A 57,671-nucleotide genomic window follows, 5' to 3' on the forward strand; every position below is an offset into this window, starting at 1 on the left:
GGTGCCGGGGCGTGACGCCCCGGCACCCGGCCGCCCTCAGGCGTCACTCCGGGACGAGGTGCAGCAGCGCCTTTGCCGCCAGGCGGTACCCGTAGGCCCCGAGACCGACCACGACTCCCCCGGCGAGCGGTGCGATGACCGACTCGTGCCGGAACGAATCGCGCGCCCAGACATTGGAAAGGTGCACCTCGATCCAGGGGCGCGGGTAGGCGGCGAGCGCGTCGCGCAGGCTCCAGCCGGCGATCATCAGGGCGCCCGGGTTGACGATCGCGCCGACGGTGTCGGGATGGTTGTTGACCGCCCGGACGAGGGCGCCCTCGGAGTCGTCCTGGACGCTGGACACCGTCCAGCCCCGGTCCGCGACCTCCTCCGCCACGGCCTTCTCGATGTCGGCCAGAGTGTCGGTCCCGTAGATCTCCGGCTCACGGCGGCCGAGGATGCCGAGATTGGGGCCGTTGAGCAGCAGCAGTCGGCTCATGACACCACCTTTTCAATAGACGATGCTCGCCCCATTTCTAGTCCCAGTTATACCGGGCGCGAAACTGTGGAAAAACGGACTGGACCCAGGGGGGTTGTAGGGGGTGGGCCGCCGAGTTCACGTCAGCTATTTTCGACAAGCGCGCGGTCGACCACTCCCGCCGCTTACCGAGAGGTATTTCCCTCCGTCGAAGAACTACTTCAGTGAGTAAAGGACAGGGACCGTGAGCATTTCCCGAGACGTTCCGGAATTCCCGGCTTGGCCGCAGTTCAACGACGCCGAGCGCGTCAATCTCCTCCGCGCCCTGGAGCAGGGTCAGTGGTGGCGCATGGGGGGCAGCGAAGTCACCGAGTTCGAGCGCGAGTTCGCCGAGTATCACGGCGCCGAGCACGCGCTGGCGGTGACCAACGGCACCCACGCCCTCGAACTCGCGCTCCAGGTGCTGGGGGTAGGTCCGGGCTCCGAGGTAATCGTGCCGGCGTTCACCTTCATTTCGTCGTCCCAGGCCGCGCAACGTCTCGGTGCCGTCGCCGTGCCGGTCGACATCGACCCCGGCACCTTCTGCATCGACCCCGCCGCCGTCGAACGCGCGATTGGGCCGAGGACGGCCGCCATCATGCCGGTGCACATGGCCGGGCACATCGCCGACATGGATGCGCTGGAGAAACTGTCCGCCGACAGCGGCGTGCCGCTGATCCAGGACGCGGCCCACGCGCACGGCGCCCGCTGGCAGGGCCGCCGGGTCGGTGAGTTCCCGTCGGTCGCCGCGTTCAGCTTCCAGAACGGCAAACTGATGACCGCCGGAGAGGGCGGCGCCGTGCTGTTCCCGGAGAGCGAGCAGTACGAGCAGGCGTTCCTGCGGCACAGCTGCGGTCGGCCGTCGGCCGACCGCGGCTACTTCCACCAGACGTCGGGTTCCAACTTCCGCATGAACGAGTTCTCGGCCGCGGTGCTCCGCGCCCAGCTGGGTCGGCTCGACGGTCAGATCAGCCTGCGCGAGGAGCGCGCGCCGCTGCTCACTCGGCTCCTCGGCCAGATCGACGGCGTGACCGCGCAGAGCCGCGACGAGCGGTGCGACCGCAACCCGCACTACATGATGATGTTCCGGCTCCCCGGCATCACCGAGGAGCGCCGCAACTCCCTGGTCGACAAGCTGATCGCGCGGTGCGTGCCCGCATTCGCCGCGTTCCGGGCGATCTACCGCTGCCCCGGCTTCTGGGAGACCGGCGCCCCAGAGCTGTCCGTGGACGAACTCGCCGCCCGGTGCCCCACCACCGAGGCCGTGCACCAGGACACCATCTGGCTGCACCACCGCACGCTGCTGGGCACCGAGGAGCAGATACACCGGATCGCCGAGATCGTCGCCGACACCCTGGCCACGGCATGAGCCAGCGTACCGGTAGAGGGCCGCTGCGCGTCGCGGTCGTGGGAGCCGGCTGGGCCGCGCGCTCCATCTGGCTGCCGCGGCTCACCGCGCACCCCGCGTACCGCGTCGTCGCGGTCGTCGACCCCGACCCGCAGGCGCGCGAAGCCGCGAGCCGGGACGCGTTCCCGACGCTGGCGTCCGTGCGGGATCTCGCGCCGGACACGGTGGACCTCGTCGTCGTCGCGGTCCCCAACCACCTGCACGCCGCCGTCGCCGAGACGGTCCTCGGCGCCGGTGTCCCGGTGTTCGTCGAGAAGCCGGTGTGCCTGTCGTCGGCCGAGGTCGACCGGCTGGCGGCCGCCGAGTCGGCCGGCGGCGCGGTGCTGCTGGCCGGGAGCGCGGCCCGGTTCCGCACCGACGTGCGCACCGTGCTGGAGCTGGCGGAATCGGTGGGCACCGTCCGGCACGTCTCGCTGGGCTGGGTCCGGGCGCAGGGTGTCCCGGGCGGCGCCGGCTGGTTCACGCAAGCGCGGCTGTCGGGCGGCGGCGCGCTGATGGACCTGGGCTGGCACCTGCTGGACGTGGCCGGGCCGCTGCTGGGCAACGCCAAGTTCCGGCACGTCCTCGGGACGGTGTCGAACGACTTCCTCACCGACGGCGCCGCGCGCGCCGGATGGCGCAAGGACGGCACCACGGAGATCTCCGGTGACGTCGAGGACACCGCGCGCGGCTTCCTAGTGGCGCCGGACGGCCTCTCCGTATCGGTCACAGCCTGCTGGGCCTCGCACCGGCCGGATGACGTCACCACCCTGGTCGTGGAGGGCAGCACGGGCACGCTGAGCCTGTCCTGCACGTTCGGTTTCAGCCCCGCGCGCCAGGAGCACTCGGTGCTCACGCTGACCCAGCGCGGGCAGGAGACGGTCGTACCGGTTTCCGGGGAGCTGGTCGGTGCCGAGTACGACCGGCTGCTCGACGGTCTGCCGACGCTGCTGGCGGACCCCGCCTCCCGCGGTCTCGCGGTCCGCGAGGCCGCCCGCAACGTCGACGCCATCGAGCGGCTCTACAACTCGGCGGAGTCGACGCGCCGGACAGCGCGGCCGGCGGCGCCGGTGCCGCACCGGGACGGGCCGCCGCTGGCGGTGGTCTTCGACCTCGACGGCGTCGTCGTCGACAGTTTCGAGGTCATGCGGCAGGCGTTCACCCTTGCCTACCGTGAGGTGGTCGGCGACGGCGAGCCGCCGTTCGAGGAGTACAACCGGCACCTCGGGCGGTACTTCCCCGACATCATGCGGATCATGGACCTGCCGCTGGAGATGGAGGGGCCGTTTGTCCGGGAGAGCACGCGTCTGGCCAACCGGGTCACGCTCTTCCCCGGGGTCCACGACCTGTTACGGCTGCTGCGCCACCGTGGCGTGAAATGCGCGGTGGCGACGGGCAAGGCCGGCTGGCGGGCCAGGTCGCTGCTCGACCGCCTGGGCGTCCTGCCGCTGTTCGACCACGTCATCGGATCGGACGAGGTGGCCCGGCCCAAGCCAGCCCCCGACATCGTGCTGCGCGCCCTCGACCTGCTCCGGGTCGACGCCGAGGAGGCGATCATGGTCGGTGACGCGGTGACGGACCTGGCGGCGGCCAGGGACGCGGGCGTGGCGGCAGCTGCCGCCCTGTGGGGCGAGACGGACGAGCGGTCGCTGCTCGCCGCCGCGCCCGAGCACACCCTGCGCAAACCGGCCGATCTCGCGGATTTGTGCCTGCCCGCCGAGGCCGCCCTGGCCTGATCCGACCGGACCCGGCCGGACCTCCGGCCGGGTCCGCGGACGCTCCTCCTTGCGCAGCACCGTCGTTCTCTCGACCCGAGCGCGTGCGGTCCCCGATGTTTTTGAGTCGATTGGCCGTGGACCGACAAGGTTCTCCCCCTGAAGGTATTCGTTGTCACGTACAGTCGCGTCGGCGGGACTGACAGCCAGCTGCTACCGAGTGGGGGACCGGTGATATGAGAGCCAATGGGGAGTGTCCGCCACTATCTCCCGACGGACAGGGTGCTCGATGAGGTTCTCCATACTCGGGCCGCTGAACATCACCGACAAGGGACGTCCCGTTCCTCTGGGGAGCGTCACCCAGCGGGCCCTGCTCGGTCATCTCCTGTTACACGCGAACACCGTGGTGGCGACCAGCAGACTCCTGCAGGCCCTGTGGCGGAAGGAACCGCCGCCCACCGCGAGGAAGATCGTTCAGAACGCGATCTCCGGTCTGCGCCGCACCCTGGCCGAACCCGACGGCGACCGCTCCAAGCTCCTGGTCACCCAAGCGCCCGGCTATGTCCTACGCGCGGACCCGGCGACCATCGACAACTGCCAGTTCCAGGAACTGGCCAGGACCGGCCGGGCAGCACTGGCCGCCGGGCAGTGGGACGAGGCCGACCGCTACCTGCGCCAGGCGCTGGCGCTCTGGAAGGGCCCCGCGCTGGCCGACCTCGTGGAGGACGGCTACGACTGGCCCGAACTGACCGCCCTGCAGAACGCCCGGCACTCGGTGCTGGAGAACCAGATGGACGCGGCCCTCGCTGCGGGCCGTCACCTCGACGTCATCAGCGAACTCGAAGCCATCGTCAGCACCGACCCCCTGCGCGAACGCCTGTGCCGGCAGCTCATGCTGGCGCTGTACCGCTCCGGCCGACAGGCCGAGGCCCTGCGCGCCTTCCGCCGCACCCGCGCCGCCCTGGTCGAGCAGTTGGGTCTCGACCCCGGTCCGGAACTGCGTGAGCTCGAACGGGCGATCCTCGATCACGACCCCTCGCTGGTCAGCGGCGGAACGGCGATCCGCATGACCTCCCAGGGGACGCCGGCTCTTCCGCCCCCCGGCAGCGCCGAGACCGCCGAGCCGTACGCTCCAGCGGCAGCACCCGGCACGCCGCCGGACACGGTCGCCGGTCCCGGGCAAACGGCTGGTGACTCCCCCGACCGTCCCGAGGACGAGCTCAAGCGGGTGACGGCCGTCATCGTCCGCATCGACACCTCGGACTGCTGCGTCCCTCCCGAGGTGCTCGACCGTCTGCTACAGCAGGTCCGCTCCGCCGTGCGGCAGCAGACCTGTCTGTACGGGGGACAGAACCACGGCTCCATGGGTCCGGTCACCCTGTCCCTGTTCGGCACCGCGCAGACCCAGGAGGACGACGTGCTGCGGGCGGTCCGGCTGGCCTTGGACGTCGCCGCGTACGCCGAGCAGGGGGTCCGGCTGCGGGTCGCCGTCTCCAGCGGGGACGCCCTGGTCCTGCGGGCGCCCGCGACCGAGGCGGACGGCGAGCCCGTGGACGTCGCGGGCCGGTTCATGGAGACGGGACTCGGCCTGCTTCTGGAGGCCGCCCCCGGTGTCGTACGGGTCTGCGACACCACCCGGCAGGCGTGCGCGGAGCATTTCCGCTTCGCGACCACGGACGCGAAGCCCGGCGGGCATGACGTGACCGTGGCGCTGCGGCCCGCGCTGGCGAGCCGGACCCATCTGCCGTTCGTCCAGCGGGACCGCGAACTGGAGCAGTTGCGCTGGTGGGTCGAGGAGGTCCGACGCGGCAGGCGTCCGCACCTGGTGACCGTGCTCGGTGCGGCGGGCATCGGCAAGAGCCGGCTCATGCACGAGCTGCGCCGGGACGTCACCGGGCGGCCCGGGATGGGCTGCCTGGTGGGCTGCAACCGGGCGCTGGGGCCCATGGAGCCGTACACCGCGCTGGCCGGTGTGGTGCGCGCCTACCTCGGAACGAAGGAGGACGACCCGGCACCGGAGCAGAACGGCAGGCTGGACGCCGCGGTGACCGACCTCGTGGGCACCGGACCGATCTCGGCCCAGCTGGCCGACGCGTTGCGACCCTTACTCTCCGCGGCCACCGAGGACGAACCCGGCCGGCAGGCGCTGGCCGACCCGGAGCGTCGGCAGGCGGTGTTTACCGCGTGGCGCCGGTTCGTCGAGGAACTGGCAGTGCGCGAGCCACTTCTGATCATCCTGGAGGACCTCCACCGGACCGACGACGCGCTGCTGAAGTTCGTCGGCGACCTCACCGAGAACGTCGGCAGCCTCCCCCTGCTCGTCGTCGTCACGGCCCGGCCGGAACTGGTCAACCGCTCGCCGTACTGGGCCAGCGGGCGGCGCAACGCCACCACGATGAGCCTGGAACCACTCTCCCGCACGGGCATCGAGGCCCTGCTGAGTAGCGTAACCCGCCCCGGATCGGGCGGGCACGCGCCCGAGTCGTACGCCGCCTTGACGGAGCAGTCCGGCGGCAACCCGCTGTTCGCGCTGGAGTACGCCCGCATGCTGGACGACGCGGCGGACGACGATCCGCCGCGGTCGGCGCGTGTCCGTCCGCAACGTTCCGGGGCCGAGCCGCCGGTGCCGCCCCGGGTGCACGGCATCATCTCGGCGCGGCTCGACACCCTGCCGGCTGTGGAGAAGTCACTGCTCTACGACGCGTCCCTGTTCGGTAGCCCCTTCTACGAGCGGGAGCTGGCCGCACTCAGCGACCGGGACCCAGAGGAGATCCAGGAGTGCCTCAGGTCCCTGGAGCGCCGCGAGTTCCTCCAGCGCTGCCGACTGGGGCCGGAACTCGGCTCCGTCGAGTACGACTTTGTCCACAGGCTCGTCGGCGCGGTCGCGTACTCGCGCATGTCCCACGCCCGGCGGGCGGAGAAGCACCGCAGGGCCGCGCAGTGGCTGGCGAACCGCTCCGACCGGCCGCTGACGCTGCTGGTCCACCACTGCCGGCAGGCGGTGGGCCACACCCTCGAAGCGAACCTGTCCGTCAAGGACATCTCCGCGCACGTCTGCGACATCCTGACCGGCGCGGGGCAGCAGGCGAAGCGACGGCGGGTGCCCGGGGCCGCCCGGTACTGCTACCGCTCGGCACTGGAGTTCTGCGCCACGGGTGACCCGCAGTGGAAGGTGTTGCGGCGCCGGCTGTACGAGGACGCGAATTCTCCGGTCTGAGACGATGTCACCCTGATGACATGGCGGCGGCCAGGGCGCAACGGGCCACCGCGTCGGTGAGGCGTGAGGAGACCGGGTCGGGGCCGGGGCGGGTGAAGTTCCCGCCGGCGAGGGCGGTGGTGAAGGGGCCCAGCGCGAACCGCCGTGGATGCCTTCGGCCTGCCGCGTCCAGCACGGCGCCGTCCCGACCGTCCACTGCGGCCAGCCCCGTGCGGTGGCGGAACCCATCCTCCGTCCCGCTGCTCTCGCACAGCCCGCCGCGCGAGTACAGGGACCGGAGCAGCGGGTCCCTGCTGGCGGGCAGGGCACCGACGGGCAGCCGGGCCTCGACCAGTGCCCCGGTGGTCACCGGATCGCCGGGTACGGCGAGGCTGCCCGCCTCGAACCGGTCGGCGGCGGCGCGCACCCACATGTCCGGACCGACGAACCGCACCACACCGGCGTCGACCAGGGCGATCAACTCGCGGATCCGGTCCGGCGGCGGGCCGCTGGCCAGGTGGTTGAAGAAGCCTGCCCACCATCCGTCCACGTCGGCCGCGCGCGAGCGGAGCGAGAACCGGCCGCCGTCCAGCAGGGCGGGAAGCCGGCCGAACACCGACAACAGCCCGTGGACGGCGCCCAGATGCGCGCTGTGCCGGGGGTCGGACCGGCGCTCCAGGGCGGTGCGCAGATACCCGCCGACGCCTCGGCGCAGAGCGGACCGGTCGGGGAACGCCGCCTCGCCAAGGGGACGGTCCAGGGCGGCGAGGTCCAAGACGTCGGCGGGGTCCACGACCGTGCGCCGCAGTAGATCACTCAGCTCACGGCTGTCCCAGGCGGCGGCTGCGTACTGTTCCGCGAAGGCGTCGAGATCGCACCGCACCCGGTCCGGGTGGGCGGTGAACAGTTCGTGGTAGTAACCCCATCCGATCTCCTTAGCCGCGTGCGGCCACACGTCGCGGAAGAAGTCCAGTCTCCCGGGTGACTCGCGCAGGACGCGCTCCAAATCGAAGAACTCGGGCAGAGGGGGCGGGGAGGACAGCGCATAGGCCGGCTTGGGCGGGAACGGCACTCCGCGCCGGGAACCGACGTACAGCACTGGCTCCTCGCCGCTCGGCAAATACCGCAGGGTGTCCGGTCCGTCCTCGGTGTACCGGCCGCCGCGCCCCTCGGTGACCAGCACCATCAGGTCGACGAAGGCCAGGCCGAGGCCGCGTACGAGGACCCGGGCGCCGGGCCGCAGGACGGAGAGATCCTGGTCGGCGGTGTAGCCCGGCGGCAGGTAGCACAGTCCGTGGCGCTCGGCGTGGGCGGCCATGGCCTCCTGATCGGGTGAGAGCTCCACCTCCTGGTGCCCGACGGCGAGCACCACGGCGTCGGCCCCCACGGCTCCTCCGCTCGCGAGCACGACCCGCTGGCGCCCGCAGTGGTCAAGCACGTCGACCGCCCGGTCGCGGTGGTGGCGGAACCGGGCGCCAGGGGGAAGACCGGCCACCGCCCGTTCGAACACCCAGCTCAGATAGTGGCTCTGGAGCCGGCGGGTGGGGAACGAGGTCTCGGACAGGTTCTCCAGTTCCCGTGCAACGCCGGGGTCGTCGAAGCCCTTCCCCCGCTGCCGGGCCCAGTCGTACAGCGAGGGCCCCGGCCGGATCGGCCCGGCGCAGGCCACACCGGCGTCGGTGAACATGGTGACGTGCGCGGCCATCGTGTTGAGCATCAGCAGGGGTGACTGGTCGTGCCGCCAGACCCGTCCCGGGCCTGGCCGGCAGGGGTCGATCAGGTGCACGTCCAGGGGACGGTCGCCGAGCAGTTCGGCGGCGTTGGCGCCCAGCCGCTCCAGTACCGAGACGCCGCTCGGTCCGGCACCGACAATCACCACCGTCACCGGCGTCACAGCGCCTTCTCGAAACAGAGCGCGGGCCTGCCGTCGGCGGGCACCGGACGGCAGGGCACCCGGCGGTAGCCGACGGAGCCGTACAGTCCGCTCGCCTCCGGCTGCCGGGGACCGGTCGTCAGGTACAGCCTGTGGTACCCCAGCCGCCGCGCGGCCTGCTCGATCTCGGCGAGGATGCGGCTGGCCAGCCCGAGTCGGCGGCGGCGCGGGTGGGTCCAGATCCGTTTCAGCTCCGCGGTATCCGCGGCATGGCGGCGGAAACCGCCGCCGGCCACGGTCTCGCCGTCGAGGGTCAGGACCAGGAAGCCGCCGTGGGGCGGGGCGAACTCGTGCCGGGCGGAGCGGCTCATCTCGTCGTGGGCCGAGGGTCCGTAGCGGGCCACGTACTCCTCGGTCAGGCTCAGGTGCAACGGCGCGACCCGGGGGTCGTCGGCCGGCACCCGGAGCACCTCCATGCGCGCCGCGTCCCACGTCGGTTCCATGCGCCCCAGTCGACCAATCCGGGCTGCCCCGGTCAACCGCGTATGAGCCCTCGGTAACCGGCCAGTGGGCACGCCCACCGCCCAGTAACTCCGGGCGAACTGAGCGTCTGCGGCCGTTGAAACGTGATTGCCGTCCTCTTTAGGTTCGAGCACGACCGAGTCGGACCACGCCATGTCGCAACGGGGAAGTACTGATGACATCTGCGTCCTTTCACGCCACCGGTGATGTGGTGGACACATCGGGCCGACGCGGCGCCCACGAGCTGCTGGCCCTGCGCCGAGTCCCCGCGCCGAGACCCGGCCGCTGGCTCGCCAGCGCGTTCCTGCTCGTGCTCCTCGCGCAGTTCCTGCACGGGCTGGTGGCCAACCCCGGATGGGAATGGCCGGTGTTCCGGCAGTTCTTCGTCGAGGGCAGCATCCTGCAAGCGCTTGGCCTGACGCTGGAACTCACCGCTTACGGAACCGCGTTGGGCTTCACGCTGGGACTGGTCATCGCGCTAATGCGCCTGTCCAGAAGTTGGCTGCCCGCCTCGGTGGGCTGGCTGTACGTGTGGGTGTTCCGTTCGGTCCCGCTCATCGTCCAGCTGTTGTTCTGGTTCAATCTCGCCTATCTGTACGACCGGTTGTCGTTCGGCGTGCCGTTCGGGCCGGAGTTCGTCTCCGTCCCGACCATGCGCCTGGTGGGCCCCATGGGCGCGGCCGTGCTCGGACTGGCGCTCCATCAGGCAGCGTACGCGGCGGAAATCATCCGTTCCGGCATCATCTCGGTCGACCGCGGCCAGGTGCTGGCAGCGGCCGCCCTAGGCATCCCCCGCCGACGCCAGCTCTCCAGGATCGTGCTGCCCCAGGCGATGCGGACCATCCTGCCAAATGCCTTCAACGAGTTGATATCGCTCCTCAAGGGCACGTCGATCGTGTCTGTGATGGCCTTGGGCGACCTCTTCTACCAGACGCAGGTGATCTACGGCCGCAACGGCCGCGTGGTCGCCCTCGTCATGGTTGCCACAATCTGGTACGTGATCCTCACCGGGCTGCTCTCCGTCCTCCAGTACTACGTAGAGCGGCGGTTCGCGCGCGGCGGGTCCCGGGCTCTTCCTCCCACACCGCGGCAACGGCTGCGCACGGCGCTCTCCGGTACGGGGAAGGCGGAGTGGTGAACACCCCGATGGTCGAGATCGTCGACGTGCACAAGAGCTACGGCGCCACCAGCGTGCTCAAGGGTGTCGATCTGGTGGTGAACCCAGGAGAGGTCACGGTACTGATCGGCCCCTCGGGCGCCGGCAAGTCGACCCTGCTGCGGATGATCAACCATCTGGAGAAGCCAGACCGCGGCCTGGTCCTGGTCGCCGGGGAGCTGATCGGGTACCGGCGAGCGGGCAAGCACCTGCGCGAGCTGCGGGAGAGGGAGATCCTGCGGCAGCGGACCGGCATCGGGTTCGTCTTCCAGGACTTCAACCTGTTCGCCAATCTCACCGTCCTCGACAACGTGGCCGAGGCTCCCCGGTCCGCGCAGGGCCGTCCCGCCATGGAGGTCTACCCCCTCGCCCGCGAACTCCTGGACCGGGTCGGGCTCGCGGACAAGGCCGACGCCCATCCCCGTCAGCTCTCCGGCGGCCAGCAGCAGCGCGTCGCGATCGCGCGCGCCCTGGCCCTGGAACCAAAGCTGCTGCTGTTCGACGAGCCGACCTCGGCGCTCGACCCCGAGCTGGTCGGCGAGGTCCTGGACGTCATGAAGTCGCTGGCCGCCACCGGCACGACCATGATCGTGGTGACCCATGAGATGGGCTTCGCCCAGCAGGTCGCAGACCAGGTGGTCGTCATGGCCGACGGCCGGGTCGTGGAACAGGGGCCGTCGCAGCAACTGCTCAGGACTCCGGCACACGAACGTACTCGCGCGTTCCTCACCAAGATCCTTTGATCCCACATGGAGACAACGAATGCGTCGATTCCTGGCGGGTGGCTGGGTGTTCCTGCTCCTGCTGACCGGGTGCGCCGGCGGCGAGGAGCCGACGGCCGCCACGAGTTCCGGCCTCAATCTAACCCCGCAGCAGAAGCGGCTCACCGCCACCGAGGTCGACGAGGTCGCCGCGCTGGTGCCCGAGCGTGTGCGCCGGGCCGGTGTCCTGCACATCGGCGGCACGATCGACAACACACCGCCGCTGAGCTGCTACGCGACCGACAACAAGACTCCCATCGGGTTCGAACTGGACATCGCCGTCCTGGCCGCGGGGGTGATGGGTCTGAAGCCGGACCGTGAGATCACCTCGTGGGAGAACATGTTCCTGGGCGTGGACAGCGGCAAGTACGACGTGGCGTTCTCCAACATCTCGGTCACCGAGGAGCGGATGAAGACGTACGACTTCGCCAGCTACCGCCATGACCGCCTCGGTTTCGAGGCGCGGGACGGCAGCGACCTGAAGGTCGGCGAACCGGCCGATCTGGCAGGCAAGAGCGTCGCGCTGGCCTCCGGGTCGACCCAGGAGAGGATCATGCTGGAGTGGAGTGCCGAGAACCGCGAGGCCGGGCGCCCCGCGATCGACATCCAATACTACAAGAAGGCGTCCGACTACTACCTGGCGCTCCAGTCGGGACGGGTGGACGTCTACGTCGGTCCCAGTTCCAGTGTCGTCTACCACGCCGAGACCACCGGCCAGACCGAGCTGGTCGGTGTGGTGGACAGCGTGACGGACACCATCGACAGTCAGGTCGGCGCCATGAGCCGCAAGAACGACGGAACGGCGAAGGCGGTCGCGGCGGCTGTGAACGAGTTGATCCGTGACGGCAAGTACCAAAAGGTGCTGGACCGTTGGGGCCTGGGCGACCAGAAGATCAGCAAGTCGCTGGTCAATCCGTCGGTCGGGGAGGGCGCCTGATGCGGACCCCCTTATACCTTGGGGCCGCGCTCGACGGTCTCGGCGCCCACCCGGCCGCCTGGCGGCTGACCGGCACGCCTCCCGAGGCGCTGTTCGACCCGGAACGCGTCGTGTCGCTCGCGCTCCTCGCCGAGCAGGGCGGACTGGACCTGGTCACCCTCGACGACCAGGTTCCCGCCACCCCGGAGCCGGGGCACGCCCACGGCTCTCTCGACGCCTGGCTGGCCTTCACCCTCGCGGCCTGCCGAACCTCACATATCGCCCTGTTCCCTACCGGTGTGGCCCGGGGCGAGCCGGCGGTGACGGCGGCCAGGGCGGTCACCCTGGACCGTATCGCCGGGGGCCGCGGCGGCTGGCGTCCCCGGGTGGCGCTCAGCGACGATGAACGGCGCCGGGCCACCACCGACCCGGAACGCTACGCAGCCTTCACCGAGGAACGCTTCGCCCACGCCGAGGAGTTCGTCGCCTCGGTAGTCGCGTTCTGGGACAGCCGGCGGGAGGAGTCCGTGCTCAGCTCGCACGCCGTCGATCTGTCGGGAGGCCATCTGACGGTATCCGGGCACGCCCGGGTGCCAACGCCGCCCTCCGGTCCGCCGATGACCGCGGTCCTGGCCCACTTCAGCACGCCTTTCCGGCTTGCCGCGCGCCATGCCGACCTCGTCTTCGTCACCCCGTTCAGCCGTGCCGACATCGATGCCGTCCGCGAGGAACTGGACGGGCTGTGCGCGGCCCTCGGAAAGACACGGGCGCCGCTCGCCGTCCTCGCCGACCTCGACGTGGTGGTCGCGGGGACCGAGTCCGAAGCGGCCGAGCGCAGGGATCGCCTCGACCGCTGGATACCGTTCACCTCCGATTGCGCCACCTTCACCGGGACGCCGGAGCAACTGGCGGACCTCATGGAGGAATGGCACAGAGACGGCGGGGTCGACGGCTTCCGGATTCGCCCGTCCGTGCTGTCCGACGACCTCACCGCGGTGGTGGAGACCGTGGTGCCGTGTCTGCAGAAACGGGGCCTGCTGGGAGACACGCCCGGTGTTCCACTGCGCTCCCGGCTTTTTGGCGCTTCAGTCTGACTGCCGCGTTACTACGTTCACTCTGGGGGAGACGTCATGCTTTTACTGGAACGTGAGAAACACAGATCACTGCTGAAGTCGCTCGTCGGTGAATGTCTGGCCGGCCGGGGACAGGTGGTGCTGATCAAGGGCGTGGCGGCGAACGGCAGAACGGCCCTGCTGCGCCAGGCCGTCGAGGACGCGGAGCGGGCGGGCCTGCTAGTCATGCGGGCCTCGTGCTCGCCGGTGGAGAAGGACATGGCCGGCAGCGTCCTCAGCCAGCTCCTGCTCAGTATTCCGGCGCCGGGCACCCTGGCCGATCAGACGGTACCCGGCTACCACGAGTTCTGCCTGCAGATCCTGCGCCTGGCGGCGCGGGCGCCGCTGGTCGTCGCGGTGGACGACATCCACCACGCCGACGCCGAGTCGGCACAGAGCCTGCTGTACCTGGCCCGCCGCCTGGGAGCGGCCCGGGTCCTGCTGGTGGTGACCTCCCAACGGGACGACGGGCAGGCACCGCCCCTGTTCGCCGCCGAACTGCCGTGCGAACCGGGGACCCACCGCCTGGATGTGGAACCGCTGTCCGAGGACGGCACGGCCGCCCTACTGGCGGAGCGCCTCGGCCCGCGGCCCGACACGGCCCGGCTCGCGACCGATTTCCGCCGGATCAGCGGCGGCAATCTGCGGCTGCTCGACGCGCTGGCCGAGGACGTCCGTCGCGGCGGCCGGAACGGGCGCGACCCCGTCACCGCACGGGGGTACGGCGCGGCCGTGGTCGGGCTGCTGCGGCGCGGGGAGCCGGCCGTGCTGCGCACTGCGCAGGCGCTGGCCGTCCTGGGCGGGCGCGGCACTCCGGAGCGGGTCGCCCGGCTCACCGGTTTCGACCAGGAGACCGAGACGGGCACCGGAACCCTGACCGGGTCCGCGTCGGTGGAGCGCGCCATCGCCACGATGACGGCGACGGGGCTCCTGCGGGACGGCCGGCTGCCACACCCGGCGGCCCGCGAGGCCGTCCTCTCAACCGTGACCGGCGCCGAACGCGCCACCCTCAACCAGCGCGCAGCACGGTTGCTGCACGTTCTCGGGGAACCGGCGTCGACAGTGGCGTGCCACCTCGCGCAGGCACGCCGGCGGGTGGAGCCCTGGGCGGTGCCGGTGCTCGTCGAGGCCGCAGAACAGGAACTGCTCGCCGAACGGAACAAACGTGCCGCCCGCTATCTGGAGCTGGCGCACGAAGCCCACCCCGAGCCGACCGACCGCGCCGCCGTGCTGGCGAAGCTGTCCGAGGCGCGGTGGCGGGTCAGTCCGTCGGCCGCGGCCGAGCACCTGACGCCCCTGGTGGCCGCGGCGCGGACGGGAGACCTCGGCAACGGTTGCCTGCCGGACCTCGTGCGGCAACTCCTGTGGCATGGGAGGCATACGGACGCCGCCACGGTGCTCGGCCGACTGCGCGAGGCGGCCGCCTCGGACGCCCCGCTGGCGCAGGAGGTCCGACACCTTGACTCCTGGCTCGCCTTCTCCCACCCCCGGTTCGCGCACCGGCGGACCCAGCTGGCCGCCCGAGCCGCGTTCGGCGGCCCCCCGGCCGCCGGCCGCGCCCTGACTGCACCGGCCGGCAACGACCCGTGGCTGGCGCTGGCCGGATCGCTGTGCGACCACCTGGTGAGCGGTCGCGGCGGCGACGGGACGGCCGCACTGGAGCGGTCCCTACGCAACCTCCGTTCCCGCGGCAACCCGGCGTGGGCGCACGAGACCGCGGCCCTGGCCCTGCTCGGCCTGCTCAACCTGGGCCGCTACGACCTGGTGCTGCAGCGGTGTGCCGCGCTGGGCGCGGCTGGCGGCGAGGACGAGGCACCGACCTGGCACGCCGTACTGGCGAGCCTGCGCGCGGAGGCGCTGCTGCGCTGCGGCGACCTGGATGATGCGCTGCGGACGGCGCAGGAGGCCCTCACTCTGCTGCCGGCCCACGCCTGGGGGGTGGCCGTCGGGTTCCCGCTGGGCACCTTGATCATGGCGGCGGTGCGGTCGGGCGACACAGAGACGGCCGAACGGCATCTGGCATTCTCCCCGCCCGAGGCGATGTCGCAGAGCCGTTTCGGCCTCTACTACCTGCACGCCCGCGGCACCTACCACCTCACCATCCAGCGGACCTACGCCGCGCTCGCCGACTTTCTGGCCTGCGGCGATCTGGTCCCGGCCCTGGGGCTGGAGGCCGCAGCTCCGGTCCCCTGGCGCACCAGCGCCGCCGAGGCGTGGCTGCGCCTGGGCAACAACGACCGGGCGCGCCGCCTGGTCCGGGAAGAGCTGGCCTGCTCGGACGCCTCGGGCGGCGTCGGCAGTGCTCGCGGCCGGTCGCTGCGGATGCTTGCCGCGGTCAGCACGCCCGAGCGACGACCGCAGTTGCTGCTGGAGGCCGTCGAGCTGTTCGAACAGTACGGGGAGCAGTACGAGCAGGCGCGTGGCCTGGCCGATCTCGGCTACGCCTACTCGGCCCTGGCCGACAACCGCCGGGCCAGGACGACGCTGCGCCGGGCCCGGTATCTCGCCACGTCCTGCGGGGCGGCGCCACTGGGCGAGGAACTGCTCGCCTTCCAGGGAACCTCGGACACCTCGGTGTCCTGCGAGAACGACGGCAGCCAGCTGACGGAGGCAGAGCGACGCGTGGCACACCTGGCCGTGCTCGGCTACACCAACCGGGAGATCGCGGCGAAGCTCTACATCACGGCCAGCACCGTGGAGCAGCACCTGACCAGGATCTACCGGAAGCTCGACATCAGGCGCCGCCGGGATCTCCCGGCCAACCTGGGCACCACCACCCTGCACGGGCGGCAGCGGAACGCTCAGCGGCCGTCGACCAAGCGCTCGGCGTCGTAGGTGTGTCGCGCAGCGGAGATCTCTTCGCGGTGCCGTGTGGCCCAGTCGGTGAGCGAGAGGAGCGACTGATGCAGTTCCTGCGCCATGTCGGTGAGCCGGTACTCAACCCGGGGCGGAACGGTGGCGTACACCGTGCGGGAGAGCAGGCCGTCCCGCTCCAGGTTCCGCAGGGTGAGGGTGAGCATGCGCCTGCTGATGCCTTCGATCGACCGCTCCAGCTCCGTGAACCGCACCGGGCCGCGGGCCGCGGCGACGATGATCAGGATGCTCCACTTACCGGCCACGCGATCCAGCACCTCGCGCACCGGACATGCCTCGCCGACGATCTCGTGCGGCGCTTCCGTCTTCACCTGCGGCATGGGACAGCTCCTTCCCCCGCTTCCCATGGTGCCAGCCCGGTGCCCCCTGTCACAACCGCGTGCCCGACGGGAGGCCAGATATGACCAGAACCCCTCTGTCGGGCTCTACGCGGCTGTACGCAGTCCTGGGCGACCCGGTGACCCAGGTCCGGGCGCCGGAGCTGGTCAACCCGGTGCTGGCCGCCCTCGGGGTCGACGCCGTGGTGGTGCCCGTGCACGCCCCGGCTGAGCATCTCGCCGCCGTCGTGGGCGGCCTGATCCGGGCGGGCAACGTCGACGGCCTGCTGGTCACGGTTCCCCACAAGGCCGCCGTGTGCGCCCTGGCGGACGAGCTGGGGCCGGCCGCCTCGCTGAGCGGTACCGCCAACGCGATGCGGCGCGGTGCCGACGGCCGCTGGCTCGCCGACAACTTCGACGGGCTGGGCTTCGTCCGCGGGCTGATGGCGGCCGGGCATCCCGTCCGGGGCAGACGGGTGGTCGTGGTCGGGGCGGGCGGGGCCGGGAGCGCCGTCGCGGTGGCCCTGCTGATGGGGGGCGCCGGGCCGGTCTGCGTACGGGACGTCGACGCGGGCCGGCTCGACGGGCTGCTGGCGCGGCTCGGCCCCCGGTGGCCGCGGGCCGTCCGTGCCGAGGCTCCGGGGGACCTGGCGGCAGCCGACCTCGTCGTCAATGCCACACCGCTCGGGATGCGCCCGCGGGACCCGCTGCCGTTCGACCCGGCCGCCGTCCGAGCGGACGCGGTGGTGGCGGACATCGTCATGAAGCCCCACGAGACCGCCCTGCTGCGGGCGGCGGCCGCCGCGGGCCGGGGGGTCCACCACGGTGTTCACATGCTGGAGCAGCAGGTGCCGTGCTACCGGGAATTCTTCGGCTGGCCCTGAATTCGTTCACGTCGTAGGGGGTGTTGTTCCCATGCGGCTGTCAAGTCAGGGATTCGGTAGGGGGTTTGTTAGGGGATTCGCGCTGCGGAATACACGCGAGACTCGAAGTCGCGCTCACGCGATTCTTGCCGTGCCTAGGAGTGATTACTCGATGCTGCGCACAGAACTGATTCGGCCCCTGCCCGAGACTCTGATCGAACACGCCGCCCGACTCGGCGGGAAAATCGCTTTCGCCGATGCCCGGCGTCAGGTCAGCTACGCCGAACTGGAGCTGCGGACCCGGTTCATCGCGGGACACCTGACCGGGCTGCGCGTGCATCCGGGCGACCGGGCGGCGCTGTACATGGGCAACTGCGTGGAGATGGTCGAGAGTTACCTGGCCCTCACCCGGGCGAACGTGATCGGCGTCCCGCTCAATCCGCACTGCACCGACGCCGAGCTGGAGTTCTTCCTCTCCGACAGCGGCGCCCGCGTGGTGATCACCGACGCCGTCCACGTCGAGCAGCTCCGGCGCGTGCTGGGAGACGCCGAGCACCCCAGGATCGTCGTCACCGGCGATCGCCGGGTCCCGGCCGGGACGGTGGCCTTCGAGGCCCTGTCAGGCTCGGAGCCGGAGACCGGTGCCCGGGACGACCTCGGCCTCGACGAGGTCGCCTGGATGCTCTACACGTCGGGGACCACCGGGAAGCCCAAGGGGGTACTGTCGACCCAGCGCAACTGCCTGTGGTCGGTGGCCGCCTGCTACGTGCCGGTGCCCGAACTGACCGCCGAGGACCGGGTGCTGTGGCCCCTCCCGCTCTTCCACAGCCTGTCGCACATCGCGTGCGTGCTGGCGGTCACCTCGGTCGGCGCCACCGCGCGGATCACCGACGGGTACTCGGCCGACGAGATCCTGTCCGTCCTGCGCGAGGAGTCGCCGACCTTCCTAGCCGGCGTGCCCACCATGTACCACTACCTGGTGCAGGCCGCGCGGCAACAGGGGGTGCGGGCTCCGGACCTGCGGGTCGGCCTGGTCGGCGGGGCGGTGACCACCCGGTCGCTGCGCGCGTCCTTCCAGGAGACGTTCGGCGTCCCCCTGCTGGACGCCTACGGCAGCACTGAGACCTGTGGCTCGATCACCATCAACTGGCCCACGGGGGCACGGGTCGAGGGGTCGAGCGGTCTGCCGGTGCCCGGTCTCAACGTACGCCTGGTCGACCCGGAAACCGGACGTGACGTGCCAGCCGACGAGGAGGGTGAGGTCTGGGTCAGCGGCCCCAATGTAATGGTCGGTTACCACAACCGGCCGGAGGAGACCGCGCAGGCGCTGCGCGACGGCTGGTACCGCAGCGGTGACCTGGCCCGCCGTGACGAGGCTGGCTACTTCACCGTCACCGGCCGGATCAAGGACCTCATCATCCGGGGCGGCGAGAACATCCACCCGGGTGAGATCGAGGACGTGCTCCGCGAAGTGCCGGGCGTGGCGGACGTCGCCGTGGCCGGCAAAGCCCACGACATCCTGGGCGAGGTCCCCGTCGCCTTCCTGGTGCCGGGTCCGGAGGGGCTCGACACGGACGCGCTGTTCGCCGCCTGCCGCGAACGGCTCTCCTACTTCAAAGTGCCCGAGGAACTGTACGAGGTCACGCGCATTCCGCGTACCGGTTCCGGCAAGGTCACCCGGCGCCTGCTGCTGGACCGGCCCGCCCGGTTGCGGGCCGCCGGCAGCAGTTCCTACGAGCACCTGTTCCAGACCGGCTGGCTACCGCTGCCGCCCGAGGGCCCGGCCGTACCCGGCGCCACCGGCGCACCGACGGGCGCGGACCCGGCCGGTCCGCGGTGGGTAATCGCCGGAGAGGCCGACGCGGACCTGGTCGCCGGCTTGGAGTCGGCCGGTGCCGAGGTGACGCGCTTGGTCGACGGAGTGCCGCCCGCCGAGGCCGCGCCGGCCGACGTGGTGGTGGTGCCCGCGGGGGCGCCGGACGCGGAGCCGGCCAGTCTGGTGGCGGACGTGTCCGCTCGGGTCCGGGCGTGGCTGGCGCAGGGGTGGCCCTCCCCGGCGCGGTTGATCGTCCTCACCCGCGGTGGGGTCGCCACCGGTCCGGCCGAGACGCCCCACCCCGCACAGGCCGCGGTGGCGGGGCTGGTACGCGGGTTGCGGGCCGGACACGGCGACCGGCTCGCGCACGTGGACCTAGAGGCCGCGGCCGGCTTCGGGGGCGCGCTGCTCGCGGAGCTGCTGCGTGCCGTGGCAGCGGGGGACGAACCGCAGGTGGCCGTAAGGGCTGGCAGCGTCGTCCGGCCGTCGCTGGAGCGGCTGGCCGTACGTTCCGGCGGGGAGACGGTGTTCGGTCCGGCGCGTACCGCGGTGGTGGCGGGCGCGGACACAGTGGCCGGTGCGGCGGTGGCACGCCACCTCGTGACCGGTCACGGAGTCCGGCACCTGGTGCTGATCGGCGAACGGGGTGAGGGCGACCTCTCCGTCGCCGGCCTCGCGGCCGAACTGACCGGGCTCAAGGCGACGGTGACGGTGTCCGGCTGCGATCTCACCGACCGCGCGGCACTGCGTGAGGTACTGACGGGCCTGCGCCGCCCTCTCGCCGGTGTGGTGCAGGTCCCCTCCGGTCCCTTCCGGCTCGCTGCCGCGCAGGCGGCGGCGCTGGACGAGGTGACCTCCACCGTCGAGGGGGCGGTCCTGGTGCTGCTGCCCTCGACCGCGGGCACGCTGGGTACGGCCCACGACCCGGAGGACGCGGCGGTGGCCGCGTATTGCGACGCGCTCGCGCTGCGGCGGCGGGCCGGGGGCCGGGCGGGGTTGTCGCTGTCCCTGGGACCGTGGGCCGACGAACCGGAGGCGACCCTGCCATCGGGCGTGGGCACCCTGACCCTGCGTGAGCTGTTGACCGTGGTCGACGCCGCGCTGATGTCCGGCGAGGCGTCAGTCAGCTCGCTGAAGCTCGACCCGATGACGCTGCACGGTGGCGACACCGTTCCGGCGGTGCTGCGCGGACTGATCGACACTTCGGCGGGGGCGTCGGCGGACACCGGGCGGGTGGAGGAGTTCCGGGCGCTGCTCACCGGACTGCCCGAGGCCGAGCGGCTGCGCACCCTCGTCACCGCGGTGTGCGACGCGGCGGCGGAAACCGCCGGGCGGGCCCGAGGCACCGTGGCCCCGCAGCGGGCCTTCAAGGAGATCGGCTTCGGCTCGCTACAGGCCGTGCAGTTGCGGAACCGTCTGGTGGAGGTGACGGGCCTGCCGCTGCCGACTACTCTGGCCTTCGATCGTCCGACCCCAGGGGCGGTGGCCCGGTTCGTGCTGAACGAGCTGTCCGGTGGCGCCGAGGAGACCACTGCCACGGCGGTGGAGGGCCGCGGTCCGGCCGAGGACGACCCGATCGTGATCGTCTCCATGGCGTGCCGGCTACCGGGCGGCATCGCCTCCCCCGAGGATCTGTGGACCTTCGTCGACCGGGGCCTCGACGGGATCACCGCGTTCCCCTCGGACCGCGGCTGGGACCTGGCGGGGCTGTACGACCCCGACCCCGAGCTGTCCGGCAGGACCTATGTCCGCGAGGGCGGTTTCCTCCAGGACGCCACCGGGTTCGACGCGGACTTCTTCCGGATCTCCCCGCGTGAGGCACTGTCGATGGACCCCCAGCAGCGGGTGTTTCTGGAGACCTCGTGGGAGCTGTTCGAGCGCGCGAGCGTCGACGTCACCTCGCTGCACGGCAGCAGGACCGGTGTGTTCGCCGGCGTGATGAACCAGGAGTACGGCGTGAGCCTCGCGGGTTCGGACGACGACACGGAGGGCTACCGGAGCACCGGGACGGCCTCCGCCGTCGTCTCGGGCCGGGTGGCCTACACGTTCGGGTTCGAGGGTCCGGCGGTGACGGTGGACACGGCGTGCTCGTCGTCGCTGGTGGCACTGCACCTGGCCGCCCAGTCACTGCGCTCAGGCGAGTGCGACCTGGCCCTGGCCGGCGGTGTCGCGGTGATGGCGCAGCCGACGTCCTTCGTGGAGTTCTCGCGGCAGCGGGGGCTGGCACCGGACGCCCGCTGCAAGGCCTTCGCCGCTGCGGCCGACGGCACCGGCTGGTCCGAAGGCGTCGCCCTCGTCCTTCTCGAACGCCTCTCCGACGCCCGCCGCAACGGCCACACCGTCCTCGCCACCGTCACCGGCTCCGCCGTCAACCAGGACGGCGCCTCCAACGGCCTCACCGCACCCAACGGCCCCTCCCAACAACGCGTCATCAACCAAGCCCTCGCCAACGCCCGCCTCCAACCCCACGACATCGACCTCGTCGAAGCCCACGGCACCGGCACCACCCTCGGCGACCCCATCGAAGCCCAAGCCCTCATCAACACCTACGGCCGCCACCGCGACCCCGGCCACCCCCTCTGGCTCGGCTCCCTCAAATCCAACATCGGCCACACCCAAGCCGCCGCAGGCGTCGCCGGCGTCATCAAAACCGTCCTCGCCCTCCACCACCGCACCATGCCCCGCACCCTCCACGTCGACCGACCCACCCCCCACGTCGACTGGTCCACCGGCACCGTCCAACTCCTCACCGAACCCCGCCCCTGGTCCCCCACCACCCACCCCCGCCGCGCCGCCGTCTCCGCGTTCGGAGCCAGCGGAACCAACGCGCACGTCATCGTCGAAGAGGCACCCGCGCCGCCCGGCACCATCGACGACGAGCCCGGCTCCGCCGCCGTCGAGGTGGTCGCCTGGCCCCTCTCGGCACGGACGCCGACCGCCCTCGCGAAGGCAGCCGGACGGCTGGCCGACCACATGGCGGACGCCGGGGACACCGGAGCGACCCGCACGGCCCGCGCGCTCGCCACCACCCGGGCCCACCTGGACCACCGCGCCGTGGCCGTCGGGAAGGACCGGGAAGAACTGCTGGACGGACTCCGGGCATTCGCGGCCGGCGCCTTCCACGAGTCCGTGGTGACGGGACGGGCGGGCACGGGCAGGCTCGCGTTCGCCTTCTCCGGGCAGGGAAGCCAGCGGCTCGGCATGGGCCGGGAGCTGCACCGGCGGTTGCCGCCGTTCGCGGAGGCGTTCGACGAGATCTGCGCGGAGCTGGACAAGCACCTGACCGTTCCGCTGCGCGAGGCCGTGTTCGCGGAACCCGGCACGCCCGCCGCCCGGCTACTCTACACCACCGCGTACACCCAACCTGCGCTGTTCGCGCTGGAGGTCGCCCTGGCCCGGGTCCTGGCTGGATGGGGGGTGCGGCCGGACGTTGTGGTGGGACACTCCATCGGCGGGATCGCTGCGGCGCATGTCGCGGGTGTCTTCTCCCTTACGGACGCGGCCGTACTGGTGACCGCGCGGGGCCGGCTGATGCAGGCCCTGCCCGCCACCGGCGCCATGGTCGCGGTCAGTGTGGGCGAGGAGGCGATACGGCCGTTGCTGGCCGGGCACGAGGACACCGTGGCCCTCGCCGCCGTCAACGGACCGAAGTCGGTCGTGCTCTCCGGGGACGAGGACGTGGTGCTCGCCCTCGCTGAGCGACTGCGCGAGGAGGGACACCGCACCAAGCGGCTGGCCGTCAGCCACGCCTTCCACTCGCCCCACATCGACGCGATGCTCGACGAGTTCGGGCGGGTGGCGGCCGGGCTGGCGTACACCGCCCCCGTCGTCCCGGTGGTGTCCGACGTCACCGGTCAGCCCGCCGATCCGGCCGAACTCGCCAGTGCCGCCTACTGGGTCCGGCACGCCCGCGCCGCCGTCCAGTTCAGCGCCGCCGTCGTCACCCTGGAGAGCACCGGGGTGACGACGGTCCTGGAGCTGGGGTTCGGCGACACCCTCGCCGCGTTGGTAGGGGACAACAGCGAGAGCATCGGCTTCGTTCCGGCGCTCCGCCGCAGCCAGCCGGAACTGCGGTCGCTGACCGGCGCCCTCGCCCAGGTGTACGTCCGCGGGCACGCGGTCGACTGGTCGGCTCTGTACCCGGCACCCGGCGCGCACCCACCGCTGCCGACCTACCCGTTCGAACACCGGCGGTTCTGGCTGGAGCCGGTGCGCACGGCCGATCTCAGTGCCGTCGGCGCGGACCCGTCAAGGCACCCGCTGCTGGGCGCGGCGGTCGCGCTGCCCGCGTCGGACGGGGTGGTGTTCGCCCACCGCCTCTCCCCTGCGTCCCATCCGTGGCTCCGTGAGCACGTCGTCGCCGGGGCCGTGGTGGTCCCCGGTGCCGCATTGGTCGAGGCGGCCGTCCGGGCGGGCGACGAGGTCGGGGCCGGCACCGTCGACGAGCTGGTGATCGAGACGCCCGTGGTGCTGCCCGAGGACCGCGGGCTCCAGCTCCGGGTGACCGTGGGCGCGAAGGACGCCGACGGGCTACGGCCGGTGGCCTTCCACTCCCGGCCCGACGGGGCCCGGGACGCCGAGTGGACCCGGCACGCGACCGGATTCCTGTCCGGGACCCCGGTAACCGGCGCGGAGCTGCGCGACTGGCCGCCCGCCGGGGCGGAGCCGGTGCCGTTGACGGATTTCCACGAGCGGCTGGCGGAAACCGGCCTGGAGCTGGGTCCGCTGTTCCGGGGGCTGCGGGCGGTGTGGGCCGAGGGTGACGAGGTGTTCGCCGAGGCGGAGTTCCCCGGCGATGGTGTGGAAGGTTTCCTGCTGCACCCCGCGCTGCTGGACTCGGCGCTCCAAGCGGCGGCCCTCAGCGCGGGGGCCCGGGAACGGGGGACCGTCCTGCCGTTCGCCTGGAAGTCATTCGCCGTGCACTCCTCAGGCGCCACAGCGCTGCGGGTGCGGATGCGCACCGGCGACGGCGATATGGGCCTGGACATCGCGGATGCCACCGGCTCCCCCGTGGCCACGGTCGGCTCGCTGGCCACCCGGCCGCTGGACCCGGACCGCATCGCGGAGGCCGGCCGCTCCGACGACCGGCTACTCGGTCTCGACTGGACCGTGGTCCCCCTGCCGGAGAACAGTCCCGGGGCGGCCCCGCAGCGCGTCCTCGACCTCACCGAGCCGGCGACCGGCGGACCCGTGCCGCAGGCGCGCACTCTCGGTGTCCTCGCCCTGGAGGGTCTCCAGCGGAAGCTGGCCGAGCCCGGCGGCGAGCCGCTGGTGGTGCTGACCCGGGACGTCCGACGGGACCCGGCGACGGCCACCGTCTGGGGCCTGGTCCGCTCCGCACAGCTCGAACACCCGGGTGAGTTCGTGCTCGTGGCCATCGACGACGACTCCCGGGACCTGCTACCGGGCGCCCTCGCCACCGGCGAACCACAACTGTCCCTCTCCGCAGGCACGTTGCGCGTCCCCAGGCTCTCCCGGGCCGCGGCCCTGCCACCCGGCCGGGGCAGCCAGGCCGACGGGGGCCGCCCGCTGGACCCGGCCGGCACCGTACTGATCACCGGCGGCACCGGTGCCCTGGGCGCCCTCGTGGCCCGTCACCTGATCAGCGAACACGGCGCCCGGCGCCTGCTGCTGACGAGCCGGCACGGGCCGAGCGCCCCTGGCGTCGCGGAACTGCACGCCGAACTCACCGCGCTCGGCACCTCGGTGACCATCGCGTGCTGCGACGTCTCCGACCGGCAGGACGTGGCCCGGCTGCTGGCGTCGGTCCCCGCCGAACACCCGCTCACCTGCGTGGTCCACGCCGCCGGGGTGCTCGACGACGGTGTCATCTCGGCCCTGACCCCGGGGCGGATGGACACCGTGTTCCTCCCGAAGGCGGAGGGTGCCTGGCACCTGCACGAGCTGACCCGTGGCGCCGACCTGGCCTCGTTCGTGCTCTTCTCCTCCGCCGCCGGCACGCTCGGTAGCGCCGGCCAGGGCAACTACGCCGCCGCCAACGCGTTCCTGGACGGCCTCGCCGCGTACCGCGCCTGCCTGGGTCTGCCCGCGGTCTCGGTGGCGTGGGGGCTGTGGGAGCAGGACAGCGAGATGACCCGGTCGCTGCGGGACGGCGGGGCGGGCTCCCGCGACCGGTACGTCCTCCCGCTCCCGGCGCAGCAGGCGTTGCGGTCGTTCGACACGGCGGTGTCCGCAGGGGCCGCGGCGGTGCTCGCGGCAAGGTTCGACCTGGCCGCGGTGAAGCGCTCGCCCGCCGCGCCCGCGGTCATGCGGGGCCTGGTTCCGCAGGACCGCCCAACGGCACAGCGGGAGCGGTCGTCGGAGGACTCCTTCGTACGGGAACTGGAGCGGCTGACCGCCCCACAGCGGCTCCGCCGACTGGTCGACCTGGTCCGTATGCAGGCCGCACACACGATCGGGCACGAGGACGCGGACGCCATCGACCGGGAGCGGTCGTTCAAGGAGATGGGGTTCGACTCGCTCGCCGCCGTCGAGCTGCGCAATCGGATCGCCACGGCGACCGGCATCCGGCTCCCGGCCACCCTGATCTTCGACTACCCCAACCCCGCGGTCGTCGCCCGGCAGCTGGCCGAGCGGCTCTTCCCGGAGCCGGTGGACGAGGAGGAGATCGACGGCCGGCGCGAGGAGCGGCTGCGCGAGGTGCTGGCGTCGGTGTCGCTGGAGCGGCTGCGAGAGCTGGGCCTGCTGTCCGGGCTGCTGCGGCTGGCGGACGAGACCGACGGGCCAGCGCCCGTGGGCGGCTCCCCGGCCGTGGAGCCGGAGAGCGAGATACCGGCCATGAGCGTGGACGACCTGGTCGCCAGGGCTCTGGGCAAGCGCGACCACTGACGGTCATCGACGATGGAGAAAAGTATGAGCACGCACGACAACACGGTCGTCGAGGCACTGCGCGCGTCTCTACTGGAGAACGAGCGGCTGCGCCGGGAACTCACTGCGGCCACCAATCGGACCGGCGAGCCCATCGCGATCGTGGGCATGGTGTGCCGGCTGCCCGGCGACGTCCGTTCGCCGGAGGATCTGTGGGAACTGCTGGAGCGGGGCGGTGACGGCATCACCCCCTTCCCCGAGGACCGCGGATGGGACGTGGAACGCATCTACGACCCGTCGCCGGACGCCCCCGGCAAGAGCTACGTCCGCGAGGGGGGGTTCCTGCACGACGCCGGTGACTTCGACGCCAGGTTCTTCGGCATCTCCCCACGGGAGGCGCTGTCGACCGACCCGCAGCAGCGGCTGTTCCTGGAGGCCACGTGGGAGGTGTGCGAGCGGGCCGGTATCGACGCGCACTCCCTGCGCGGCAGCAATACGGGCGTGTTCGCGGGCGTGATGTACCACGACTACGGGACCGGGCTCGCGAACACTCCGGCCGAGGTAGAGGGGTTCCAGGGCGCCGGTGTGGCCAGCAGCCTGGTCTCGGGCCGGACCTCGTACTGCTTCGGTTTCGAGGGGCCGTCCGTGACGGTCGACACCGCGTGTTCGTCGTCGCTGGTGGCGGTGCATCTGGCCGCCCAGTCGCTGCGCGCGGGCGAGTGCGACCTGGCGCTGGCCGGCGGTGTGGCGCTCATGGCCCAGCCGAACACCTTCGTGGAGTTCTCCCGGCAGCGCGGGCTGTCACCCAACGGGCGGTGCAAGGCGTTCGCCGCCGCTGCCGACGGTACGGGGTGGTCCGAGGGCCTGTCCCTGCTGCTGCTGGAACGGCTCTCCGACGCGCGGCGCAACCGCCATCCCGTCCTGGCTGTCGTCCGGGGCAGCGCAGTGAACTCGGACGGCGCGTCCAACGGCCTAACCGCGCCCAACGGACCGTCCCAGGAACGGGTGATCAAACGGGCCCTGGCCGCGGCGGGCCTCACCGTCGCGGACGTCGACGCGGTCGAGGCGCACGGCACCGGCACCAGACTGGGCGACCCCATTGAGGCCCACGCCCTGATCAACACCTACGGCCAGGGGCGGAGCCCCGAGCGGCCGCTGTGGCTGGGCTCCCTGAAATCCAACGTCGGCCACACCCAGGCCGCCGCCGGGGTCGCCGGCATCATCAAGACCGTACTGGCGATGCGCCACGGCACACTGCCGCGGACCCTGCACATCGATGAGCCGACCCCGCATGTCGACTGGTCGGCCGGGACCGTGCGGCTGCTGAGCGAGGCGCGGCCCTGGCCGCGTACCGGACGGAACCGGCGCGCCGCCGTGTCGGCGTTCGGCATGAGCGGAACCAACGCGCACATCGTCATCGAACAGGCCCCGCCCGCTCCCGGCGCGGGCGAGGACACGGGGCCGGTCCCGGAACGGGACGACATCCCGGTGCTCTGGGTGCTCTCCGCGCGGACACCGACCGCGCTGGCCGCTTGTGCGGAGCAGTTGGTGCGGCACGTGGAGGCGCACCCGGAGCTAGACACCGCAGTCATCGGCCGTGCGCTGGCGACGAGCAGGGCCGGGCTGGAGCACCGGGCCGGGCTCGTCGGCGGCGACCGTGCGGAACTGCTCGCCGCCGCCCGACGCGTCGTGGAGGGCAAACCGTCCCCGCGCGCGGTGACTGGCAAGGTGGTGCCGGGCACGCTCGCGTTCCTCTTCTCCGGCCAGGGCAGTCAGCGTCCAGGCATGGGCCGTGAACTGCACGCCGCCTTCCCGGTGTTCGCCGCATCCTTCGACGCGGTGTGCGAGGAACTGGACGCCCGGCTGGCGCAGCCGGTTCGCGAGGTGGTGCTCGCGGCCCCGTCCTCCGAGCGAGCCGCACTGCTGGACCGGACGGAGTTCACCCAGCCGGCCCTGTTCGCCTTCGAGGTGGCCCTCGTACGGCTGCTGGCCTCGTGGGGGATAGAGCCGGATATCGTCGCCGGGCATTCCATCGGGGAACTCGTCGCCGCGCATGTGGCCGGGATGCTGTCGCTGAGCAACGCGGCGGCCCTTGTAGCGGCCCGCGCACGGCTAATGCAGGCGTTGCCGGCGGGCGGGGCCATGGTGGCCGTGGCCATCGGCGCCGAGCAGGCCGCGGAGGTAGTGGCCGGCCACGAGCACGAGATGGGTATCGCCGCGGTCAACGGACCGGCCTCGGTGGTGCTGTCAGGGGTGGAAGTGCCCCTGCTCGCCCTCGTCGAGCGGCTACGGGCCGACGGCCACCGCACCAAGCGGCTCCGTGTCAGCCATGCCTTCCACTCCCCGCTCATGGAACCCATGCGGGAGGAGCTCACCCGGGTGGCGCGTGAACTGTCCTGCGGCGCGCCGCGCATCCCGCTGGTCTCCAATGTCACGGGACGGCTCGTGGAACCGGGCGAGCCCACCGCGCCGGAGTACTGGGCCCGCCATGTGCAGGCGACCGTCCAGTTCGACACCACCGTGCGCACCCTGGAGGCCGAGGGCGTCTGCACGTTCCTGGAAGTGGGACCCGCGGACACGCTCACCGCCATGGTCCAGGAAAGCCTGACCGGACCCGGGGACGCGATCCCCGCCGCACGGCGCGGACAGTCCGAGACCTTGTCCCTGCTCACGGCGTTGGGACGGCTGCACGTGCGCGGCCACGACCTCGCCGTCGCGCCGAACCGCGACCACATTCCCCTGCCCACCTATCCGTTCGAACGCAAGCGCTACTGGCTGGAGAGGACCGTCATGCCCCAGGAAGACCTGGCCGTCACCCCGCAGGAACTGGAGGAGGACGCAGTGGAAACGCCAGAGCAGACTCTGGTGGACCGGCTGTCCGAGCGCCCCGCCGAGGAGCGCAGGAAGGAACTGACCCAATTCGTCATCGAGCTGGCCGCAGCCGCACTGGGCCACGAGGCGACGGACGAGTTCGACGGGGAGACTGGATTTTTCGATGTCGGGTTCAGCTCACTGACCGCGGTGGAGGTCCGCAACCGGATCAACGACCTGTGCGGTCTGGAGACAACCCCGATGCTGCTGTTCGACCACCCGACCCCCGCCATGCTCGCCGAGCACCTGGATGAGCTTCTCTTCACCCCACAGAACACCTGACCCGGAGGCGGAACCAGACATGTTCGTACTCGACACCTACCTGAAGCACCTCGGCTACACGGGCTCGCTGGAGCCGAACGCCCAGACCCTGCGCGAGCTGCACAGGAGGCACATGATGACGGTGCCGTTCGACAATTCCCGCAACGCCGCCAAGGGGCTGGCGATCTGGGACGACGTGGACGCCGGGGCGGACGTGTTCTTCGACGCGCTCATCGCGGAGCGCCGAGGCGGGATCTGCCACGAGCACAGCGGTCTCTTCCGCGCGGTGCTCACCGAGCTGGGTTACGACGTGACGGTCATCTCCTCGGGCGTGCGCGGCGCCAACGGGGAATTCGGCCCCGACCTGGAGCACATGCTGAACCTCGTACGCATCGGCGACGAACTCTGGCTCGCCGACGTCGGCTTCGCCGGCCCATCGTTCATCGAGCCGGTCCGGGTGTCCGAGGAGGTGCAGACCCAGTTCGGCTTCGACTACCGCGTCCTGGAGGACGGTGCCCACCTGGTGGTGGAACGGCGGACCGCGGGCGGCGAATGGCTGGCCGTGTACCGCTTCACCACGACCGAACGCGAACTGGCGGAGTGGAAGGCCATATCCAGCGGCGATAACGACGACCCGTTCTGGCACTGGGCGGGCGAGATGATCGCGGCGGGCACCCTGATCTACGGCCGCGCCTACGAGACAGGCCAGCTCCTGCTGGTCGGACGACGCTACCTCAAGGCGGAGAACGGCCGGGACGAGACGCGGGTACTGGCGAAGAACGACGAGTACCAGGCCGTCATCCGGCACGTCCTGCTCCAGGACACCTGAGGGGTAACCTAACCATGGACGTGGAAACGGACGTGCTGATCGTCGGCGACGGCCCCGTGGGGCAAACACTGGCGATCCTGATGGCCCAGCGGGGCTGGCAGGTAACCGTGGTGGACCGCTGGCCCGAGCCGTACACACTGTCGCGAGCCGTGGCCTTCGACAGCGAGGCAGCCCGCACCCTGGCCACGCTGGGCCTCAGTGAGTACATCGCCACGGAGACCGAGCCCTCGGGCCGGTACGTTTGGCAGAACGCGGACGGACAGATCCTGCTGGACATCCAGGGATCGCCCACCGGCTGGTGCCACTGGCCCGACTCCAGTTCGATGTTCCAGCCCGGCTTGGAGAGTTCGCTGTCCGCCCGCGGCGCGCAACTGCCGACCCTGCGAGTCCTGCGCGGGCTGGAGGCGGTCGAGGCCACCGACCACGGCAGCCATGTCGCACTGACCTGTGTGGACCGGGCGGGCGAACGGCGGGTGCTGCCGGCCCGCTGGCTCGTCGGCTGCGACGGGGCGAACAGCTTCGTCCGCGAGTGCATCGGCCCCGCCATGCGCGACCTGGGTTTCTCGCACGACTGGCTGATCTGCGACGTCGTGCTGCACCAGCCCTGCGCCTTCGACCCCAACAATCTCCAGATCTGTGACCCGGCCCGACCCCGGACCGCCGCCTCCGCCGGGCCGGGCCACCGGCGCTGGGAGTTCATGCGGCTCGAGGACGAGCAGATCGAGGAAATCGACACCGAGGAGGGCGCCTGGCGGCTGCTGAAGACCTTCGATCTCACCCCGGACAACGCCACCCTGTTGCGCCACGCCGTCTACACCTTCCAGGCCCGGTGGGCGGAGCAGTGGAGAGCAGGCCGCATGCTGATCGCGGGGGACGCGGCCCACGTCATGCCGCCGTTCGCCGGTCAGGGCATGTGCTCGGGCATCCGGGACGCGGCGAACCTGTCCTGGAAGCTGGACCTGGTGCTGCGCGGCAAGGCCGGCGACCACGTCCTAGACACCTACGTCGCCGAGCGCGCGCAGCATGTGCGACACGGCGTGCGGATGTCGGTGGACCTCGGGAAGGTGATCTGCCAGCTCGACCCGGTCGCGGCCGCCGACCGCGACGTGGCCATGATGGCCGCGCGAGAACGCGGAGTGGGCAAGGGCGCCCCCCAGGCCCCGGTGCACCCGCTGCGGACGGGGCTGCTGCAACGCGGCGGCGGGGCGGCCGGCGGGCAGTTGGCCGGGCGGCTCAGCCCCCAGGGCCGGGTGCGGCGGGGCACCGAGACCGGGCTGTTCGACGACGTCGTCGGAACCGGCTTTGTCCTCCTCTGCGCCGAGGACCCCCGCCGTCACCTCGACGCACGTACCGAGGAGACGCTGAGGGAACTGGACGTACGACTGGTCACGGTCGTCCCCGACGACGCCCCGCCCGGCGCCGCAGACTGGGACGTCGTTGCCGACAACGATCGTCTGTACCTGCCGTATCTCGCCGAGGCGGGGGCCCGCGCGGTACTGGTCCGGCCCGATCATTACGTGTACGGCCAGGTCGTGGCGGACGAGGACTACGTGGCTCTCGTCGACGATCTGCGGCAGCGGTTGTCGGCCCCGGCCTCCGTGCCCGCACCCTGAAGGAAGGCGCGTACCAGTCCGGCGGCCCCGCAGAACCCGGGGCCGCCGGGCGCAGGCAGAGCGGCTTCTGGCAGTAATCTTCCGGGCCCATTGAGTAAGACCATCGCTACACCAGGGACTCATCCATACCGCATTCGCTCACAACGAAGCCCCTGGAGTCCTGTGAACTCCAGGGGCTTGCGCCGTCAGGCAGGTGAAGTCAGTTCCCGGTGTTGCCGTCGTCGGTGGACCTGTCCGGGCGGCTGAGGCGCACAATAGCGAGAGCGCCTCCGCCTGCGGCAATCAACGCTGCCGCGCCGCCGATCAGCCACGGTGTGGCGTCGGCGCCGGTGCGGGCGAGGGAGCCCGTGGGTGCCGACGGTGTGGCGTCGCCAACCGGGGCCGCGGCGGCGGACGACGAGTCGGCACTCGGCGTGTCGGTTGCGCCCTGTGGTGGCGGCTTGGCCTCTCCTGTGCCGCTGCCCGGCTTGTCCGCGGGGGTGGACGGGGTGCGGCTGGGTTTGTGCGTCGGCGTGTCCGAGGGGTCGGGCTTCGGGGCGGTGGCGGTCTTGGCGTTGGTGACGGTCACGGTGACCGGGGCGCCGGGGCCTGCGGTGAACGTCTTGGTCGGCTTGTAGAGGTCGTAGCCGGCGGGGGCCTTGATCTCCTTGGCCCAGAACTGTGTCTTCCGGCTCGATACCGGCAGCTCCCCGGAGGCCGTGCCGTTGGTGCCGGTGGTCAGGGTGAGGAGCGTCGAGGCGCCGGTTCCGATGTTCACGGTCGCGCCGGGCAGGAGTTTGCCGTTCTTGTCGTCCTTGGCCTCCAGGAGGACCTTGGCTGCCTTGAACGGGTCGGTGATTGTCAGCCGCGTGGTCGCGCCCGGGGTAACGATGACGTCCTGGTCGGCGGCGACCTCGTGGAGCGGGCTGCCGGAGGCCGTCTCCTTGAGCCGGTAGACCCCGGGGGTGAGATCGGGAAAGCTCACCTTTCCCTGTGCGTCGGTCTTCCCGCGTCCGGTTTCTTGGCCAGCGGAGTCGAGCAGCAGGAAGGTGGCGCCGGGGAGAACGTCCCCGGCGGTGTCCTTCGTGGTGATCTCGACGCTGCCCGTGTCCGGGGCTGGTGTCTCAGCCGGGGCGGCGGATGCCGAGGGGGACGGTTCGGAGGTCTGGGCGCTTACGGCCGGCGCCCAGGTGAGGGTACCGGCCGCCGCGACAGCGACGGCGGCGGATCGGACGAGACGTGCGTGCACGAGAAAGAGGATTCCTTGATCAGAGGAGGAAGGGTCAGCGAGTGCAGCCGACGGCGAGCGTCGCGGGCGGCAGAGCAAGCTGTTGAACGACGAATAGGTGAGCGGCTGTTTGGCCGCAGCGGGTGCGACGTGGAGGTGGCGGCGGGTGAAGAAGGGGATGTCCTTGACGGCGGGGTGCAGCGGCTCGTTCGGGACCAGTGAGGCGGTGAAGGCCGCTGCGAGTGTGGTGGGTGCTTCGGAGGTGAAGCGAGCCTGCCAGCGCGGCTCGCGCGAGTATCCGGCCCAGGCCCGCCAGTTCGGACCGCCGGAACCGGTGGTGGCGTACGTGTCGCACGGCGCTCGCCCTCCGGTGCGTGGAAGGTCTGTGTGCCGTCCGTTTTGACGCTGTGTGGCTCCAGCCGCGGGCGAGGAGCGGCGTGGACGCCTCGTGCGGGGCCGTCGCGTCCTCGAAGAGGTGGTCCTGGTCGTTGTGCCGGTCTTCGAGGTAGAGGTCGAACAACTCGGCGTGGACGTCATGCAGGAGTTCGGCGGGAGTGGTGGCGTCGAAGGTGATTCGCCAGGCCGTCTCGGCGAAGCGACTCCGGCCGGGAAGGTTGCGCGTAACTGCGGTGCGCGAGGATGTGTGGAGGTCTCAGCGGGCGCGGGCACCGGCGGGAGTGGCCGACGGGGCGGGAGTGCGTTGCAGGGTAGCCGGCCGTGCGCCTGGGCACGGAGGCGGCCAAGGCTCCGGCGAACCAGACGGCGGTGTACTGCTCGATGGCGTCGCGCAACCCGGTGGTGACAGCCCCGTCCCACGGGGGTCGGCCGGGACGGTGGTACTTGCCGAAGGTGCCGTACTGCTTTGTGTTCGGCCGGGTGTTGGTGGCTTCGTCGCGGCGGTGGAAAGTTCCGTGATCCACGAAGGTGAGCACCACCGCGTCGATTTCGCCACGTTCCGGGTGAATGACCGCCACGCGCAGCCCGTCGTAGGTGTCCGCGTGGATGGTGCCGGTGAGATCGATCCGCACCCGCAGCAGTGAGCCGGGGCCAGGGGCGGCGAAGTAGGTGTTGCCCACGACCGCGTGGTCGTGGAAGCGGAGGCACAACTCGGCGAAAAACTCGGCCGCCTGCAGGGTCAATAGGAGCTCCGGTAGGGGCGAGCCGGTGTCAGCGGCGTGGGCCGGGCAGGGCCGGTCGGCTGGCGGTGCTCCAGCGCGGAACGCTGGCCGCAGGGAGCACTGCCGGGCGGCGGGACGCGACATCCCGTTGCACGTCGAACGGTGTCGGCGCTCGTGGTCCGGGCGGAAGGATCGGGGTGAGCTGGGCCATGCCCTTGATGTAGCTGCCGGTGTCCTGTCGCCACCGGGGCAGTGGAGACGGATCGGCAATGCTCTGGGTGACGGCGGTGAGCAGGGCGATGGGGGTGCCGGTGCTGGCTGTGGCGTACCAGACGGGCCGGTCGACGGACGTGCCCGCCCATAGCTGCCAGCGGGCGTCACGCGTTGTCAGCTCGGCTGCCGGATCGAGGTCCCCGGTGGCGAACTCCAAGCCGGCGAGCCCGTCCGGCGCCTGGGCCGCGAAGACGCCCCGGCGCGGGCGGTCGAACTCCCACCCCTGCTTCAGGAGAGGCACGAGGGGGAGGAACGGGTTGCGCTCGTCGTTCCCTGGGACTGGCCTGGCGAGGTAGACGTCCGGCCCCTGCTCGTACGCTGTGGCGAGGGCGGTGGTGAACGCGGTCACGAACTCGGTGGGGACGCGGTCGTTGAAACAGACTCCCCATGCCGGCAGGCCGAATGAGTCCTTGTAGGCGTTGATGCGCCAGAGCCCGTCGTCTTCGCCTTCGGGCAGGTAGCCCAGGCGCACGCGCCGGTCGGGAGCGCTCACGTGCGCGTTGGAGTCCTCGTCGTACTGGAGGTTCCAGCTGAGGGCGAGGAGTGGGGCGAGGGCGGGGTCGCCGGTTTCGGTGGTGGAGGCGAGGTAGCGCGGGGACACGTAGACGTCCCCGTCGATGTCGTGGCGGGGGTCGGGCTGGGCGTTCATCGGGCCGCCCGGGTGGTCACGGTGATTTCGTCGGCGGCCGTGGTGAGACGTGCGTTGACCTCGGCGGTGTCGCGGCCGGTGACAATGTAGAACCCGGCACGGGCGGTGAACAGGTCGCCTTCGGGGGGCAGGAGGAGCCGGTCGCCGATCTCTCGGATCCACTGGACCTGCCGCAGCCAGGGGGTGTGGGCGGCGAACGGCTGGTTGATGTGCCGTGCGGTGAGGGTGCCGGAGGCGTCCGGGTAGAGCATGCGGATGCCGGCGGCCCCGCTGCGGGTCGGGGTGAGGTCCGGTGCTCGGCCGCAGGCGAGGTCGGCGGCGGCCTTCGGCAGGTCGATGCCGGTGGCAAGGCGGACGAGGCGGCCGATCATGTCACCGCCGATCCTGGCGTTGACCTCGATCAGCCGGGGCCGGCCGCCGACGAGGCGCAGTTCGACGTGCTGCACGCCGTCGGTGATCCCCAGGGCCTTGACCGCAGCAGTGGCTGCCGGGGCGATCTGGGCCAGGAGCGGGTCGGTGGCATCGACGGTGTGTCCGGTCTCGTCGAAGTACGGGGCACGGCCCAGGTGCTTGCGGGTTACGGCTACGGCGGTGGTCGCGCCGTGGTGGGTGACGCACTCGACGGAGACTTCCGGTCCGTCGAGGTATTCCTCGACCAGGACGCCGGTGTCCTCGCGGCTGCGGTGCGCGCCGGCTGAGGCGAATGCGAACGCGGTGGGCAGTTCTTCGGGCCGGTCGACACGGATCACGCCGATGCTGCCGGCGAAGGCGGCGGGCTTGATGACGGCGGGGTAGCCCAGCGTCATCGTCGCAAGGCCGGCCTCCAGCAGGGTCCGTGCCTTCATTGAGGCGGCCGACGGTACGCCGTGGCGGGCGAAGAGGGTACGGGCGGTGGCCTTGTTGCGGCAGGCCCGCATCACTTCGACGGACGGCGAGGCCAGACCGAGCGCGTGGGCAAGGCGGGCGGTGGGGACGAGGTGCCACTCGTCCCACGTGACCACCCCGACGAGGTCGTGGCGCTCGGCCAGAGCCCGGCCGCCGGCAAGCAGGGCTACGGGGTCAGCCAGGTCGACGACGGCGTGATCGACGATGAACAGCGTCTCCCACGACGGCTCGACGCCGGTCAGCAGGACGATGTCGTACGCGGCGGCCACCTGCTCAAGGCAGTAGCCGCGATAGGTCTCATCGCCAGGGGAAACGACGGCTATGAGGGGACGAGCGGACAAGAAAGGAAGCTCCCTATCGGTGGACGGCAGGACGAGCTGAGAGGAGAGGTGTCTCAGGCGGCTCGGCGGCGGCGCAGTTCGAACATGCAGGCCCAGTGGGGGTGGCCTTCGATCGGACAGCGGGCGTAGCGGGCGGTGAAGTTGTTGTTCAGTCCGACTACTCCGTGGGGGAGTAGTCGGCGCAGGTCCTCGAAGAGGTCCTTCACGCCGTTGCGCGTGACTCTGGTGGCAAGGCGTCGAGCGGCGAGGCCTTCCAGCTCGCGGTAGACGTGCGGGTTGTTCGCGTCGAAGGCGTGGAACTACTCGGTGATGATGCAACCGCGCGCACGGTTCGGGCCGAGGACGAGGGCGGGCATGAGGTTCTCCACGGGCTGGGGGTGCGCGCCGGAGTCAGGCGCGCAGGGCGGGATCGGTGCGCAGGCGGGTGAAGGCGCAGAGCAGGCCGAGGGCCTGCAGGGCGGCACAGGCGGTGATGACGTGGCGCAACGCGTCGGGCGGGGTGAGTGCGGTGAGCACGCCGGCGACGGGGAAGGGCAGCAGGAGGATGAGGATGGTCGCCGACAAGGTGGTGCCGAACTTCTCCGGGGGAATGAGGCGGGAGCGCAGGGTGCGCAGAACGACCGTCATGCCGCCGTCGGCCGCCATAAGGACGGCGACCAGAACGAGGTAGGACAGGTAGTCGGGGGCTTGGGCGACGGCGAAACAGGCGAGCGAGGCGAGGGCCGCACAGGTGGCGCCGACCGGCCACAGGCCAAGGCGGTCAAGGGCGAACCGGCAGAGCGTGACACTGAGGAGTGTCGCTCCGGCGGCCGCGGACCAGACCAGGCCGACGGCGGTGGTGGACTGCCCGAAGTGCTGGACGACGACCACCGGGCCGGCCGCTTGGAGCAGCCCGGTGGCCAGGTTGGACAGGGCCAGCCCGCTCACGAGCCAGCCGAGCGCCGGAAGGGAGCGGATGCTGCGCCACCCGGTGCGGAGCCCAGCGCCGGGCCTCCCTTTGGGCGCGCGGGCCGGAACGACGGGTGAGGGTGGCGTGCGCAGAGCGAGCAGCGCGGCGAGCAGTGAGAGCACGCTGGTCACGGCGAGCGTCGGAGGCGTCCCGGCGAGCAGGAGCAGTCCGGTGAGCGCCGGGCCGGTGAGCCTTGCGGTCTGGTCGATGCCGAGCAGGGCGGCCTGGACGCGGTGAGCCCGTACGCCTGCCCGGCGGCCGGCGGCGGCGCCCGCGGTCTCGGTCGCGATGTAGCTGAACTCGGTGAGCACTCCGGTGGACGCCGCGAGCATCATGACGGTCACGCTCGCCGCGGTGCCGGATGGGTGGAGGTGGAGAAGGACGGCGCCTGCGGCGAGGGCCAGCGCGCGTCCCAGTGAGGCGAGATGGAAGACGATGGCCGCCCCTCGCCGGTCGACGACCGATCCGGCCCAGCCGAACGCCGCCAGCCTCGGGACCCATTCCAGGACGAACGCGGTGCCCGTCAGGGCAGCCGAGTGCGTGGTGGCCAGGACCAGCAGCGGGATGCCGTAGGTGGACATCGCGAACGCGAGGGCGTCCGCCGTGCGCGGCAGGTAGATGCTGCGCATCAGCCCGGCGGTATGGCGTGCGTGCCTGGGGGCAACCGCTGTGCTCACGTGACCGGGTCGGGCTCGGATACGCGGGTGAGCTGCGGATTACCGGCCAGCCAGTGGAGCAGGAGGGCACGGGGATGGGCCAGATCTGCCTCGGCCTCGATGCTGGGCAGGCGCGTGGCGGACAGCCGTGCGGGGCTGTCGGTGCTCTCAGTCGCGAGCGAGGGTGTCAGCAGATCGAGAACGTAGCGGATGCGGTTGCTGAACTCGCAGACCGGTACCGGGTAGGCGTGGCGTCGGGACCAGCGGGCGGTCGCGTCGTACAGGTCGGCCAGCTCCGATCCAGCGTGCGTGAGTTCCAGGCCGGTGCCGGGCGTGTTCCGTACGAGACCGTGAGCGCGGGCTGTTGCGGTCGTGCGGCGCAGTTGGTGCGCGGAGAGGTCGGGAAGGGTGGCTGCCAGCCGTCGTGGCGGTATCGCCCCGTTGTCGTCGATCTCGGTGACCAGGCGGATCAAGGAACGCGACGCCAGCAGCTCGATCGCGTTACGTACTTCGGCCGTGGTGAAGAGGGTGGTCATCGGCGCGGGCCTCCCGCCGGGACGGCCGTCTTGGGGCGGGCGGTCGTGGCGTGGGAGAAGAGGTCGCGGTTGTGCCAGGCCGGAGCGGACTCGCCTGTCCGGGTTGGGGGGACCGCCGCGGGTGCCGGCCGGGACTGGCTGCTGACCCACTGCTTCGGCGCGGGCTTTGCCAGCGACTGCCCCCAGACCGGGTGGTGGGCCGCCTGGTTGAGGGGCTGCCCGGCGGACCACGCGGACAGGGCGCCGAGCGCGGGGCCCAGGCCGTCGCCCGCTGCGGACAGCCGGAAGGGCCGGCCGATGCCCTCGGTGTCGACCAGACCGTCGGCCACGAGCTGCCGCAGCGGCGGGTAGACGTTGGTCCAGTCGCTGCTGGGCATCACGATCCGGGCCAGGGCCCTCCCGCTGGCCTCCTTGCGGGACTTCAGCACCCACAGAATGGCGGCGGCGTGCCGCCGGGTGAGCAAAGTGAGGCTGTCCTCGATCTGTTCGATCGCGGGCAGTGGGCGCTCCGACTTCTCCAGATGTTCCTCGGCCCAGGTGACGATCATCGGCAGGATCGGCAGCAGGGCGGCACCGCGCTCGGTATGGCCGTAGGTCACATGCCGTGCGGTGTGTTCGGTGCGCTCGACAAGGCCGGCGTCGCACAGCGCCCTGAGCTTGGGGTGGAGCTGGCCGTTCTGCAGCCAGGACACCTTGGCCGCCAGCTCGCTGTAACGCGCCGGCGGGCCGGAGAGTGCCAGCAGGATCCGCACGTTCCATCGCGGGGTGATCATGGCGAGGGCCTCGGTGACCCGGGCGATGTCGGCGTCGGTGTCAGGGGGCAGAGCGGTGATGGCCAAGGGAGGAACTCCTGGGTGGGTAAGGGAAATCGCCTGCGAATCAGCGGCTGTGCGCCGTGCTCTGCGCCGGAACGGGCAAAGCCGGAACGGGTGGCGAGGTCGTCGGCGGGGGCGGCGCTGGGGTGGGGACGCGGGCAAGGCTCTGCAGAACTGCCAAGACCGACTTGGCTTGGGCGTCGCGGACTGCGACCGCTTCGGCGATCCGGCGGGAGCCGTCGAGAAGGTGGGAGACCTCGTGCCGGCCAATCTGCCGCTCGGGGTGGATGAGCCGGGCGAGGGAGTCGCGGTGGAAGTCGATGCTGCGCTCGGCGAGGACGAGGTCGTCGTGCATGCCGAGCAGGGCGGAAAGCATCCCGGGCGGCTGGTCCTGGGCGTGGACTTCGAGGTCGGCGAGCGGCGCTTCGTACAGGTCCTCGATCTGTCCGGCTATCTCGGTGGACGCGGGGTGAGACAAGCGCGGGCTTTCAGGGTCGGCGTGCCGGGGCCGCCCCGGCACGCTGGGGTACCGGGGCGGGTGACGAGGGCAGGGCTGCGGTGACTCTCAGCTGCCCCTCCCGAACGGGGCAGGCCCCCCGCTGGTCGGGCGGAGGCATGGTGCGCAGCAGCTGGCCGAGGGCTGAGCGGTAGCCGTCGCGGGCGTCGAGCGCCGCCTTCAGCCACTGAGCGTCGAAGCGGAGCTTGTCCGCAGACAGCTCGCCCATGTCACGGTCCGGATCCATGTCCGCGTGCACGCGGTCGCGGACGTCGGCGACCTGCTCTTCGGTCAAGGCGAGGAAGGAACGCAGTTCCAGGGCACGGACGAGCGCAGGCGAGGCGTCACGGCCTACAGCCGCCTGGTACAGCTCGGGGACCCGGTTCCCGAAGACCTTCTGCAGGTCGACGTCCATGGTGCTGGATTTGAACCGGCTCATCGGACGGCCCTTCCCGCACGCCGCGACGACGTCGGCGCGGGCGCGGGCGCGGGTGTGCCGGCGGGCCGGTGAGGAGCGGTGGTCTGTACCGCAGGCCCGGTTCGGGGCCGAAGTCGGGTGAGCCGCTCGGCAGCGAGGTCCTTCTTGCCCGGAGCGTCCGGGCCGAGGAGCCACCGCACGACCAGGGCCCGGCCGTCGCGTGCGGTGACGGCCGTGTTCACGCGGTGGGCGAGGCCGACCGTCGGGTCGTCGACCTCGCTGGGCTGGGTTTCCAGCGCGGCGAGGAGGTCGTCCTCCGCGCTGTCGAGCGCGGACTGGGCCTCGACGAGAAGGCCGTGCCACGTGACTGCGTCGGTGGCGTCAGGGTTCGCGGTCGGCGAGGCGGCGACCATGGCCTTCAACTGGTCCATGCCCATGGCGAAACGCGCTTCGATCCGTTCGGTGAGCACGCCCACGACATCCTCAGCGTCATCGGATATGCCGTCGGACAAAGGGGAAACTCCTGTTCTGGAAAGGCCGATGCCTGGGGAGATATGAAGGGCGGCCGTACCGGCTGCTCAGCCGATTACGGGTATCTGCTGAATTCCTGTCAGTCCAGGCACATTCGGACGTCGCGGTAGACGTACGTGCCGGACACCCACCCCTTGACTCCGGTCGACTTGTCCGTGATGTAGAGCCAGTTGCCGCTCTTCTTGGCCACGCTGAACTTGTGGCTCTTGTAGAGCACGCCGAGCGCGGTGGACTTCACGCTGGCCTTGGACCGGATGGTCACCGCCTTGGCGTGCACCTCGTACGGCAGTGGCGGCAGGGATGAACAGCTGCTCGCGGGGGCCGCACTGGCGGTGGTGGCGGACAGCACCGGCAGCGCGAGCGCGCCGAGCATCACTGCGGAGATGGCAATTCGGGTGGAGCGCATGAGGAAGAAACCTCCGTGAAGGCATAGGAATCGCGTGGAATGACGCCGCGGGAGTTGTCCCGGCGGCTGTATAAGAGTCGGGAGAATCGCCGGTTTGGCTAATCGGCGATCGTCGGCTATGTTCCGCAGCCGGCGGCAGCCTTGGCGCTCAGTGCGTACGGCCGGGCGGGCGCGGAGCAGCGGCCTTCGCCACACTGATCGGGCGGCTGATTGCGGCTGCCGGGCGGACCGGTGGGAGAGGGCCGGCCTGGCCGGTAAGCCGGTCATCGCACCACTGCAGGGCCTCGTCCGCCGTGTCGAAGCCGCCCTCGCGCAGCGTGTGCGTCCACGCCTTGGTGTCGACCTCCTCGACCACGACGCGGAACGGGCTGGGGGCTCGCTCGTCCATGGCGCGCAGGGCCACCACGGTGACCATGTCGTCCGGGTCGTCGGCGGTGTAGGAGCGGCCTATGGCGTAGTGGTCGCTGTCGCCCGCAAGGCGACGCTCCAGCGCACGAGTCGCCTCGTCTGCCGGCGGTGGTCCCAGCTCCGGGTCGAGGCTGATGGCGTCGTGCGGGCAGCCGCGGTGGATGAGCCAGGACTGCGCCATCGCGGGCAGCGGCAGCAGGGCCTGCTCGAAGTCGAACGTCTCTTGCTCCCGGTCCCGCTTCAGGTGAACGGCGACGTATTGCGGCATGCCCGGGTGCCCGTAGGTGGCGGTGCGGTCGAAGAGGACGTAGTAGCTGTGCGCGCCACGGGGGGTGTGGTGTTCGGCGAGGGGGACGAGCATGTCCTCGCGGACGGCGACCTGGCGGTAGAAGTCGAGGTACTTCTCCTCGTCGGCATCGAAGTCGTCGAGTTCGAAGTCGACTTGGGGGATGGACTTCCGAGCCGGCGCCGGTTCGGTGGGAGGCAACAAGGGCCTTTCGGTGGAGTTCAGCGTTGCTGCGCCGGGGTGGACGGCGAAATGCTGGGTCGGGCCGGGACGTTCGGTGTCTGGGTCGTGGGCGTCCGTCGGGCGGCGAACAGTTCGGCGCGACCGGCTTGGTGAGTGCGACGGGCTGGCCGGCGTGCACGGGGTGGCCCTGTATCCCGGACGACCGGACCGGCGTCCTCCACCCGCTGCAACTTGGCGTGCGGGATGCGGGTGCCGGAGGCGGCGGTGACGGCCATCTGGCCGGTCAGCAGGTGTTCGCAGAGCTTGGCGCCGCCGACGATGGCGAGCAGCGCTGCTTGGTCGTCCGTCGAGAGCGGCTTCGCGGCGACGCTCTGTGAGTTCAGCGGGTGTGATGGTGCGCGGGGCTCTGTGCGGGATGGGGCAGACCCGGCAGTGCGGTGGGCGGTGGACTGGGCCGGGGCACGGGAGCGCGGGTGGTCGGCTTGTTGAGCTGCGGGGAGCGGGAGCGTGCTGCGTGGGTGCGGGCGCTCAGCGGCCGGCGGGTCATCCCCAGGCGGCGGCCGACCTCGTCGTAGACGTCGTTGCCCGCACGCGGCCGGACCGCGACGACGTGGATCTCCTTCTGGTGCGCGGACTCCGTGGGCGCCGGGCGGACGCCGTAGACGAGGCGCCAGTCCTTGCGCGAGTCCACGAACAGCTTTCGGAATCCCTTCAGGTCACCGTCGAGGCGTAGCCCGAAGCGTTGCGCGTTCACGACTTCCTGCAGGTAGGCGAGGGTGAGGTCGCGGATATCGCCGGGGGCTTCAAGGAGGTCGGTCAAGGCGCGGGGGTCGAAGCTGAGGCCAAAGGCGGGCTGTCCCCCTCCCGGGGTCATGACGTCGGCTCGTCAGGCTCGGCGGACCCGGCGATTTCCGCCGGGTCCGCCGTCTCCGTACGGACGGAGGGCGGTGGACCGGACAGAAGACGGTGCGAGGGCCGGTCGGGGGAGGTCATGCAGGCCGACAGTGGCCCGCCTGGTGCGCGGATCGCCGCAACAGCGTGGGTGAGGAAGTCCCGGTGCCACACGAACAGGCCACTCAATCCGGCTTCGGGATCCTTGTGCTGCTGGTACGCGAGCCACAGGGCGTGCAGCCAGGCCACGACATCGTCGTGCTCCTGCCACCGAAGGCACCAGGGCGCCGCGGTGGTGACCTCCGCCCCGTACACCGGGAGGAAGAAGTCGTCGATCCAGTCCGACAAGGCGTCGAGTTCGTCCTCCCTTTCCTCCTCTTCGAGTTCCAGGATCGGCCGGGTCTCCGGCGGAGCGGGAGCAGGCGGCCCGCCGAGCCCCGGCATACCGAACGCGGCGAACGGCGATCCGATCGGCTCCGGGGCGGACGCGAGGTGGTCCAGTTGCTGTGCCTGTTGCGCCGACTGCTCCATGAGCCGCCGGACACTCGCCTCGATTCCCTCCAGCTGCGGATCGGGAATACGTACCGGCTCCAACTCGCCATCGTCAGAAGGTTTTGCGTATTCGGGCATGAAAAAGCTGAGACTCCTACGAGACACGAAATCAGAGAAGGGCGAAAGCGGCAGAGCGCGGAGCAGCCAGCGAGCGACAAGTCACTTCGTCGGATCGCCGACTGGGGCTCCGTCCGCTTTGACGGGCAGCGCGCTCGCAGCTCAAGCGGTGAGAATCACGTCGTCTCGCGTGAGGGTCTCGCGGATCGTTTCGGTGAGCCGGTCAGCGGCGATCGACGCATAGTGCTCGGTCTTCTCCACACCGATGAAGTCCCGGCCTTCCAGCAGAGCGGCTACGCCCGTGGAACCGGAACCGGCACAGAAGTCGAGCACCGTGCCGCCATCGGGGCTGATCTTGACCAGCTCGCGCATCACCTCGACGGGCTTCTGCGTGATGTGCTGGCGCTTCGCACCTGAGGGCTGCGAGGCCGAGTACAAACCGGGCAGATAGACCGGGTTCCGGGAGCCGTCGATCGCCCCCTTGCTGGCCCAGACGATGAATTCACAGTTCTGGGTGAACCGGCCCTTCTGCGGCCGGGCCTGCGGCTTGTGCCAGGCCAGAACCCCGCGCCACAGCCAGCCGGCCGCCTGGATCGCGTCCGTCGTAGTGGGCAGCTGGCGCCAGTCGGTGAACAGCAGCGCGGTACCGCCACTCTTCGTCAGACGGTGCGCCTCAGTCATGATCTGCGTCAGCCAGAACGAATAGGACCTCTGGTCCATGTTCTCGCCAGTGAAGTCGGCAAGGCCGTTCTTGGCATCGGCAGATGTGTACTTCTGTTTCGCGGAGCGGGTCGTACGCTCCTTCGCGGTCCGACCCCCGCTGTTGTACGGCGGGTCGGTGATCACGGAGTCGACGCAGCCGTCCGGGAGGCCGGCGAGAACGCTGAGGGCGTCGCCGTGGTGAAGGGAAAAAGGCAAAGAGAAACCCCTATTCGGGTGCGGGAACACGGACGGAACAGCCGCCTCGCACAGAAGTCCTCGCGGGCCGGAAGTGGGCATGCAGAAGCCCAGGGCCACATGTCAAGGAGCGCGAGGAGGAGTCCAAAAACTGTAGAGGCGAATCCGCCGACGACCAAGAAGTACTCCTCCGGGGTGCCGGATTCCCATACCTCACGCCGACTTTTTGGTCAACCGCCGATCCGCGCCTACTGTTTTAGAACCGCCCGGCGCACACCGCCGCTGGCTACTTCCCCCCACGCCCCACGGAGGTATCCCCTGCCCCCGCGCACCTAACTCACGGTCGGGCCACGCAGGGCGAGCGGCAACTCGCCCACCCCGGTCCACCTCGATCGCCCCCCGGCCGCCGCGCCCTTCCGATCCGCTCGTGCACGCGGCACGCCGGACACCGCACCTCGAAGGACACGCTCATGACGTCTCGTTACCCACCCGAGCCAGGAAACGCCGATCGGCGAGCGGCCCGCTCCGGTTGAAGGCGCTCGCCGCCGGCATCGGCATCGTCTTCCTCTCCCCCATCCTGATCGCCGGCACCGGCATGATGCTGGCCTCCTCCGCCGACGCCGTGCAGAGCAACGGCCTCGGCGGCAGCTGTCTGACCGACATCGACGCCGGCAAGGTCGCAGAGCAGGTCGGCAAGATCCTCGACGGGGCGTCCGGCAAGGACATCCATGTCGAGGGCCTGGACCTGCCCGCCGAGCAGGTCCCCAACGCCCAGACGATCGTGGCCGCCGGCCTCTCGCTCGATGTCCCCACGAAGGGCCAGATCATCGCGCTTGCCACGGCGATGCAGGAGAGCCGGCTGCGTAACCTCAACTACGGCGACCGCGACTCCCTCGGCCTGTTCCAGCAGCGCCCGTCCCAGGGCTGGGGCAGTGCCCAGCAGATCCGCGACCCGGTCTATGCCTCCGAGCAGTTCTACACGCACTTGCTCAAGGTGAGCGGCTGGCAGCAGATGACCGTCACCCAGGCCGCCCAAGCCGTGCAGAAGTCCGGGCTGCCGGACGCGTACGCGCAGTGGGAGAACTTGGCAACGGCGCTACAGGACGCCATCGCCAAGACCTTCCCGGGCGGAGGCAAGGACTCCGACCAGGGCAAAAAGCCGTCGACCAGTACGACCGGCTGCGCGCCGGGCCAGGACGGTTCCGGCTTCGGCCGTATCCCCGAGGGGAGCGTCCCGAAGGGCTACGCGATCCCCAAGGACGCTGATCCGAAGGCCCGCAAGGCCATAGAGTGGGCGATGTACCAGCTCGGCACGCTCTACCAGTGGGGCGGCTCCTGCACGAACTCGCACGGCCCTGACCCCATGGGCCGCTGCGACTGCAGCTCGCTGATGCAGCAGGCGTACTCCCACGCCGGCGTCGCCCTCACCCGGACCACGTACACGCAGGTGAACGAGGGGAAGGTCGTCTCCCGCGCGCAACTCAGGCCCGGTGACCTGATCTTCAGCCGCGGTACCGCCGCGCGGCCCGAGCACGTCGGCATGTACATGGGCGAGGGCCTCGTGATCGAGGCGCCCCGCACCACCAAACCCGTCCGGATCACCCCGATCAGCAACTGGACGATCCTCGCCGCCCGCCGCGTCCTCTGACGCTGCCCGCTTGTTGTAGGTTCCGAATAGAGTTGTCTATTTCCAAGTGACTTGTCATCAACTTGCCGTCCGGACGATCTCCTCCAGAACGAACGACGCTTCCGCCGGGAGGCCGTCGCCATCGCGAACCGCTCCGGCGCAGACGACCAGAGCCTTCCAGAGCGCCCAGCCTTGTCCACGCTCCCAGGTCGCCTCGTCTACCCCTAGCCGATCGCGGAACGCGGCCCGGCTCTTCCCGGTCAGCATCGTCCAGGCGATCGACAGATCACAGGCCGGATCTCCGACTCCGCAGGTGCCGAAGTCGATGACGGCCGCGAGCGCACCGTCCTTCACCAAAAGGTTCCCCGAGGCCATGTCACCGTGAAACCAGGCTGGCTTACCATCCCACGAGGCTCGCAACGCCCGTTCCCAGATCTCCTCGGCGGCCTCAGTCCGGATCAGGCCGTCCAACGTCTCCAGGGCTGCCCGGGCCCACCCGTCATAGGTCGCCAGTGGTCCGCCTCGGAACCAATTGTGCAGTCCCGGGCCCGGTCCGCCTGTCGGGTCGATCCGCTGCAGAGACACAAGAAACTCCGCAAGGCGGACGGCGAACGCCATCGTGTCCTCGACGACGGCACGGGCCGCAGGCTCGCCGCCGATCCACCGATAGACCGACCAGATGTGCGGAAAGCTCTCATCTGGCACGCCTCTGGCCAGCGGAACCGGTACCTCCAACGGCAACGCGGGTGCGAGCACCGGCAGCCACCGGTGCTCCTTCTCCACCGCCAGCGCGTACTCCTCGGCAGTCGGTAGCCGCACCAGCATCTCGCCACCGAGGCGAAAGGTGCAGTTGTCCCAACCCTGCGCATCGACCGGCCGGACCTCAAGGTCGGACCACTGCGGGAACTGCACGGCGATCAACCTGCCCGCCACCGCGGCGTCGACTGGTTTCCGGTCCGGCAACGGCAAGACCTCAGGCGTCTCGTTCATCGGAGGCGACCGTACGACGCCCCGTCGGATCACCACAAGCAATTTCCGATCGTCCCGAACTCAGACCGGGAACTGTCCGTCCCCGGCCCAAGCAGCTCGAAGCAATGCACCCCAGCCGCTGCCCCGCCAAACGCCGCACCTACTACCTCTTCACAGCCGAGGGCTACCGTGCCGCCCGGCGCGAACCCCAACACCGCACCACGGCCTGAGGAAACCGACAGATCTGTCGGACGAATCCTCGACAAGATGCCTGGACAGCACGCCAAAACACCAGGTCACGTTCCCACCGGCCGACAAGTCAAATCGGAACCTACACCGGCACACCCCTGGGCAGCTCACAGCAGCGGGCCACTTCCGCGCCGCGAGCGCACCTCCCCCTGTACCTCCCCCTCTTTCGTGGGCCCTCGCCTGGCCTGTGTATGCAAGGAGCCCGTCACACCTATGCCCGTCCCTCTCGCAGACCGCGTCATCCAGCTCGCCTACGACCCAGGCATATCGCCCAAGGGTGGGGGCCTGCCCGGCCTGGCCGTACTGAAGAACGTCGTCAACAGCATCAACCTGTTCGGGATCATCGCCGTCGTCGGTGCTCTCGCGGTCTCGCTCGGCGTGTGGGCCTGGGGTCACCACAGCGGTGGTCACCAGGCCGAGGCCAACGGCAAGAAGGGCGCGGTCGTCGCCGCAGGCGCCGCCCTCGGCCTGGGTGCCGCGAACGGAATCGTCGCGTTCTTCTCGACCCTCGGGTCTCAGGTCCATTGATGCAGAAACGATCCCCCTCCGTCTCGCTGCCTTTCCGCGGCACCGGCTGGTCGAACAACAAGCGCATCGCGATCGTCGCCCTGGTGGTCACCGTCCTGCTTGCCATCGCCGCCACCGTCGCCTGGCTGGGCGGGAACGGGAACAGCCGCCAGAGCCCGGAAGTCGCCACCGCGCCCCCTGCGGACAGCCCTTCTTCCTCCGAGGCTGCCCCGAAACCCGCCGCAGGACCCGGGGCGGTACCCACTCCCCCGCAGATCGCCGAGCCGGTCGCCTACGCCAAGGCGGCGGCCCAGATGCTGTGGTCCTACGACACCCGCCACACCAGCCGCGACCAGCAGCTCGCCGGCATGCATGCCTGGATGACCGCCGAGACCAAATACACCGACTGGGACTCGGTCTCCGGCCAGGTGCCCGACCCGGTGCTGTGGTCACGGATGGCCGACCAGGACCAGCACGCCATCGCCAGCGTCGCCGAGGGCCACTATCCCTCCGCGTTCAAGCAGGCGCTGGCCGACGATCCATCCGCGATCACCGAGGCGTACATCTACGTCGTCACCGTCAACGGCAAGCAGCAGATCACCTGGACGAAGGGCGGAGGAGGAGCCGAGGCGCGCGCCGTGACCCTCGCCGTGCAGTGTCGCCCCAACCACGACTGTTCCCTGGCCGCCATCGCTCCGAGCGTCACCCAGTGACCCGCACCTGAACGCGAAAGGAGGACTCGCACTCCGTGGGTTTCTGTGATTTTCCCCTGGCAGACAAGCTGTGCTCCGTCGGCGACGCGGTCGACTTCGCCTCGAACCCCGGCAAGGCCGTCGGCGACTGGATGGCGAAATCGGCAGGTGAACTGACGGCAGCCGCCGCCGACCTGGCAGCCAAGGCCGTCAATACCACCACCGAGGTCGATCTCAACGCTGCGTGGTTCCGCGACAACTACGAGATGCTGTTGCCGCTCGGCCTGGTCATTCTCGTCGCCACGTTCTGCGCGCAGTTGGTCCGAGCCGCCGTCAGACGCGACGGACAAGCCCTCACCCAGGCGTTCACCGGCACCATGTCCGGCGTCTTGTTCGCTTTCTGCGCCATCGCCCTGACGACGGTCGCCGTCGAGGTGGTCGACGCCATCTCCGACGGACTCTTCAAGGCCGCGAACCTGAACATCGAGTCCGCCGTGCGCCGCATCGTGAAGGTCAACCAGATCGGCGCCCTGTCAGAGTTGGGCTGGCTCGTCCCGGTCGTCGCCGGTCTCGGCGCGGCCATCGGCGCCTTCGTCTACTGGTGCGTCATGATGGTCAGAAAAGTAGGCATTCTCGTCATGGTCACCCTGGCGATCTTCGCCTCCGCCGGCGGCGGCTGGGAAGTCGCGCGCCGCTGGCGCAAGGGCTGGATCGAAGCCACCGCCACCCTCGTGGTCAGCAAGCTGCTGATGACCGTGATCTTCGTACTCGGGATCGCCGCCATGGGCGAGACCGAGGCCAAGGACGGCACCGGAGCCCTCGCCGACGTCATGTCCGGCATCGTCATCATGGTCCTGGTACTGCTGTGTCCGTACGCCGTCTTCAAATTCGTGCACTGGGCTGCCGAGGGAACCGACGGCGAGACGATCCACCGCTCCGGCGGTGCCGGAGCGCAGATCGCCAGGGCTCATGCCGAGAAGGCCGCCCGCAAAGCAGCCACAGCAGCCACCGCCGGAACCGGCGGCGCGGCAGCCGCGGCGAGCACCGCCCCACAAGGCCCCGACGGCGGAAGCGGCTTTCCCGGCAGTATCGCCGCCAACCCGACTGGCGGGGGCGGGGGCAGCAAGGAAGATTCACAAGGCGGCGGCACGGGCGTCTCGCCAGGGGGAGACGCCGTCAAGTCCGGTCTGGAGAAGGCCATCCGGACCGCGCCGACGAGTGTGTCCGGCGACACCGGCGGTGAGGTGGGCGGTAGCCCAGGGCCGGGTGGATCCGGCGCGGGCGCCGCGTCCGGCCAGGGCGGCGGATGGCAGTCCACGGCGCCGCTCTCGCCCCCACCGCCGCAGGGCGCACCGCCGCCCTCCGGCTCGCAGAGCGCCGCGTCCAGTGGGCCGTCCTCAGCACCGCCTCCTGCGACCGGCCTCTGATCCCCTGCCCGACTCCTGGGGGCGGGATGTGCACGCCGCCTCCCGCCCCCGGGTTCCACCCGCGCCTCCAGGACCCGTCCCTTGACTGATCTCTCCGTCGCCCCGGTCACGGTGAAATTCCCGCACCGGTCCCGCCGCGGCATCCTCCTCGGCTTCTCCGTCCCCCAACTCATCCTCGTGTCCAGCACGCTGGCGCTGCTGCTCATGACAGTGATCTCCGCCGGGCTGCTCGGCGCTGTCGCCCTGGCCCCGCTCTGGGCCGTATCCGGTGCACTCGTCGTGATCCGCCGGCACGGCCGCTCCCTGATCGACTGGGCGCCGGTCGTCGCCCGCTACGCACAGCGCCGGCACAGCGCCCAGAGGCTCTGGCTCGCCCGGCCCGTCACCCGGCCCCGTCAGGACGGCGTCCTCCACCTGCCCGGAGCCGCCGCCTCCCTCAAGGTGGTCACCCCCGGCGACTCCGCCAACCAGGCCGCGGCCGTACACGACCCGCACCGGCAGACCCTGACCGCTGTCGCCCGCGTCACCAGCCGTGCCTTCGCCCTCCTCGACCCCGCCGCCCAGAACCACAACGTGTCCAGCTGGGGACGCGCGCTGGCCGGCATCGCCCGTACCGGGCACGTCGCCACCGTGCAAGTGCTGGAACGGACCGTTCCTGACAGCGGCGACACCCTGACCCGCCACTGGGCCCAGAACGGGCAGCCTCAGACTCCGGTCGCCGGAGAGATCTACTCCGAACTGGTCGCCTCCGCCGGGCCCGCCGCCGCACCGCACGAGACCTACCTCGCCGTCTCCCTCGACCTCAAAGCGGCCAGGCGCCTCGTCGGCCAGGCCGGCGGAGGGCTGTCCGGGGCGTTCACCGTCATGGAACAGACCACCGCGTCCATCGCCCAGGCCGCCCGCAGCGCCGGACTCCAGGTCACCGGGTGGCTGACCGCTCGGGAGATCGCCGCCGTTGTCCGCACCGCCTACGACCCGGGGGCCCTCGCCGCTCTCCAGCAGTGGTCCGAGACCGGCCGTGCCGAGGCCGACCCCGCTGCTGCCGGTCCCGTCGTCCAGTTCGAGGAGTACGACCGCCTCACCACCGACAGCGCTCGGCATGCCACGTACTGGGTGGAGAACTGGCCGCGCACCGAAACCTCGGCCGGGTTCCTGCACGGGATGATGTTCACGGCAGGCGTGCGTCGCAGCCTCTCCCTTATATACGTGCCGCAGGGACTCGAGTCCGCGCTGCGGGACGTCCAGCGGAAGAAGGCCGCGATCATCGCCGACGCCAATGAGCGCTCCCGTCGCGGGCAGGTCGACAGCGAGGAAGACTCCGTCGAGTACGCCGACGTCAAGACACGTGAACGCCAGCTCATCGCCGGGCACGCGGACGTGGCCCTGACCGGCCTCGTCACTGTCACCGCCGAGACCGACGCACTCCTGGACGCCGCCTGCGCACAGATCGAGACCCACGCCGTCACCTCGGGCGTTGACCTTCGGCGGCTCAACTATCAGCAGCCGGAAGCCTTCGCCCTCAGCTCGCTCCCGCTGGCCCGGACCGCCCTGTGAACCCCACACCTCCTCACCAGCCGGCACCCTGGCCCGCTGCTCTTCGCTCATCCACGACGGACCACCGTCGCCGCCCCTGCCTCCCGGCAGGAAGGATCACCGCCTTTGACCTCCCGCACACCTCCCAGCGACGCACACCCCTACCTCCGCGCCGCGAGCGCCGGCGTCCGCCACCACACCCGGGCCCTCGCACCGTCGGACGCGACCCCGCCCCGACCGGCGGACCGCCCGCACCTTGACGTGCTGCACGCCCACCTCGCCGCCCTGCTCCACCTCCTGCACCGCCTCGCCGAGAACACCCGTCCGCCACACACCGCCACCGGCCGTCACCTGACCACCGCGCACACGCGCCTCTGGCAGGCGACCAGCGAGGTCCACTCCGCCTTCCACCTGCTGCCCGCCCACACTGAAGCAGGAGTTGAGACGAGCACCTGCCACCCAGAGCGGCTGCCCGAGGGGCCACCCGTGCTGACGATCTGCCAGCGCCACCTCGCTGCCGGGCACGTCGTCCGGCGCAAGACCACCCCCACCGACCTCCGCCCGCACACCACGGCCTGCGTGCGATGAACGTCATCCGCAGAAACGAGGGCCACCGATGAGCCACCGGCCCGCCCGCCGCGCCTCGGCCAGCCCGATCTTCACCCCCCACGGCACCGACCGCGCCAGCCGCAAGGCCGCCCGTCGCCAGCTCGCCGAGGCCACCGCCAAGGCCCGCGCCGAAGCCAGCGCCCACCAGCCCGAAAGCCCGTCCACCGAGCACGAGATGCCCGCCGCGCTCTACCCACCGAGTGGACGTCCCGGGCCCGCCTCCGCGCGTAGGAACCGGTTGAAGCTGCCCGCCCACCGCATGACGACGGCCGTGGCCGCCGGCGCGTATCCGTTCCTGGCCGAAGGGGGACTCGGGGCTGAGGGCATCTACATCGGGCGCGACGTCCACGCGGAAGCGTCCTTCGTCTTCGATCCGTTCGCGCTGTACGGCAAGGTCGAGGGATTCACCAACCCGAACCTCTTGCTCGCCGGGGTAATCGGCCAGGGCAAGAGCGCGCTCGCCAAGAGCTTCGCCCTGCGCTCGGTGGCCTTCGGCTACCGCGTCTACGTACCGTGCGATCCGAAAGGCGAGTGGACGCCGGTGGCGGACGCCCTCGGCGGCCACTCCGTCGCCCTCGGCCCCGGACTGCCTGGACGCTTGAACCCCCTGGACGCGGCCCCGCGCCCCGAGAGCATCTCCGAGGCCGACTGGGTCGGCGAGATCCGCAAACGGCGCCTGCTCCTGCTCGGCTCCCTGGCCCGGACAGTCCTGGGCCGGGACCTGATGCCCATGGAACACACCGCCCTGGACGTCGCCCTGGACGCGGTGGTCACCCGCGCCGCGGCCATCGGCCGCACCCCGCTCCTCGGCGATGTCGCCGCCACCCTCAACAACCCCGGCTCCCTCGACGAAGCCGCAGGGATGGTGTCGGGCCAACTCGGCGACGCCGCCCGCGACCTGGCCCACGCCGTCCGCCGCCTCGTCCACGGCGACTTGGCCGGCATGTTCGACGCCCCCTCCACCGTCGAATTCGACCCGAACGCGCCGATGCTCACCATCGACCTGTCCCGCCTCGGCGGCTCCGGCGACGACACCGCCCTCGTCCTGGCGATGACCTGCGCCTCCGCCTGGATGGAGTCCGCCCTCTCCGATCCGAACGGCGGTCGGCGCTGGATCGTCTACGACGAGGCGTGGAGGCTGATGCGGCACGTCGGGCTGCTGCAGCGTATGCAGGCCCAGTGGAAGCTCAGCCGGGGCCTCGGCATCGCCAACCTCATGGTGATCCACCGGCTGTCCGACCTGCTCACCGCCGGCGACGCCGGATCACAGGGACGCGCCCTAGCAGAAGGACTCCTCGCTGACTGCAGCACCCGCATCATCTATCGCCAGGAAACCGACCAACTCGGCGCCGCAGCCTCCCTGCTCGGCCTGACCTCCGTCGAGATGGACGCCATCGCGCACCTCAACCGCGGCAGGGGCCTCTGGAAAGTCGCAGGGCGGAGCTTCATCGTGCAGCACCTCCTGCACGGCCACGAGCTGGCACTCTTCGACACCGATGCCCGCATGCACTGAGTCTCCCGTGGGTTCACTGTAACTGAAGCATGGCCACTGCCGCTTCGTCCCTTTTGAGGTGGGTCGATGAGGCTATGTGAGGTCGCGGGTTCGGGGACCGCGACCTCATCCCTCGGGAAAGCCTGGCGCTCCCACCGTCCAGGTCAAGCGGTCGCCACCGCTAACCCGTCTCGAAGAACCAACATCATCGTCTCAAGGAGTCCCCTGAACCACCCCGCGCATTTCAGCGACGCCGACTGGGCCGAGTACCAGCAGTACCAGGCCGAGCACGAGGACCTCGTGGCGCAGGTCGCCGAGCACGAAGCCCAGATGGCACACGACCTGATAGCCACCGACAACGAGCACGAACTCGACTCGCGTCCGGTGCCGAAGCCGGGAGCCGCCCCCGCTCCCCGGATATCGCCACCGCACCGGTCACCGGCCACCCGCAGGAGGAGCCGTGGCCGCTGACGAGGAGAGCACCCCAGACACCATCCGCCCGGCTCCGCTCGCACCGCTCCCTGATCACCGCAACGTGGACACTCCGTGGTGGCAGGAGTTGTGGCGCCGCCACGCGCACATCACCACGCCGCTGCGAGAGCGCGGGTTGGAGTGCGACATCGAGTTCGGCCTCAGCGCCTACGTCGTGAGCGTGTCGCTCCCTGACGACAGTTACCTGATCATCAGTCCGCCGCAGGAGCCGTCCTCCGACCGCCCACCGGGCGATCCGGAGGGCTGGACCGTGACCCATGAACACCCCGACGACCAGTCGCTGTTCGAGGTCCTCTACGACTCGACTCCCTCCAACGCCCCCGCTGCTCCTCAGCGGCCCGAAACCCACCACGGCGGCAGCGCTCAGCCCCTGATCGAGGCGATCGACCACCGCCTCGCCCAGCTCAGGCTGCTGCCGCATCCCGTCTCGTCCACCGGAACCCCGCACCCGCTCCCGGCCGCGCCGATGCTCCACCCGCCCGAGTCCCCTGACACCTCCGACACAGCAGACCCCGCCCCCGTCTACGTCCACGGTGACGCTCTACGCACTCTGACCGAGCGGCTCAATGGAACCAAGTCGCATGCGGATGCCGCTGCCCTGCTGCACCAGATCCTGGAGCCCACCGACGGACTGCTGGCGCAGCTCGGCGAGTTCTTCGAGGCGGCCGGGGAGAAAGCCAAGGAAGCCGAGGAGGACGACGGCTTCGACCTGTCCTACGACCTCGCCGACGCCGCCGCCGAGATCCGCAGCCTCGGAGAGGTCCTGCACATGGCCGAGGACCGGATGCGGGCACTGACCCCGCTCGCCCCCGCGCCGCGACTCGCGCATGCCCCGGGCCGTCCGCCGTCCCTTCCCCCACGAATCCACCCGTCGGCACAGCCGCAGCACACACGCTGACGTCGCCACACGTCGACCAAGTCCGCACCCACGCGCCAGCCATCCGGCCATCGCGTCAGCCCTCCCCTCTGCTGCGGCCCCGTCCCGCGCGCCGCCGTCACTGACCGCTCCGCCCCGACAACGTGAGGAGAGTCCCGCCCCTTTGCAACCCGGCACCCACTTCGCCTTCGGCGACCACGACACCCACGGCTTCGTCGCCTCCTTCACCTCCTCCATGCCCACGCATCTGGCCCATTGGTACCTGGAGCGTGAGCAGTTCGAACCCGTCCCCGGAGAACCTGGTCTGTACCGTCTCAGCGAGCCCGAGCGTGATGGTCCCCGCCGGACCCGCCAGGCCGTCCGCGACCTGCGCCGCCAGGGCTACACCGTGCAGGCCGACATCCGCCTCGACCCGGCCGTCTCCGCCGGCCCGCCCCGCCCGGTCCGGCCAAATGGACTCCTGGAGCGCCGCAGCCGACTCGCCCAGGCCGCCGCCGGCCGAACGACTCAGCATCGCGCCACACCCCCCACCGCCTCTGCGCCAGCCGCCCGGCCGATCCCGCCGAAGCCGGCCTACGCACCCACCGTCCACCTGACGGCCTCGGGCGGCGGGCAGTCCCGGTGACGCCCGCCAGTAACCCGGCCCCTGACGGCCCCCTGCCGGTGTCCCCCGAACTCGCCAACAGGGCGCAGGACTTCCGGCTGCGGACGGCAGTCATCGACCGCAAGACGGAAGTCGCCCTCGACCTGACGCGACCGCTACGGCCGCACCGTCCACGCAGACGCCGCGGCAGCCGCACAAGCCCACCGCGACGAGGCGGCGGTGAAGGCGTACGTCGCCTGCCTCGCCCCGCACACCGACGCTCTGCTCGATGCGGCCCGTCGCGCGCTCGACGAGCTGCCGCCTGCCCGGCACCTGGACGGGTGGCGGGCCGTGCTGGACGGCCTGGCCGCCTCCGCCACCGAAATCCGCCGGTCCCTCAACCGGCCGGCCAACCCCGGCTCAGCAGCCGAACGCGCGCAGTACGCCGCTCTGTGGCCGTACGTCACTGCGTGGGCGGACTACAGCTTCATCGCCAGCAACCTCGCCGACCCGAGCGATGGCCAGCACCACAAGGCCCGCTGACCGAAGAGGAACAGCAGATGTGGACGGAGCTGGCTCAGGCCTCGCAGAAGCGCGGCGAGCTGGAGCTGACCGAGTCGTGGTACGCCGCCGCCAGGCAGCCGATCGCCCTCGCCCACTTGATCAAAGACGACGACTCGACGCTGGTCGCGCTGCGAGGCGACCCGGGTGCACCGGGCTGGCAGGTGATCGGGCACTATGCCCACGAGTTCGAGGCCGGGCAGGCACTCCCTGCTCCGGTCCCAGCCGGTGTGCTGCGCGCCGATGTCTCAAGGTTCAACCGGCCCGAAGCCGCCCCCGAGATCTCGCTGCAGGAACTCACCCGGGACGTCGTCGAGGCCCAGCACGCGGGTGATGTGTCCAACGCGCTCCTCAGTGCCGTCCAGCGCGGATACGACGCAGGTCCGGTGGTCCGCCTCCAGGAACTCCTGGAAACGAGCGGCCAGTTCGCCAGCGCCCTGGAGACCGTGCAGGGGCGCCAGATCGCCGCCCGCCTCTCGGCGCTTGGCCGGCAGATCGCGTTCCTCACCCTCGAAGTCGAGGAGGCGGCCGAGGACCTCGGCACGACGGTCGCCGTCCTGCCCCCGCACCGCACCCCCGAGCTGCGCGTCCGCCCGCGCCCTGCCGTGGACACCTCACCACCCGCGCCGGCGCCGCGCGCCAGTACACCCGCACATCATCGCTGAGCGTGGTCGCCAAGAGGCCCTCCGTACCGCGAAGCAGCCGCCGTACCGCAGTAATGCTCCCGCGCGTGGCTTTACCCATCGTTCGTGGTCCAGCCACGCACCGTTGATGTGCTGGAAGCTCCGGGCCCGTTTCGCCTTCGCCCAACACCCCACCGTTTTCCCGCCACCTCCGATAGGAGATCCGCCGTGCCCGAAGCTCCAGCGGAGCCGTTCATGCCGATCCGGCACGCCATCACCGGGGAGATCACGACCACCGGCTACAACGCCGCCGCCCGGCGGATCCTGCTCCAGGACGGCTTCGAAGAGGCGCCCGTCTGCGCCTGCCGGGCGACGGAAGGCGGTACGGAGCGGACGCACGGGCCTGCTCGGCAGCCAGCGAGCTGCTCGTCGCCGGCCATCCCCTGCACCTGGACCGTGCCCTCGGTCGGCCGGTGAGCGCCGACGGTACGCCCCGGTTGGCCCGGTCGCCGATGTCGGCACAGTCCGTGATCCGCTCCGAGAGCGGCCGGCCTCTCCCGCGCATCACCAACCCCGCCCGCACCCACACCTGTTGAAGGACTCTCGTTGTGACCACACCCGGACCGCCTACCAGTCCAGCGCGCACCAAGGGCGGCGAACTACGGGCCAAGGTGGCCCGACTGCTGGCCGACCGGCCGGCAGATGCGCTCACCATCGGGGACATGGCCAGGCAGCTGGGCCACTCCCACGGCGCCGTCCGCAACGCCGCCCTCACTCTGGTGCAGCGCGGCGAGGCCGACCAAGGCGGAAGGGGACAGCCGGAGTTCCGCGCGAACGCGAAGACCGCCGCAGCCGCGCAGACCGCTGTGATCAGTCCACCGGGCACCCACTCTCCGCGCGTCCAGGCGGCCATGGCCCGCACGACCATTCCCGCCGCAGCCACGCGGAAGCAGACCGGCCCGATCCGCCGTGCGGGGGGTCAGCTCTACCACCCCCGGGAGCTGGCCGATCTGCCCGATGTCGAGGCGTTGAACCGTCTGCGTGACGCCGATGTGCCGGTGCTGCTCTACGGCCCTCCGGGCACCGGCAAGACGTCGCTGGTGGAGGCGGCGTTCCCGGACCTGCTCACTGTCGCCGGTGACGGCGACACCACGGTCGGCGACTTGATCGGCGAGTACACACAGGACGACGCGGGAGCCTATGTCTTCCAGTACGGTCCGCTGGTTACCGCGATGACCGAGGGCCGTGCCCTGCTGATCGACGATGCCACCTTGATCTCGCCGAAGGTGTTGGCGGCGCTGTATCCCGCGATGGACGGGCGCAGGCAGATCCAGGTCAAGGCCCACAAGGGCGAGACCGTCAAGGCCGAGCCGGGCTTCTATGTGGTGGCGGGCCACAATCCCGGCGTCCACGGGGCGGTTTTGACGGAGGCGCTGTCGTCCCGGTTCAGCGTGCAGATCCAGATCGGTA

General features: G+C 70.9%; 44 protein-coding genes and 4 pseudogenes (1 of these 48 running past the window's edge). 26 read left to right on the forward strand and 22 right to left on the reverse strand.

Annotated features, from left to right (window positions below; genetic code table 11):
* Positions 1 to 43: 43 nt before the first annotated feature.
* Complete coding sequence (locus AB0389_RS30385) at positions 44 to 478, reverse strand: type II 3-dehydroquinate dehydratase (RefSeq protein WP_366398728.1); 435 nt, start codon at positions 476 to 478, stop codon at positions 44 to 46.
* Positions 479 to 701: 223 nt separating this feature from the next.
* Between AB0389_RS30385 and AB0389_RS30390 the strand changes: the two genes are divergently transcribed.
* From AB0389_RS30390 to AB0389_RS30400, 3 genes are all read left to right on the forward strand, one after another.
* Positions 702 to 1,865, forward strand: a complete 1,164-nt coding sequence (locus tag AB0389_RS30390; protein ID WP_366398729.1) for a DegT/DnrJ/EryC1/StrS family aminotransferase — start codon at positions 702 to 704, stop codon at positions 1,863 to 1,865.
* On the forward strand, positions 1,862 to 3,619 hold the full coding sequence (locus tag AB0389_RS30395) for an HAD-IA family hydrolase (RefSeq protein WP_366398730.1): 1,758 nt from the start codon (positions 1,862 to 1,864) through the stop codon (positions 3,617 to 3,619). The genes AB0389_RS30390 and AB0389_RS30395 overlap by 4 nt, the downstream gene beginning before the upstream one ends.
* A gap of 268 nt (positions 3,620 to 3,887) precedes the next feature.
* Positions 3,888 to 6,815 (forward strand): BTAD domain-containing putative transcriptional regulator, encoded by a 2,928-nt coding sequence (locus tag AB0389_RS30400; protein ID WP_366398731.1) that lies wholly within the window; start codon positions 3,888 to 3,890, stop codon positions 6,813 to 6,815.
* Positions 6,816 to 6,822: 7 nt separating this feature from the next.
* On the opposite strand, the gene AB0389_RS30405 is transcribed toward AB0389_RS30400, so the two are convergent.
* Positions 6,823 to 8,688, reverse strand: a complete 1,866-nt coding sequence (locus tag AB0389_RS30405) for an FAD/NAD(P)-binding protein (RefSeq protein ID WP_366398732.1) — start codon at positions 8,686 to 8,688, stop codon at positions 6,823 to 6,825.
* The gene (locus AB0389_RS30410; RefSeq protein ID WP_366398733.1) at positions 8,685 to 9,170 is read right to left on the reverse strand and encodes a GNAT family N-acetyltransferase; all 486 of its coding nucleotides are present in this window, start codon (positions 9,168 to 9,170) and stop codon (positions 8,685 to 8,687) included. The genes AB0389_RS30405 and AB0389_RS30410 overlap by 4 nt, the downstream gene beginning before the upstream one ends.
* A 194-nt stretch (positions 9,171 to 9,364) precedes the next feature.
* Between AB0389_RS30410 and AB0389_RS30415 the strand changes: the two genes are divergently transcribed.
* From AB0389_RS30415 to AB0389_RS30435, 5 genes are read left to right on the forward strand one after another with little or no spacing between them, the layout of a single operon-like run.
* Positions 9,365 to 10,327 (forward strand): amino acid ABC transporter permease, encoded by a 963-nt coding sequence (locus AB0389_RS30415; RefSeq protein WP_366398734.1) that lies wholly within the window; start codon positions 9,365 to 9,367, stop codon positions 10,325 to 10,327.
* 8 nt (positions 10,328 to 10,335) lie between these two features.
* The gene (locus AB0389_RS30420; RefSeq protein ID WP_366398775.1) at positions 10,336 to 11,088 is read left to right on the forward strand and encodes an amino acid ABC transporter ATP-binding protein; all 753 of its coding nucleotides are present in this window, start codon (positions 10,336 to 10,338) and stop codon (positions 11,086 to 11,088) included.
* A gap of 19 nt (positions 11,089 to 11,107) precedes the next feature.
* Complete coding sequence (locus tag AB0389_RS30425) at positions 11,108 to 12,043, forward strand: ABC transporter substrate-binding protein (RefSeq protein ID WP_366398735.1); 936 nt, start codon at positions 11,108 to 11,110, stop codon at positions 12,041 to 12,043.
* Positions 12,043 to 13,116: an LLM class flavin-dependent oxidoreductase gene (locus AB0389_RS30430; RefSeq protein ID WP_366398736.1), complete on the forward strand. Its 1,074-nt coding sequence runs from the start codon at positions 12,043 to 12,045 to the stop codon at positions 13,114 to 13,116. The genes AB0389_RS30425 and AB0389_RS30430 overlap by 1 nt, the downstream gene beginning before the upstream one ends.
* 36 nt (positions 13,117 to 13,152) lie before the next feature.
* Positions 13,153 to 15,969, forward strand: a complete 2,817-nt coding sequence (locus AB0389_RS30435) for an AAA family ATPase (RefSeq protein ID WP_366398737.1) — start codon at positions 13,153 to 13,155, stop codon at positions 15,967 to 15,969.
* Here the strand turns inward: AB0389_RS30435 and AB0389_RS30440 are convergent.
* Positions 15,936 to 16,328, reverse strand: a complete 393-nt coding sequence (locus AB0389_RS30440) for a helix-turn-helix domain-containing protein (RefSeq protein WP_366398738.1) — start codon at positions 16,326 to 16,328, stop codon at positions 15,936 to 15,938. The genes AB0389_RS30435 and AB0389_RS30440 overlap by 34 nt on opposite strands.
* A gap of 80 nt (positions 16,329 to 16,408) precedes the next feature.
* Between AB0389_RS30440 and AB0389_RS30445 the strand changes: the two genes are divergently transcribed.
* From AB0389_RS30445 to AB0389_RS30465, 5 genes are all read left to right on the forward strand, one after another.
* Entirely contained in the window at positions 16,409 to 17,209 is an 801-nt protein-coding gene (locus tag AB0389_RS30445; RefSeq protein WP_366398739.1) for a shikimate dehydrogenase, read from the forward strand.
* Between the two features lie 151 nt (positions 17,210 to 17,360).
* The gene (locus AB0389_RS30450; RefSeq protein ID WP_366398740.1) at positions 17,361 to 25,853 is read left to right on the forward strand and encodes an SDR family NAD(P)-dependent oxidoreductase; all 8,493 of its coding nucleotides are present in this window, start codon (positions 17,361 to 17,363) and stop codon (positions 25,851 to 25,853) included.
* Between the two features lie 24 nt (positions 25,854 to 25,877).
* Positions 25,878 to 28,985 carry a type I polyketide synthase gene (locus tag AB0389_RS30455; RefSeq protein ID WP_366398741.1) on the forward strand — a complete coding sequence of 1,036 codons (3,108 nt, stop codon included), beginning with the start codon at positions 25,878 to 25,880 and terminating at the stop codon, positions 28,983 to 28,985.
* A 19-nt stretch (positions 28,986 to 29,004) separates the two neighbouring features.
* Entirely contained in the window at positions 29,005 to 29,793 is a 789-nt protein-coding gene (locus tag AB0389_RS30460; RefSeq protein ID WP_366398742.1) for an arylamine N-acetyltransferase, read from the forward strand.
* Positions 29,794 to 29,807: 14 nt separating this feature from the next.
* The gene (locus AB0389_RS30465; RefSeq protein ID WP_366398743.1) at positions 29,808 to 31,406 is read left to right on the forward strand and encodes a bifunctional 3-(3-hydroxy-phenyl)propionate/3-hydroxycinnamic acid hydroxylase; all 1,599 of its coding nucleotides are present in this window, start codon (positions 29,808 to 29,810) and stop codon (positions 31,404 to 31,406) included.
* A gap of 199 nt (positions 31,407 to 31,605) precedes the next feature.
* Here AB0389_RS30465 and AB0389_RS30470 read toward each other — a convergent pair whose 3' ends face one another.
* The 17 genes and pseudogenes from AB0389_RS30470 to AB0389_RS30550 form a co-directional block, all read right to left on the reverse strand.
* Positions 31,606 to 32,634 carry a SpaA isopeptide-forming pilin-related protein gene (locus AB0389_RS30470; protein ID WP_366398776.1) on the reverse strand — a complete coding sequence of 343 codons (1,029 nt, stop codon included), beginning with the start codon at positions 32,632 to 32,634 and terminating at the stop codon, positions 31,606 to 31,608.
* Between the two features lie 240 nt (positions 32,635 to 32,874).
* A pseudogene (locus tag AB0389_RS30475) lies at positions 32,875 to 33,150 on the reverse strand (hypothetical protein); the annotation flags it as partial.
* Between the two features lie 115 nt (positions 33,151 to 33,265).
* A pseudogene (locus tag AB0389_RS30480) lies at positions 33,266 to 33,752 on the reverse strand (hypothetical protein).
* Positions 33,753 to 33,780: 28 nt separating this feature from the next.
* Positions 33,781 to 34,653, reverse strand: a complete 873-nt coding sequence (locus tag AB0389_RS30485) for a DUF317 domain-containing protein (protein ID WP_366398744.1) — start codon at positions 34,651 to 34,653, stop codon at positions 33,781 to 33,783.
* Positions 34,650 to 35,879: an ATP-grasp domain-containing protein gene (locus tag AB0389_RS30490; protein ID WP_366398745.1), complete on the reverse strand. Its 1,230-nt coding sequence runs from the start codon at positions 35,877 to 35,879 to the stop codon at positions 34,650 to 34,652. The genes AB0389_RS30485 and AB0389_RS30490 overlap by 4 nt, the downstream gene beginning before the upstream one ends.
* 53 nt (positions 35,880 to 35,932) lie before the next feature.
* Positions 35,933 to 36,235 (reverse strand): annotated as a pseudogene (locus AB0389_RS30495) (hypothetical protein).
* A 34-nt stretch (positions 36,236 to 36,269) separates the two neighbouring features.
* Positions 36,270 to 37,505: an MFS transporter gene (locus AB0389_RS30500; RefSeq protein WP_366398746.1), complete on the reverse strand. Its 1,236-nt coding sequence runs from the start codon at positions 37,503 to 37,505 to the stop codon at positions 36,270 to 36,272.
* Positions 37,502 to 38,020: a regulator gene (locus AB0389_RS30505; protein ID WP_366398747.1), complete on the reverse strand. Its 519-nt coding sequence runs from the start codon at positions 38,018 to 38,020 to the stop codon at positions 37,502 to 37,504. The genes AB0389_RS30500 and AB0389_RS30505 overlap by 4 nt, the downstream gene beginning before the upstream one ends.
* Positions 38,017 to 38,859 (reverse strand): helix-turn-helix domain-containing protein, encoded by an 843-nt coding sequence (locus AB0389_RS30510; protein ID WP_366398748.1) that lies wholly within the window; start codon positions 38,857 to 38,859, stop codon positions 38,017 to 38,019. Before AB0389_RS30510 ends, AB0389_RS30505 begins: the two co-directional genes overlap by 4 nt.
* 40 nt (positions 38,860 to 38,899) lie before the next feature.
* A complete protein-coding gene (locus AB0389_RS30515) occupies positions 38,900 to 39,313 on the reverse strand; it encodes a hypothetical protein (protein WP_366398749.1) in 414 nt (137 codons plus the stop codon).
* A gap of 10 nt (positions 39,314 to 39,323) precedes the next feature.
* The gene (locus AB0389_RS30520) at positions 39,324 to 39,770 is read right to left on the reverse strand and encodes a hypothetical protein (protein WP_366398750.1); all 447 of its coding nucleotides are present in this window, start codon (positions 39,768 to 39,770) and stop codon (positions 39,324 to 39,326) included.
* Positions 39,767 to 40,261: a hypothetical protein gene (locus AB0389_RS30525; RefSeq protein ID WP_366398751.1), complete on the reverse strand. Its 495-nt coding sequence runs from the start codon at positions 40,259 to 40,261 to the stop codon at positions 39,767 to 39,769. Before AB0389_RS30525 ends, AB0389_RS30520 begins: the two co-directional genes overlap by 4 nt.
* 98 nt (positions 40,262 to 40,359) lie before the next feature.
* On the reverse strand, positions 40,360 to 40,653 hold the full coding sequence (locus AB0389_RS30530; RefSeq protein WP_366398777.1) for an SH3 domain-containing protein: 294 nt from the start codon (positions 40,651 to 40,653) through the stop codon (positions 40,360 to 40,362).
* 181 nt (positions 40,654 to 40,834) lie between these two features.
* Positions 40,835 to 41,584 (reverse strand): hypothetical protein, encoded by a 750-nt coding sequence (locus tag AB0389_RS30535; protein WP_366398752.1) that lies wholly within the window; start codon positions 41,582 to 41,584, stop codon positions 40,835 to 40,837.
* A 358-nt stretch (positions 41,585 to 41,942) separates the two neighbouring features.
* Positions 41,943 to 42,437 (reverse strand): hypothetical protein, encoded by a 495-nt coding sequence (locus tag AB0389_RS30540; protein ID WP_366398753.1) that lies wholly within the window; start codon positions 42,435 to 42,437, stop codon positions 41,943 to 41,945.
* Positions 42,434 to 42,985 carry a DUF4913 domain-containing protein gene (locus AB0389_RS30545; protein WP_366398778.1) on the reverse strand — a complete coding sequence of 184 codons (552 nt, stop codon included), beginning with the start codon at positions 42,983 to 42,985 and terminating at the stop codon, positions 42,434 to 42,436. Before AB0389_RS30545 ends, AB0389_RS30540 begins: the two co-directional genes overlap by 4 nt.
* Positions 42,986 to 43,225: 240 nt before the next feature.
* Positions 43,226 to 43,981 (reverse strand): site-specific DNA-methyltransferase, encoded by a 756-nt coding sequence (locus tag AB0389_RS30550; protein ID WP_366398779.1) that lies wholly within the window; start codon positions 43,979 to 43,981, stop codon positions 43,226 to 43,228.
* A gap of 508 nt (positions 43,982 to 44,489) precedes the next feature.
* Between AB0389_RS30550 and AB0389_RS30555 the strand changes: the two genes are divergently transcribed.
* Positions 44,490 to 45,608, forward strand: a complete 1,119-nt coding sequence (locus AB0389_RS30555; protein ID WP_366398754.1) for a C40 family peptidase — start codon at positions 44,490 to 44,492, stop codon at positions 45,606 to 45,608.
* Positions 45,609 to 45,665: 57 nt separating this feature from the next.
* Here AB0389_RS30555 and AB0389_RS30560 read toward each other — a convergent pair whose 3' ends face one another.
* On the reverse strand, positions 45,666 to 46,577 hold the full coding sequence (locus AB0389_RS30560) for an aminoglycoside phosphotransferase family protein (RefSeq protein ID WP_366398755.1): 912 nt from the start codon (positions 46,575 to 46,577) through the stop codon (positions 45,666 to 45,668).
* Between the two features lie 441 nt (positions 46,578 to 47,018).
* Between AB0389_RS30560 and AB0389_RS30565 the strand changes: the two genes are divergently transcribed.
* From AB0389_RS30565 to AB0389_RS30620, 12 genes and pseudogenes are all read left to right on the forward strand, one after another.
* Positions 47,019 to 47,333, forward strand: a complete 315-nt coding sequence (locus tag AB0389_RS30565) for a DUF6112 family protein (protein ID WP_366398756.1) — start codon at positions 47,019 to 47,021, stop codon at positions 47,331 to 47,333.
* Complete coding sequence (locus tag AB0389_RS30570) at positions 47,333 to 48,025, forward strand: hypothetical protein (protein WP_366398757.1); 693 nt, start codon at positions 47,333 to 47,335, stop codon at positions 48,023 to 48,025. Before AB0389_RS30565 ends, AB0389_RS30570 begins: the two co-directional genes overlap by 1 nt.
* Before the next feature lie 35 nt (positions 48,026 to 48,060).
* A complete protein-coding gene (locus AB0389_RS30575) occupies positions 48,061 to 49,431 on the forward strand; it encodes an ATP-binding protein (RefSeq protein WP_366398758.1) in 1,371 nt (456 codons plus the stop codon).
* Positions 49,432 to 49,512: 81 nt separating this feature from the next.
* Entirely contained in the window at positions 49,513 to 50,985 is a 1,473-nt protein-coding gene (locus AB0389_RS30580; RefSeq protein WP_366398759.1) for an SCO6880 family protein, read from the forward strand.
* A 105-nt stretch (positions 50,986 to 51,090) separates the two neighbouring features.
* Positions 51,091 to 51,552 carry a DUF6238 family protein gene (locus AB0389_RS30585; protein ID WP_366398760.1) on the forward strand — a complete coding sequence of 154 codons (462 nt, stop codon included), beginning with the start codon at positions 51,091 to 51,093 and terminating at the stop codon, positions 51,550 to 51,552.
* Between the two features lie 28 nt (positions 51,553 to 51,580).
* Positions 51,581 to 53,086, forward strand: a complete 1,506-nt coding sequence (locus AB0389_RS30590) for an ATP-binding protein (RefSeq protein WP_366398761.1) — start codon at positions 51,581 to 51,583, stop codon at positions 53,084 to 53,086.
* A gap of 66 nt (positions 53,087 to 53,152) precedes the next feature.
* Positions 53,153 to 53,536 (forward strand): hypothetical protein, encoded by a 384-nt coding sequence (locus AB0389_RS30595; protein WP_366398762.1) that lies wholly within the window; start codon positions 53,153 to 53,155, stop codon positions 53,534 to 53,536.
* Positions 53,526 to 54,455 (forward strand): hypothetical protein, encoded by a 930-nt coding sequence (locus AB0389_RS30600; RefSeq protein WP_366398763.1) that lies wholly within the window; start codon positions 53,526 to 53,528, stop codon positions 54,453 to 54,455. The genes AB0389_RS30595 and AB0389_RS30600 overlap by 11 nt, the downstream gene beginning before the upstream one ends.
* A 142-nt stretch (positions 54,456 to 54,597) precedes the next feature.
* Entirely contained in the window at positions 54,598 to 55,059 is a 462-nt protein-coding gene (locus AB0389_RS30605) for a hypothetical protein (RefSeq protein WP_366398764.1), read from the forward strand.
* Positions 55,056 to 56,243 (forward strand): annotated as a pseudogene (locus tag AB0389_RS30610) (hypothetical protein). Before AB0389_RS30605 ends, AB0389_RS30610 begins: the two are co-directional and overlap by 4 nt.
* A gap of 213 nt (positions 56,244 to 56,456) precedes the next feature.
* Entirely contained in the window at positions 56,457 to 56,678 is a 222-nt protein-coding gene (locus AB0389_RS30615) for a hypothetical protein (RefSeq protein ID WP_366398780.1), read from the forward strand.
* Between the two features lie 194 nt (positions 56,679 to 56,872).
* On the forward strand, positions 56,873 to 57,671 hold the 5' portion of the coding sequence (locus tag AB0389_RS30620) for an AAA family ATPase (protein ID WP_366398781.1). The gene runs 344 nt beyond the window's last position; only the first 799 of its 1,143 coding nucleotides appear in the window; the start codon lies at positions 56,873 to 56,875; its stop codon lies off the right edge, out of view.

The organism is Streptomyces sp. NPDC093109, from assembly GCF_040701725.1.
Classification (GTDB): Bacteria; Actinomycetota; Actinomycetes; order Streptomycetales; family Streptomycetaceae; genus Streptomyces.

Coding starts and splice junctions, on each gene's coding strand:
- AB0389_RS30395 (WP_366398730.1), top strand. CDS start 1,862: ATGAGCCAGCGTACCGGTAGAGGGCCGCTGCGCGTCGCGGTCGTGGGA.
- AB0389_RS30445 (WP_366398739.1), top strand. CDS start 16,409: ATGACCAGAACCCCTCTGTCGGGCTCTACGCGGCTGTACGCAGTCCTG.
- AB0389_RS30505 (WP_366398747.1), bottom strand. CDS start 38,020: ATGACCACCCTCTTCACCACGGCCGAAGTACGTAACGCGATCGAGCTG.
- AB0389_RS30440 (WP_366398738.1), bottom strand. CDS start 16,328: ATGCCGCAGGTGAAGACGGAAGCGCCGCACGAGATCGTCGGCGAGGCA.
- AB0389_RS30545 (WP_366398778.1), bottom strand. CDS start 42,985: ATGGAGCAGTCGGCGCAACAGGCACAGCAACTGGACCACCTCGCGTCC.
- AB0389_RS30455 (WP_366398741.1), top strand. CDS start 25,878: ATGAGCACGCACGACAACACGGTCGTCGAGGCACTGCGCGCGTCTCTA.
- AB0389_RS30400 (WP_366398731.1), top strand. CDS start 3,888: ATGAGGTTCTCCATACTCGGGCCGCTGAACATCACCGACAAGGGACGT.
- AB0389_RS30415 (WP_366398734.1), top strand. CDS start 9,365: ATGACATCTGCGTCCTTTCACGCCACCGGTGATGTGGTGGACACATCG.
- AB0389_RS30520 (WP_366398750.1), bottom strand. CDS start 39,770: ATGAGCCGGTTCAAATCCAGCACCATGGACGTCGACCTGCAGAAGGTC.
- AB0389_RS30595 (WP_366398762.1), top strand. CDS start 53,153: ATGAGGCTATGTGAGGTCGCGGGTTCGGGGACCGCGACCTCATCCCTC.
- AB0389_RS30530 (WP_366398777.1), bottom strand. CDS start 40,653: ATGCTCGGCGCGCTCGCGCTGCCGGTGCTGTCCGCCACCACCGCCAGT.
- AB0389_RS30460 (WP_366398742.1), top strand. CDS start 29,005: ATGTTCGTACTCGACACCTACCTGAAGCACCTCGGCTACACGGGCTCG.
- AB0389_RS30425 (WP_366398735.1), top strand. CDS start 11,108: ATGCGTCGATTCCTGGCGGGTGGCTGGGTGTTCCTGCTCCTGCTGACC.
- AB0389_RS30570 (WP_366398757.1), top strand. CDS start 47,333: ATGCAGAAACGATCCCCCTCCGTCTCGCTGCCTTTCCGCGGCACCGGC.
- AB0389_RS30385 (WP_366398728.1), bottom strand. CDS start 478: ATGAGCCGACTGCTGCTGCTCAACGGCCCCAATCTCGGCATCCTCGGC.
- AB0389_RS30410 (WP_366398733.1), bottom strand. CDS start 9,170: ATGGAACCGACGTGGGACGCGGCGCGCATGGAGGTGCTCCGGGTGCCG.
- AB0389_RS30435 (WP_366398737.1), top strand. CDS start 13,153: ATGCTTTTACTGGAACGTGAGAAACACAGATCACTGCTGAAGTCGCTC.
- AB0389_RS30465 (WP_366398743.1), top strand. CDS start 29,808: ATGGACGTGGAAACGGACGTGCTGATCGTCGGCGACGGCCCCGTGGGG.
- AB0389_RS30420 (WP_366398775.1), top strand. CDS start 10,336: ATGGTCGAGATCGTCGACGTGCACAAGAGCTACGGCGCCACCAGCGTG.
- AB0389_RS30485 (WP_366398744.1), bottom strand. CDS start 34,653: ATGAACGCCCAGCCCGACCCCCGCCACGACATCGACGGGGACGTCTAC.
- AB0389_RS30430 (WP_366398736.1), top strand. CDS start 12,043: ATGCGGACCCCCTTATACCTTGGGGCCGCGCTCGACGGTCTCGGCGCC.
- AB0389_RS30450 (WP_366398740.1), top strand. CDS start 17,361: ATGCTGCGCACAGAACTGATTCGGCCCCTGCCCGAGACTCTGATCGAA.
- AB0389_RS30590 (WP_366398761.1), top strand. CDS start 51,581: ATGAGCCACCGGCCCGCCCGCCGCGCCTCGGCCAGCCCGATCTTCACC.
- AB0389_RS30615 (WP_366398780.1), top strand. CDS start 56,457: ATGCCGATCCGGCACGCCATCACCGGGGAGATCACGACCACCGGCTAC.
- AB0389_RS30565 (WP_366398756.1), top strand. CDS start 47,019: ATGCCCGTCCCTCTCGCAGACCGCGTCATCCAGCTCGCCTACGACCCA.
- AB0389_RS30540 (WP_366398753.1), bottom strand. CDS start 42,437: ATGACCCCGGGAGGGGGACAGCCCGCCTTTGGCCTCAGCTTCGACCCC.
- AB0389_RS30560 (WP_366398755.1), bottom strand. CDS start 46,577: ATGAACGAGACGCCTGAGGTCTTGCCGTTGCCGGACCGGAAACCAGTC.